Genomic DNA, 57,671 nt, shown 5'->3' on the forward strand with positions numbered 1-57,671 from the left:
GGACGTTACTGGCCAAACGGCCAACTGGAGTTTCTTGGCCGCCTCGACCACCAGGTCAAAGTACGAGGGCACCGTATTGAGCTAGGCGAAATTGAAACCGCGCTGCTCAACCAGCCAGCTATCAGCCGGGCCGCTGTCGCCACCTTGCGCAGTGATGATCAGCCTGCAACACTGGCTGCCGCTGTGGTCGCTGAGCCCGGACATCGCATTGACACTAAAGTGATCACCACTGGCCTGCAGCAATTAGTACCCGATTACATGGTGCCAACCTTATTGATTGAGGTTGAAACCATTCCGCTAAGCCACAACGGGAAAATCGATCGTAAACAGATCATTGCTCTGCTTTCCGGGCACCTGAATAACCAGAGTGCAACCTTGACACCCCTACAGACAGCGAATGAGATCGCAGTTGCCAAAGTGTGGCAGCGGCTGTTATCTGCAGAGCAACTAGGCCGTGAAAGCAACTTCTTTACCCTAGGCGGTGACAGCCTGCTGGCAACCCAGGTCATTTCAGCGTTGCGCTTACAGGGATTTGATGCCGAGCATCCTCTGCGCCAATTGTTCGCCAATCCTGTACTGGCAGAGTTTGCTGCCATTTTGCACGAAGGCGAAACCATTGAGCCAACGCCATATATTCAACCTGATCTGGCCAACCGCCATCAGCCCTTCCCGTTCACGGAAGTACAGCAAGCTTATTGGATGGGGCAATCCCCAGGGTTGCCGCTTAACTGCGGTACTCATTATCTGGTCGAACTGGACGGAGAGAATGTGGATCTCGACCGGCTGGCCCAAGCTTGGCACGCTCTGGTTGAACGTCATGAAATGTTGCGGGCCATTGTCACCTCTAATGGCATGCAGCAGATCCTGCCAACTGTCGCACCACAGCCAATCAAACAGTCCCGCATTGATGCCAGCCAACATACTGATGGCCTGACTGCCGCCCGCCAGCAACTCAAGCAATACTGGCAGGTCCTGTCTGAAAACCACCAAAATCAGGCTGCCGGTATCACTACGGATACAGGTCCGGCTCATCGTCTCTTTGCCGTTCACTATCACGATCCCCAAGGCAAGCCACGCCAGAGGATTGGGATTATCTTTGATTACCTGACGCTGGATGGCTTCAGCATCAAGCTGCTGCTTGAACAACTGGCCACAGCCTACAGCACGCCGAATCAGCTTCCGCCAGCTCCTGGCCTCTCGTTCCGCGATTACGTCAACCAAATCGTACCGGACAGTAACGAGCTTGCCCGGGCTGAAAAATACTGGACAGAAAAATTACAAAGTCTGCCAATGGCAGCCTCGCTACCACTGGCACACGAACCTGATACACTGAACGATATGACGGTCAGGCGCCGCCATGCCCGCTTGAGCAGCAGCAAGTGGCAATTGCTCAAAGACAAGGCTCGCAGTCACCAGATCACCCCTTCCGTACTGCTGCTGGTTGCCTACAGCCAGATCATCCGAGCCTGGAACAGTGGCCGTGACCACACCCTCAACCTGACTTTGTTCGATCGCAAAGACGTCCATCCGGATATCAACCAAGTACTGGGTGACTTCACCTCATTGGCTCCGATAGGTTTCTATCAGGAACGAGGTCACAGCCTGCTGGAACAAGCGCGGGCAACCCAGCAAGAAATCGCTCAGGCTCTGGAACACAAAGTCATTTCATCGATCTGGATCCAGCGCGAAAGGGCGCGTGAAATGAGCATGACTGCCGCATCTCTCCCCATCGTATTTACCAGCACTTTAGGGTTGGGCAACGGTCTGTTCGAGCAAGCACCCGCCGGCTTCCCGGAATTTGCTGCCGGTGGACTATCCGAAACCCCTCAGGTCTGGCTTGACCATCAGTTGTATGAGTACAACGGTGAACTGACCTTGTCCTGGGACACGGTCGAAGGCCTGTTCCCGATGGGTATGATAGATGACATGTTCGATGCCTATCTGGACTTGCTCGATCAACTGATAACACAGGACTGGCAACAACCACTGATCTTGCCATTGCCACAGGCACAACTGGCTGTACGCCGTGATGCCAATCACACCCAACAGGCAATCCCCCCTCGCCTCTTGCATCAGCCAATGTTTGACATTGCCCGGGCAACACCAGAGCGTATTGCACTGATTGCCGGTGAGCAGACGATTAGTTACGGCAAACTAGCCACCCAGGCTCTGCAAATTGCCACGCTCCTGCAACAACATGGTTTGAAAGCCAGTGAGCCGGTAGCTATTACCCTGCCTAAAGGCCCGGCGCAAATTGCCGCAGTCTTCGGAGTCCTTGCTGCCGGTGGTTGTTACGTTCCCATCGGTATCCATCAACCAGAAGCCCGCCAGTCACGCATTCATCGTACTGCCGGGATCCGCATGGTATTGAGCGATCACAGCCATCATTCATGCGTTGCTGCTGAGGGCATCACCTGCCTGGATATCCACCATTCCAACAATCTGGCTCCCCTATCCGAACCGGTTGCAGTCTCACCGGAGCAAAGCGCTTATATCATCTTCACCTCAGGCTCAACCGGTGAACCCAAAGGCGTGGAAATGACTCACCAGGCTACCGCCAATACCATTGATGATATTAATACCCGCTACGGCGTTCATGCCGACAGCCGCGGTCTGGCTGTTTCAGCCCTTGATTTTGATCTGTCAGTCTATGACATATTCGGGCTGCTCAGTTGTGGCGGCGCCATAGTACTAATAGACGAGCACCAACGCCGTGATGCCGAAATATGGCTAACACTGATCCAACGCCATCAGGTAACGGTATGGAACACCGTCCCTGTACTGCTCGATATGCTGCTGGTCGAGTCCCAGAGCAAAGCCAGCGAGGATCACACGCAAAAGCTTCCTTTTGAGCAGGTATTGTTATCCGGTGACTGGATCGGGCTGGACATCCCGGGCCGCTTATTTGCCCTCAATGCGCCAGACGTCAAGCTGGCCGCTATGGGCGGGGCCACGGAGGCTGCGATCTGGTCCAATACTTTTGACCAGTTCTCGCCAGAACATGGTTTGCCAACTCACTGGAGCTCGATCCCTTACGGTAAACCGCTGGCAAATCAGTGCTACCGAGTTGTCGACAGCCAAGGGCAAGACTGCCCTGACTGGGTACCGGGTGAACTATGGATCGGCGGAACCGGGCTGGCAGAAGGCTACCGGGGAGATCCAGTGTTATCAGCCCAACGCTTTGTCCTGGCAGACAGCAATACCCAACCGGGAATAACAGGTGAGCAACGCTGGTACCGCACCGGTGATCTGGGGCGTTACTGGCCAGATGGTAATCTGGAGTTCCTCGGCCGTCTGGACCACCAGGTAAAAGTCCGTGGTCACCGGATTGAATTGGGCGAGGTGGAAACTGCCCTGCTCAGCCAGCCTGCCGTAAGCCGTGCCGTGGCTATCACCTTACGCCCGGCCGGACAGCCTGCCGCCCTGGCCGCTGCCGTCGTCGCCAAGCAGAATTTATGCCTCGATGAGCAAGTTATAAAAACTGGTCTGCAGCAACTGGTACCCGATTACATGATCCCAACCTTGCTCATTGAGGTTGATGACATTCCATTAAGTCACAACGGCAAAGTCGACCGCAAACAGATCACGGCCGTGTTGACAGAACACCTGGCCGAACAAAGCACGGTACTGACTCCTGTACAAACAACAACAGAGCAAACTGTAGCAGCTATCTGGCAGCAGCTCCTCAAAACCGAGAACATCGGTCGTGAAAGCCACTTTTTCACTCTGGGGGGTGACAGCCTACTGGCCACGCAGGCTGTCGCCGCATTACGCCAGGCCGGGCTGGATGCCGAGCAACCACTACGTCTGTTGTTTGCCAAGCCGGTATTGGCCGAGTTTGCTGCCGAGCTAAGCCAGAGTGACATCAGCGAGGCCTTGCCAGCCTTAATCGCCGAACCTGATAACCGTTGTGAACCATTCCCGCTGACCGAGGTTCAGCAGGCCTACTGGATGGGACAGTCACCAGGCCTGCCGCTTAACTGCGGCACCCACTACCTGGTCGAACTTGATGGTGAAATGGTGGATGTTGCCCGCCTTGAACAGGCCTGGAACGGACTGGTTGAACGCCATGATATGCTGCGTGTGGTGGTCGATGAACATGGTCGGAGCCAAACTATCCAACCGCAGGTTACGCCGTACCGCATTGAGCTCGCCCCCCAGTGCTACGCCAGCCAGACAGAAGCCAAGGCACAAATTACTCAGTGGTGGCAAAGCGTAACCCAGGCAGCAGAACAGACCCTGTTTGCTATCCGTATTGTCCGCTATGGCAATCAGCGTAACCGCCTCGGTCTGATGTTTAATTACCAGACCCTTGATGGTTTCAGCATTAAGTTGCTACTCAAAGAGCTGGCAATCCGCTACCAAGACCCACAGGCCCTATTGCCTGAATTTGCCATTTCATTCCGCGATTACGTCAACCAAATCCAGCCTCAGCCAGCCGCGCTGGAAAGGGCTCAAGCCTACTGGCAGAACAAGCTTAGCACCTTACCGCTAGCCCCGGCATTACCGCTGGCCAAAGATCCGCGTACCTTGAACAAACCACAGTTCTGTCGGCGGGAAGCCAAGCTTAGTGCCCAGCAATGGCTGCAATTGCGCCAATCGGCCCAGCAACAAGGGATCACACCATCTGTGCTGATCCTGGCCGCCTATGCCGATGTACTCAGCCAATGGAGCGGCGGGGCTGCACTTACCGTCAATCTGACCCTGTTCGACCGCAAACCGGTTCATGCGGACATCAACAAGATTGTCGGGGACTTTACCTCACTGGCCCCGGTCGGCTACACACCTGACAGCTCGATGACCCAGCTCGATGTGGTGCGCCAACTCCAGCAGGAGGTTGCCGACGCCCTTGAACACCGTGAACTGTCATCTATCTGGGTCCAGCGCGAGCGGGCGAAGACCATGGATATGACCGCAGCGGCGCTACCGGTTGTCTTTACCAGCACTTTGGGGATCTCGGACGATCTGCTGGGCGACGACACCATGGTTCATTTCCCGCAACTGGCAGGTGGCGGTCTGTCTGAGACCCCGCAAGTATGGCTTGATCACCAGATGTATGAATCGCAAGGGGAGTTGCTGATCTCCTGGGACAGTGTCGATGAACTATTTCCGGCCGGAATGCTAGATGACATGTTCAGTCAGTTCATCAAGGTAGTCAGCCAGATGACTACCCAATGGCAGTCACCTTTTGCCCCACTGTTACCCGATACCCAGAAGCAAGTCCGGCAGCAGGTTAACGCCCCGAACCCCGAGGCGCTTTCTCCACGGTTGCTACACCATGGCATGTTTGACATTGCCCGCCGTCACCCTCAACGTATTGCACTGATTGAAAATGACAAGCAGCTGACCTATGGCGAACTGGCTAACCAAGCCTTGCGTATCGCCAGTGCGCTGAGACGCAATGGCCTGCAAGACGGTGAACCGGTAGGGATCACCTTGCCTAAAGGCGGCCACCAAATTTCTGCGGTGTTCGGTATTCTTGCCGCCGGTGGATGTTATGTCCCGATTGGAATCCACCAGCCAGCGGCACGCCAGGCAAAAATCCACCAACGAGCCGGGATACGAAGGGTACTGACCGATGCAGGGCACAGTCACCTAATCCCTACCGGTGAGATCTGCGCTATCTCGATTGACACCGCACTGCTGGCAGAGCCATTAGCGGAGCCGGTCGCGGTCTCCCCGGCACAAAGTGCCTACATCATCTTTACTTCAGGCTCCACCGGTGAGCCTAAAGGTGTCGAAATGGCCCACCAGGCAACAGCCAATACCATTGACGACATCAATACCCGTTACGGTGTCCATGCTGACAGCCGGGTACTGGCTGTCTCTGCCCTCGACTTCGACCTGTCTGTGTATGACATCTTCGGCCTACTTAGCACCGGCGGTGCCATGGTACTGATTAACGAAACACAACGCCGTGATGCTGCCGCCTGGCTGAAATTGGTTGAGCGTCACAACATCACAGTGTGGAATACCGTACCAGTGCTGCTCGATATGCTGATGGTAGTGGCTGAGCACCCTACCCGTAACAGCCAGCACCCTGCGTTACCGTTTGAACAAGTGATGCTCTCCGGTGACTGGATCGGGCTGGATCTGCCCGGCCGTCTGTTTGCCCTCAGTAGCCCTGAAATCAGGCTGGCCGCCATGGGCGGAGCAACAGAAGCAGCTATCTGGTCAAACACCTTCGATCAGTTCCAACCGGGCCACCTACTTCCTGCCGATTGGCATTCCGTACCTTACGGCTATCCACTGACCAATCAATGCTATCGGGTAGTTGATGCCCATGGCCGGGACTGCCCGGACTGGGTGGCCGGTGAACTGTGGATTGGGGGAGCCGGAGTCGCCCGAGGGTACTGCGGTGATCAAGCCCTGACCGAGGCGCGCTTTGTTATGGCAAGCACCGAGACATACGGTGACGGCACAACACCGCTGCGCTGGTACCGGACCGGGGATCTTGGTCGCTACTGGCCAGACGGCACCCTCGAATTCCTGGGCCGGTTAGATCACCAGGTTAAAGTCAGAGGCCATCGCATCGAACTCGGTGAGATAGAAACGGCCCTGATGACACTTCCTTCGGTCATTAAAGCTGTCGCTGTCGCCCTCCGCCCAGCCAATCAACCGGCTACTCTGACCGCTGCCATGGTCATGGCAGAGGGGGTGACGATAGACACAAACGCCATCCAGGCTGAACTGCATCAGCTCCTACCCGATTACATGGTACCGAGCAGCTTGGTGGCTGTAGCGGATATCCCATTAAGCAGCAACGGCAAGGTAGATCGCAAGCAGATAACACAAATGCTTGTCGAACACGTCCCGCAGGCTGGCTTTGAGCCACCCGCTGATGAGCTGGAGCAGAACATTGCCGCAATCTGGTGTGAGGTGCTTCGTCTTGAGCGCATTTCCCGCCACGATGATTTCTTTGCAATTGGCGGGGATAGCCTCAGCGCAACTCAGATTGTCCAGCAGCTTCAACAACAACGTGTCAGCCCGGACAGCATCTCGCTGGTTACCCTGTTCACGGCACCCAATATTGCCGAACTAGGCCAGCAAATCCGCGAGCAATGGTTGGCACTGTCATCCGAACACACACAGACATCAGAAAGTATTTTCGAGGAAGGCTCACTATGAGTTACATGACAATGAAAGTCGGCACGATGATTGCCGATCTTCAGGCAAAAGGAATTTACCTTTGGGTTGACGCGCAGCAGCTTCGTTTCAAGGCGCCGGTTGGCGCCCTGACCGACGACATGCGCCAGGCCATCGGGGCCAGAAAGCAGGCCTTTATCGACCACCTGTCAGCCTCCAAGGACCAAGCGCGCATCCCGGCAGATCCGGAAAACCGCCATGAGCCATTCCCGTTAACCGATCTTCAGGTCGCCTATATCGTCGGCCGTCGCAGTAATTATGAGCTGGGTGGCGTTGGCTGCCACAGCTATATCGAGCTGGAACTGCCACGACTGGATCATGCCCGGCTGGAAGCTGCCTGGCACAAACTGATCCGTCGCCATGACATGCTGCGTGCAGTCATCGGTACCGATGGTCAACAACGGGTATTGAAAAATGTAACCCTACCGCCGGTAGCCATACAGGATCTGGCCGGACAAAGCAGGGAGAACTTCGAGCTGGCTGTCAGGCGCTCACGTGACGAAATGGCCTTTCGCTGTTACGACTCCGAATGCTGGCCGCTGTACGAGCTGCGCCTGACCCAGCATGATGACAAGGCAATATTGCACCACTCGACCGATCTGTTGATTGCCGACTTTGCCAGTATCCAAATCCTGCTGGCTGAGCTTGGGGACCTTTACGATCACCCGGACAAAGACTACCCGCCGCTGACGGTTACCTTCCGCGACATCCTCAAGGCCAAACTGCACCGAAAAGCCAACAAAAGCGGCGACGAACAAGCACGTTACCAGCAGCATAAAGACTACTGGATAAATCGCATTACCACGATGCCGGGGGCCCCGGAGCTTCCGGTCAGAGCAGCATTGCCTTCCTCACCGCCCGCCTCGCCGGATGAGCCGACTTTCCAGCGCCTGAGCTTGTCGCTGGACACATCGCAATGGAGCCATTTCTGCCAGCTGGCAACCGAGCATAAAATCACCCCGTCCAGCGTAGTGCTCAACGCCTTTGCCGAGGTGCTGCGCCGCTGGTCACGCAATGCCGATTTTTGTATCAATCTGACCTTGCTCAACCGACCCAGCGATCATCCGGACATTCCGCGTGTAGTCGGCGACTTCATTGCTGTAAATGTACTGGAAGTGAATGATGATCGAGGTGAACGATTTATCGAACGCGCTCAGGCCTTGCAACAACAACTTTGGCAAGATATGGCGCACAGTGATTTCACCGGCATTGAAGTATTGCGTGAAATGACCCGCCAGCAACAGGGCAACGTACTTATCCCGGTTGTCTTTACCAGTACCGTCGGGGTTACCGGAAATACGCTGCCGGAAAATGCCTTCATGCACCATGCCAAGCTCAATTACGGTATTACCCAGACACCGCAGGTCTGGCTGGATTGCCAGGCTACCGAGCGCAACGGGGAGCTGCATATTGACTGGGATATCCGCCTGGGTGTTTTCATGCCGCAGGTAATCGAACAGGCTTTTGCCTCCTTCCGCCAGTTACTAGAAAACCTGGCCAGCCAACCGGAACACTGGCAACAAGCAGGTGTGGTCACCCTGCCTGCGCAAACCCTGATCCAGCGCGATAACCTCAACAATGCGAAAAAGGCCCCTCTACCACAAGGCTACCTTCATCAGGAGTTTTGCCAGCAAGTTCTGTCAGCCCCGACGCAAACAGCACTGCTCTATGGCAACCAGTCATGGAGTTACCGGGAGCTGGCCCGATGGGCGCTGGCTATCGCCGGTAAACTTCATGCTGCTGGCTGCCAGCCGGGCGAACCGGTAGCACTGTTCCTGGACAAAAGTCCGTTGCAAATTGCCGCGGTAATGGGCGTCCTGCTTGCCGAGGGTGCCTATGTACCGATCGATATCACCCAGCCGGCCCAACGCTGCCGCTCGATTCTTGAGGATTCCGGTGCAAAATGGGTGATCTGTTCAACCAGTCAGCACCAGCACCCGTGGCCCCAAGGGGTCGAAGCCCTGGCCATTGATCCCGAGCCGACCGGGGCAACCCCGCTACCCGATGATCAGCAGGTAAACACGGCCATGCATGAAATGATTATCAAGGGGCAGGCAGCCGACACTGCCAGTCAGCTGGCATACATACTGTACACCTCCGGCACCACAGGCAAACCCAAGGGGGTCATGCTGAGTCATCAAGGGGTGGCCAACACCATTGCCGGTTTCAACGACCAATTTGCCTTCAGCAAAGAGGATCGTACCCTGGCTCTGGTCAATTACAGCTTTGACTTATCGGTACTGGATATCTTCTGTACCTTTACTGCCGGGGCGACCCTGGTACTGCCGGATAGCCACTGGCGCACCGATCCGGGAAGCTGGGCAACCGCAATCGAGCAGCATAACGTAACGGTATGGAATTCGGTTCCGGCCCATATGCAGATGCTGATGGCCTGGCACGAAAACCATACCGAATGCGACTTGACCAGCCTGCGTATTGCCTTTATCTCCGGCGACTGGATCCCGGTAACGTTACCGCCGGTAATCCACCAGCGCCTGCCGGATCTATCACTCAACAGCCTGGGCGGGCCAACCGAAATCTCCGTGACTTGTATCTATAATCCAATCAAGGAGGTGCCCCTCCATGCCACCAGCATTCCTTACGGCACGCCGCTGCGCAATCACAAGCTATATATCCAAAATAGCCGTTTCGAGGATTGTCCGGACTGGACACCAGGCGAAATGCTCGTTGGCGGACCGGGTGTAGCTTTAGGCTTTGCCAATGACCCCGCCCGTACAGCGCAACGCTTTATCACCCACCCCCACACAGGTGAACGCCTGTACCGTACCGGGGATATCTGCCGTTACCGTCCGGACGGGGTGATAGAGATCCTTGGCCGCGAAGATAATCAGGTAAAAATCCGCGGCCACCGTATTGAGCTGGGTGAAGTTGAAGCAGCACTTAATGAGTTGCCATATATCAAGCAAGCGGTCGCGCTGACCCGGACCAACCCGGTCGAACTGGTGACCGCCCTGGTGCCGGCTGATAACAGTGCCTCTGCGGATAGCACCGTAGCGCAGGCAGGATCCGATAGCGCGCTGACCCATATCATCCAGTCGGATTTGCAACAGGCGCTACCGGGTTACATGATCCCCTCCGCCTGCAAAGTGATGGAGGCCATTCCGCTCACCGCCAACAACAAAGTTGATCGCAAGGCCCTCAGGGAAGTATTTGCCAGTCAAATTAGCGATAATACAGCTTTTGAGCCGCCTAAAGACAACTGGATAGAGCAGAAACTGGCCGAAATCTGGTGCGAACTGACCGACATTGAAAGACTATCGCGAAATGATGACTTCTTCATGATTGGAGGTTCCAGCCTGACTGCGGTAAGCCTGCTTAACCGCCTGACGGAAGAACGCTTTGCGGTCAATATCGATCTCATCTTTAACAACCCGGTGTTTAAAGATATGGTGGGGGCCCTGCAAAAGTGCGAAGATGAAGAAGAGCGCTTCAGGCAATCTATCGACATTGATGCGCTGTTTAACCAAGTTACCAGACACCGCGATCACGCCGCCCCTTACCTGTCACAACACGCCGACAGCGGTCCAACCAAGGTCTTTATGACCGGTGCTACCGGGTATCTGGGCATCTATATCCTCAAGTCTGTTCTTGAGCAGACCAATGACACCCTATACTGCCTAATCCGCTGCCGCGATGAAGAAAATGGCTACTTCCGCCTTCAGCAACTGGCCGATGAAAAAGGCTTGGCACTCGAGCTTGATCGCGAGCGGATCAAGGTTATTCCCGGCGACCTGACTGCTGACCAGTTCGGTATCGCGCCAGACAGCTACCAATGGCTGACACAGAATATTGATAAGGTGCTGCATATCGCGGCCCTGATCAGCCTGATTGCACCCTTGTCTTCGCTATACCCAATCAACGTCAAGGGTTCGGCTAATGTGATCGAGCTGGCCTCGACCCACAGGGTCAAGCCTATTCATTACATGTCGACAATTGGGGTGCATTACCGCCTACCGTACCACAAAGATGAGCCACCGGTACCGGAAGACACCAACTCGTTTGAGCCTTGGCACAAACCTGAGCTGACCTACGAGCACACCAAATATATGGCCGAGCAGCTGTTCTACATGGCTCGCCAACGCCAGATCCCGGTCAACATCTTCCGCTCTGGAGCCATTACCTGGGACAACACCCAGGCAGCGCCATTTATCAATGACGATGCCTTTGTGAAGTTCTTCCGGACCTGTCTGAGCATCAATGCCTATCCGGACTCGCAAATCCTGATCAGCACTACACCGGTAAATGTGGTTGCACGCTATATTGCACTGCTGAGCCAGCCGGAGATTACCAGCGAAGGCAAGAACTACCATGTGGTCTCACGCCACAGCCATACCGGCGATCAGATCTATCAGTGGCTAAATAGCCTTGGTGGCCAATTCGAAAAATTAGGGTTTGAACAATGGAACCAGAAACTGGCCGACAGCTTTGGCCGGGGCTTTATCAACCGTTATTTCAAGCACGGCATGGATCAGGGAGGCCACCACCAATACCGTATCGACAATCTGGAAGCCGCCCTGGCCGCTATCGGAGAAGTCCCGTTTGAAGTCACTCCAGACTACTTCACTCCCATCGTCGACCACTTTGACAAGGCCATTCGTCAGGCAGCTCGACAGTCAACAGCAACCACGGAGACCGAGGCATAATCATGTTACATTCAATGCAAATGCAAGCGGGAACCCCGGTTGATGCCCTGCATACCAAATGGTTCAAGGTTCTCAAAACCGGCCTGAAGGTTCGTCAGAGAATTTTCTGCATGCCCCACGCTGGCGGGGCAGCCAGCCAATTTCGCAAGTGGGCCGAAGCCATACCGGCAGATACAGAACTGATCGCCATTCAATATCCGGGACGGGAAGAACGGGTTAACGAGCCATGCCTGCAAGACATGCCGTCCCTGATAGATGCCCTCAGCAACAGCCTGTGTGCCCAGCCACACCTGCTGCAAATGCCCTACATCCTGTTCGGCCACAGCATGGGAGCAGCAGTAGCCTACGAACTATGTGCCAGATTACAGAGCAATAACCAGCGCCTGCCCTGCCACCTTGTTCTGTCTGCCAGCGAAGGGCCGGGACACATCAATGTTACTTCGCTACACCGTGCCTCTGATCATGCTTTGCTAGAGGAAATTGTTCGTCTGAATGCCGATTTGGCCTACCTTACACAAATGCCCGAGTTGACCGAGCTCATCATGCCAAGCCTGAGAGGAGACTACCGGCTAATCGAAACCTATGGCGCCATGTCACCAGAAATACACCGTATCCAGCCTCCTGTGACTATAATGGTTGGCGAACAAGATCATGAGCTAAGCGAAAACGATGCCCGGGCATGGTCTCAGATCACTGATCGGCATATGGGCTTTATGCGCTACCCAGGTGATCATTTCTATCTCAACCAACAATACCCGGCGATGATTACGGTAATGCTCGGCTACCTCAAGCAGCATCAGCAACCAGTCTGGCCATCAGTGCCTTAATCGTCATCCTGCCTACCGCCCCGATGGGAATACTTCTCAATAACCACCTCGGGGCTTTTTCGCCCGATGCGGGTAGTGCCGTTTGTTCGCAGCTTAGATAATTGCTGAAATTTTATCTTGAACAGGCACAGGGCGAGCCTTAGCTGCCTGTCAGAAAACCTTAATATTCCGTCAGCGAAGACATGGCCAACAGCGGTTCTGCCAAGCCCCATTTAGGCGCACTTCTGATTAAGCACCTTTATCGAACTTATTCTTGGTAATTATGTGGAGTAAATATGAATCAACAATCTCGCCTAACGGCTAAAGATCTTATCAATGTCGGAATCTACTCGGTTCTTTATTTTTTCATCATGCTCATCATTGGTTTCTTAGGCTTTATACCCGTTTTTATCCCTTTGCTTGCTGTCATTCCCGCTTTATTAGGTGGCATTCCGTTTATGCTGTTCCTAACGCGGGTAGATAAATTCGGAATGGTGACGTTATTAGGTTCCATCAACGGGATATTAATGTTTATCGCAGGTATGGGTTATTGGACTTGCCTCACCGGCTTATTGTTTGGCTTAATCGCTGACCTCATTCTTGCACGTGGCCAATACAAAAGCCCCAAATTGAGCTTATGTGGATACACCTTGTTTAGCGGTTGGGTAATTGGAACCTTTATCCCCTTCTTTGTTGGTCGCGAAGAATACTTTGCCATGTTGAAACAAGGTTATAGTGATTCTTACGCACAACAGTTAGAAGCCTTATTACCAATGTGGTCACTGCCGTTTTTATTTGTAGCGTGCATTTTGTGTGGTGCAATTGGCAGCATGATCGGTAAACGAGTTTGCGCCATTCAGTTCAAGCGCGCAGGTATTATTTAATGCGATTGAACAGCCACTCTTTGCAACGACGATTCACTCTCGATCCACGAACCAAGCTATTATTGTTGCTCAGCATCAGCGTATTTGTGGTCAGCGGCGTCGCTGGCAGCCATGCCTGGGTTCGCTCATCGGCCTATCTGTTGGCAGTCCTCCCATTGCTGCTGTTAGGGCTAGAAGGACGTATCTATTTAGCCGGGTGTTATGGAGCAATATACAGCATCTGTCTTTATGTCGCCTATGTGCTGGTGCCCATCACAGAGGGTTTAACCAACTCCATGCTGCTGGTATTAGTCGGAGTGTTTACACGAATTCTGCCCGCGATTTTTTCGGGTATATACCTCGTCTCTACAACGACAGTGAGCGAATTCTTGGCAGCTTGCCGCAAGCTTGGCCTGCCGCAACAAATGACGATTCCACTCGCTGTTGTATTTCGTTTCTTTCCGACTTTTTTCTCCGAAGCCATTGCCATTGAAAAAAGCTTGGCAATGCGCGGCTTGCGTTTCAAGCATATTATCCGGTTAAGGCTATTGCCGCTTCTGATCAACACCACTCGCATCGGTGAAGAATTATCAGCAGCCGCGTTAAGCCGCGGGTTATCTGCCTCAGTAAAGCGCAGCGAACGTCAATCACTAACATTTTCTTGGTACGACTACCTTGTGCTGACGATCGTAATCTTGCCTCTTTGTTTGTTGTTCATCTCTTTGTTGTTCGGGTAGGTTTATGAATTCAGTTACTTCAAATACCGAGTTGCTAAATTTGCGCAATGTCAGCGTACGCTACGAACATCATGATACTTCGTGCTGGAGTCTTAAAAACATTAACTTGCAGGTAGCCAAAGGTGAAGTCGTTCTGTTTTGCGGAGCATCGGGTTGTGGCAAAAGTACGTTACTGCGTCTAGCAAATGGCTTAATTCCGCACTACTTTGATGCCAATGTAGAAGGAAGCGTTCAAGTTCAGGGGAAAGCACTCGAACACTTTAATTTGGCATTAATGGCAAGGCAGGTTGGTAGCGTTTTTCAAAATCCATCAAGCCAGTTCTTCGCCACGACAGTGGAGGACGAGCTGGCCTTTGCTCTCGAAAATCAAGGCTATCCAGTTATATCAATCAACCAGCGCCTTGCAGAGGTCGCCGAGCAGTTTTCATTACAAGATCAATTACCCCAATCTATCTTTGAGCTCTCTAGTGGCCAGCAACAGAAGCTGGCATGTGCATCGGCCAGCATGCTGAACCCCGATATTTATGTTCTTGATGAACCTTCTGCCAATTTAGATGCCGAGGGCATCGCCATGTTACGCGCGACGATTCAGCGGTGGAGTACGCAAGGTAAGACGGTTCTTATCGCCGAGCATCGCTTATATTACCTGAATGGCTTGGTTGATCGCGTGGTTCATATGGCCGAAGGTCAAATCCAGGACACGATGACCGGGGAGCAATTCTTTTCTCGCTCGAGCCACTCCTTAGAACAACAGGGGTTACGACCCGCGCACTTTACCGATCTTTGCTGCTCGACCTCAGCGACAAGCAGGTTTGCCGATAGTTATCAGTTATCGCCCATTCAATTAGGCAGAAATGGACAAATGTGGCTTGATATATCGTCACTCTCTTTCCCTAAGGGGCAGGTGACGACAATTATCGGTGCAAACGGCGCAGGTAAATCCAGTTTAATGAAGGTGCTTGCAGGACAGCATCGTGACAAAGTGGTGCTTAGCAACAATCAAACACAATGGCGCTGGCGAGCACGTCAGCGGCACAGTTTTTTTGTATCCCAACACGTTCATCAGCAATTGATAGCCGATTCCGTGTTAGAAGAAATCCAGCTAAGTATGCCGGAACCTTCCGAGCAGGGAGCGCTAGAGTGGTTACATCAGGTAGGGTTAGAAGCATTAGCCGATAAACACCCATTAGCAATGTCTCGAGGCCAACAACAGCGTTTAGCACTGTTAACAGCCTTAGCCAGTGAGCGCGAATTGCTGCTGTTAGATGAGCCTACCAGCGGGTTGGATTGGGGAAATATGGCTGCACTTACCGAACTTATCCAGAAAGCCTGCAACGGCAACCGAACCGTTGTAGTAATTAGTCATGACCCTGAATTTATCACCCGGGTAAGCCAACAAGTATTGGTACTTGAATCTGGCTATTTGAAGTCACAGTTTGATGTTAGTGCAGATCAAGGTCAGCAATTGCTAGCTGAGCTTCAGTCATTTCAAAAGGTCAGTGCACTCGATGCCTAAATCAAAATCGCTATTGATTCCCTTTTCCTAATAACCGCCACCTTTCGGTGGCGTTTCTTTTTGGTAACAAATCTATCCGTTTCGGGTTTGAAATATCTCTTTCGGGTAGCAGCAGATCCTCTCAACCAAGACAATTGCGCGAATGATTATCAATACCAACATATTGCTATTTCAAGGAGTACGAGAGGTATGCAAGCCGCACCATCACCGGTTCAGGGTCTATCAGTCTTAAATAAGCCAACCCACACACACAACATCAATAAACTCGCGCTACTAGTGAAAACAGGGCTTCTCTGCACAGCTATCAGCACAACACCCAATGTACTGGCCAACACCAACGAAAAGACGCAAAGTCAATCTACAGAGCTGGAAGTGATCACGGTCACTGCTGAAAAACGTAATGCCGACATCATGGATGTTAGCTCCAGTGTTTCCGCAATTACCGACTCGGATTTGAAAGATGCCGAGATCAGCTCCATTACAGAACTCAGCCAGCACGTACCTAATCTACACATTTTTACCTGGGGCGGTTCACGAGAAAACAACATCTTTATTCGGGGTATCGGTCCGGGCTTATTCACCGATCCAACCGTAGGTTTTTATGTCGATGGGGTTAACTATACCAACAACGGTATGTTCGATCTGGATCTCACTGATGTCGAGCGTATCGAAGTACTGCGTGGCCCTCAGGGAACCCTATACGGCGGTAACTCCCTGGCCGGTATCATCAACGTGATCACCAAAAAGCCAGACAATTTCACTGACGCCCGCGTATCCGTCACCGCCGATACCCTTGAGCGCCGTAAGATCAGTGTCGGCGTGAATACTCCTCTGATCGAAGATGAATTATACGGTGGACTGAGCCTCGCTCTTACCGATAACAATGGCCATCTGACCAACATCCATAACGGTAAAGACTACGGAGCCAGAGAGGATCTTGTTGCTCGGGCAAAGCTACGTTGGGAACCGACCTATACCTTTGAGTCTGACCTTATCCTCGACTTCCAGCGATTACGTGGCGATTCTTATGCCCTGGGGAGTGCAGCCTTTATCAAAAACAACCCCGACAAAGTCGACCACAACTATGACGGCGAAGATAATCGCGATGCCTACGGTATTACACTCGTGATGAAAAACGAGTTCAGCCGTTTTGATTTCACCTCCATTACCGGATGGCGTGATTGGGACAGCTACAACTCTGCCGACCAGGATGCCAGCAGCCAGACGGACTATATCTACCACAACATTGCCGAAGAAGAACAGAAGCAATTCTCGCAAGAATTTCGCTGGGCCTCAAACACCACGAGCGATTTGCAATGGCTGACAGGCCTTTACGGCTACTATGCCGAGTACAAAACCAAGGGCACCAACATGCTTGATTACACAGCCATTGGCTGGGGAGGCCCTTACACCGACTATACCAATGTGGATAAGGAAAACTCAGGTTACGCTGTCTTCGGTCAGGTCGACTACAGTTTGACTGAGCGTTTGACCTTAACAGCAGGTCTGCGGGTTGATATGGAAAAACGCAAAGCCGATATCCAGGCCAACAACCAGAGTAGCCCGAGCGTCAACATCAAGGGTGACAAAGACTTTAACGAATGGCTGCCAAAAGTAGGCGTTTCTTACACTCCTGACAACAGATCCTTGATTTACGGCACGGTCAGCCAAGGCTACCGTGCCGGTGGTTTTGACCACCTGTATCCGAACCAGGACGATCCAACATACGATTCTGAAACCAGCACCAACTACGAGCTGGGCTACAAGGCATCATTCCTCGACAACTCGCTTGAACTCAGTACGGCCCTATTCTATATCGACATCAAAGATCAGCAGGTCCAGCAACTGGTTCAGAGCACCAATACCATCATGACAGATAACGCCGGCCGTGGCCGCAGTCAGGGTATTGAATTTGAAACCCGCTACACCCCGGCTCTTGGCTGGATGATGGAACTTGGCGGTAGCTATACCAATGCTGAATACAAAGACTACGAGAATTGCGCTATGACCAGCCTGCAAAGCTGCAGTGGCAATAAGATGGTAAACACCCCTGAGCTAACAGCCAACGTCGCCCTGCAGAACACCCGTCCGCTGACGGAGAGGCTGTCGCTGTTCAGCCGACTGGATGTCATTCATGTCGGTGAGTACTACTTCAACAGTCTGAACACCCTCAAACAAGATCCATACCAACTGGTCAATGTTAAGCTGGGGGTTGAAAGCCAGGACTGGGATGTCTACCTGTGGGCGAAGAATGCGCTCGATGAATACTACTCCACCGTAGAGTTCGACTTTGGCTCCGGCCATACCGTCGAAGCCGGCGACCCACAAAGCTTTGGCCTGACGTTCAACGCTTACTACTAAGCAACCAGAATAAGGGCCTGTCAGACGCAGGTCCTTTCTATTGGCACTGAATTGGTTTGAACATACCCGGCCAATTTGTTAACCGATTAAAATGGACGACAATGAGCACAAACATACCTAACCCTAAAATTTTAATACTGGGCGGATTTGGCCACGTTGGTATGGCAACAGCACAATACCTGCTTTCACTCACCGACGTGACACTTACCCTGGCCTCACGCCATCCCGAACGACTACCGATCCCGTTGACTCCCTCAGCCTCTGTTACCTCCCTCAAGCTGGATATCAAGAATACGGAAGCCTTACAGACGGCATGTCGACAACATGATCTGGTCATTTCCTGTGTCGGTCCGTCAGGTCTTATAGGCAACACTGTTGCCCAAACCTGCAAAGAGGTCGAAACCCCGCTGATTGACGCCGGTGGTTACGATCCGCTTTTAAGTCGCCTTGAAGCCGATGAAACATCCCAACCAACCCAAGTACCGCTGATCATCAATGTCGGTTTATTGCCTGGCCTGTCAGGTATCTACCCCCAGCATCTGATCAAATCATTACCCGGCGACCATACCGTCACCGGGATCGATATTCATTATGTCGGCCGTGATACCTGGTCGTACAATTCAGCCTGGGACATCATCAGCAGTCTGGGTGATTTTGGCAAAGATCATGGATTTTGCTACCTGGAAAATAATCAGCTCAAGCGCCAGTCCTTTTTCAAAGCCAGCAAAAAAGTCAGTTTCCCTGCGCCTATCGGCACAGCCTCAACAATGCTGATTTACTCTGAAGAGATCATGCGCCTTGCCCGTCAGAACAATATCGACAATGTCAACGTCTATGGCGCCAACATTGGTCCGCGCGCTGCAATGATCTGCGCCATCGCCAAGGTATTTGGCTTATACCGAACCGAAAAAGGGATTGCCCGCGGCGCACGCTGGCTGGTCAAAGCCTCACAAAAAGACATGCAAAAACTCCAGCCAGCCTACGGTATAAGAGTTGATTTGCATGAACAGAACGGCCATACCTCATCCGGCGAGCTTCTGCTTTCTGATACTTACCAGGCAACAGGCACCGTGATTGGTATCACAGCCAAAGCCGTCATCAGCGGTCGTCACAGTGGTCCAGGAGTATTTATGCTGCACGAAGCCATCAACCAGTCTGACTTTATGGCCGAGCTAGCACAGTCAGGCGTAATCGCATATCCAGCCACGACCGACCATCAGTCAAGCACTCAGAGGGCTTCAGCATAATGACCGACCATACCAAGAAAGTTATCGTCCTGGGCGGGACTGGAGAAACCGGACGCCGGATTATTTTACATCTTTGCACCACCCATCCTAAATTGGAAATCGCCAGTGCCTCACGCGCACCTAGTCAGGATACAGAGTATCCATCATTGCAAGTCACGCCGATCCGGCTTGATATCTACAACAAACAAGACACCATTGAGACACTCGCACACTTTGATCTGGCGATCATCGCCCTCGGCCCGATGGATAAAGTCGGTGCACTTGCGCACCAGTGCTGTCTCGAAGCGGGTATTGACTGCATCGATATTAATGACAGCCTGTCTGCAGCCGATGAAATCTACAAGCTTCACGACCTAGCACGCCAACAGCAGAACACGATTCTGACCGGCATGGGATTCACCCCCGGCCTGTCCGGCCTGATGCTGGCCAAACTTGCCGAAAATAATGCATCCTCCAGCGGACGCTATGCTATCCGGGCGTATATGGGGGCAGCCTACGGTGGCGGCGAAACCAGCCCCTATGCCATGCTGTCAGGTTTCAAAAACACCGTAACCCAGATCCTCGGTGGTCAGCGCATCGAGATCCCGACACCTTGGAAAGACGATAATGCCCATTTCCAATTTCCCGAACACCCCAAGCCTCAAGCACTGATCCCCTATTCAGCGGTCGAGTGTGCCGGATTGTCACACCCTAACCACCCGCTCAAAAAAAATGTCCAGTACTTAGATACCCGTTACCATATACAGTATTTGGGTCAAGGGTTTGCCCGTCTAATGACCGCCATATCGCTGGGACAAAAGGGCCAACAGTTTATGGCCCGGAAGTTCTACCAAAGCGGCCAGAATATCAAGGCTAAAGGCAAAGCCGATCCCGATACAATCTTATGGGTTTACCCGGACAACTCACCAGAACAAGGCTTACTGATCCACGGGGTGATTTCATCATACGATCTAACCGCTCTTATGGCCTGTGCCGCAACCGATGTCTGGCTTACCGGACAATTTAATGCCCTCCATGGAGTCTTTGCCACTGACCAACTTGATGGTGATATACGAAAATGGCTAGAAAATACTCTTGCCAGCCGTGGAGTTACATACCGCCCAGCCGATCTCGCCGCCCTCCATCGGGATGGAATTCATTTTGGCTGGGTAGAGCCTGTGTGCGGACAAGTTCATCGTCTGAGTAACTATGGTGCCAACTGGTACACCAGGGAAAAGCAGCACCCGAGAATGATCCCGCTACAAAAACAGTTCCTGCTTGAGTCAGGCATTTGGAAAGCATTGCGAACACAACAAAGCCCGCTGGCATTTGCCCGATTTGTCATTCGGACCCTGATGCGCTGGCGACGACACAACAAACAATTCGCTACCTACCAGAACCGACATTCTGCATCGCTACGTCAGATCTGGAAACAGGTTACCCAAGATATCAGTATGTTTACATCCGGTTATTCCTGCGCAAGAGATGTGCTAGGCCAGGATGCTGCAGCCCCTCTTTACCGACAAATGTTCCTGGAAACCGGTAAGATGGAAATGCGCAATTTATGGCCGGAACCACAACTGTTTAGCGCATTTGCCGATCCCAACCAAGCGGCATTGGACTACTGGCTGACATTTATGCGCCACTATGCCGCACTTGAAGTCATGCACTTTAATGTTGACGACCAAAAACCTGGCCAGCTAACCTGCAGGATCACTGACTGCGCATATGCCAAAATGTTTGTCGAACAAGGCTGCCCGGAACTGGCTAACCTTGTCCGAGAGATGGAACATGAAGCATTAATGCATCTGTTCAGCCACACTCAGCTCAACGTTGACTGGCAATCAGGTGATAATGGTACGGCCATCATAGTTATAACATCGGCAACCCAAACTAATACCAAGGAAGAAAGAAACATCGAAGCTATAGGCAATAAACCAGAACACGAAACAATCTGCTCCTGCTAACAACACGCCCTAACTTATTTCGCTTCTTCACTCTCACTATGGGCTGATTAAATTCAGCCCATTTGTCCCCCTATTCACTCATATTTTCTATTGTCTCTACAGACTTCACATTTATTACTGCAAATGATAACAAATATCATTTACACGTCATTGTTATTTTTGATAGTATCAGAATTGTTATGTTGTAACGCTCTTTTATAGATGGGAAAGTTATAAACTAAGGATAGCGTTTAGTTATGTGCTCTAATGATTTTACTGTATTACCTCTAGACCAAATGTCACAGCAATACCAAAGTGAAGAGAAAAACATCATTATCCAGCCTGGATTAGCTGTATCTATTTGTCATTCTAACTGTAATTGCCTTAATGCCTCATTTCCGAGTGATGATAAATATATACACCTAAATTATCTGCTGGAAGGCTGCTTCAAAGCCAGAATACGAGATACATTGATAGAGTTAAATGAAGGTGATGCGATTATGGGTTTTTCTTGTGGAGAGCCATTTCATTTAATGAACTCACCTTCATTTTGTAACCTTGATATTATGGTTACACCAGAACTACTTGCAACTCTGGCTGAAAACCACTTTCTTGACATTGATTTAAACGATGTGGATTTTTTTATAAAGCCCCCTTGTAACAATATAAAGCTGAAGTCCACAGCCAGCCATATTGCTTCGCTAGTTGAAAGACCAACCTGTAAACTGCTATTACACTCGGCAGTATTAGAGTTTATTCACTGGCAACTTGACGCTTTCAAAGCAAAACATAGTAGCCAGGGACTTTCTATCCGAGAAAAATATCAATTAGAGTCAGCCCGAAGTTATCTACTTAAAGATCTCAGCATCGCTCCCACTATTGCTGATATTGCAAATGTCGTAGGCTTAAACCAATGTAAACTTAAAAAAGGCTTTAAGCACCTGTACGGCAACAGTATTTATGCCCATTTTCAAAAAGAGCGAATGAAGAAAGCAATGCAATTGTTAAAAGATAATAACGTTACTGAAACAGCCATGATCTTAGGCTACAGCAATGTTAGTCATTTTAGCGCTGCCTTTAGTAAAGAATTCAATATCAAGCCCAAAGAGGCTAGAAAAGAAATTATTCCATCAAACAAACAATGCGCATGATAAAAGAGAAATACCTACAACAACTTCTACTATCCTCTAACCAAATAAAGAGGCAATAGAATGTATACCCAAGCTAAATAATATCAGTATCAACATTCAACCACGTGATGCCCGCAAAGAAGCCATTCCCTCTCTGTCCATCGGGCAATACTAGGTAGATCACCGCACCACAAAAACCGAGCAGGGTGCATGGCGCACCACTTTAGCGGCATTCGAGCCTAACAGGTAAGAACGTAACTTCGGCTTGGCCGAAGCCATCACAATCGCATCAACCTGGCTTTTCTTTGCCTGGGCAACCACCTCGTCAAACACAACGCCGCTGCGGATGATCCCGCTGCCGCGATGCTTTTCAGGCACCAGACGCTCCAGCATGGCCTGTACCGCAAAGCGGGTATTGGCATTTTTGCCCGAAAAGGTATCGCCCGATACTGTCGGAACCATGCTATGGTGCACCCGAACATCATCGACAAACAGCATGTCAATCACCCCATCGTCGGCGAGCAGTTTCAGTGCCATATCGACTTCTTTCTCGACCACATCGGGGAAAGCAAGGTCCACTGGCATCAGTACATGTTTGAGACTCATATTAATGTACTCCCATCAACTTGTTCGGTAACCACAGCACCACTTCCGGGAACAGCATGCAGAGGATCAAGACACACAGTTTGAGCAGGATAAACGGTGCAATCGAGCGGTAGATATCCATCATCGTCACCCCAGGCGGCGCAATGCCCTTGAGATAGAACAACGCAAAGCCGTACGGCGGGGTCTGTACCGCAATCTCGATATTGAGGATCATCAGAATACCGAACCAAATCGGATCGTAGCCCAGCGACACCGCTATCGGGGTAAACAGCGGGGCGCACATCAAGACAATAATCAGCTCGTCAATGATGAAACCCAACAGCAGCATGATCACCTGCAGCAAGATGATCACTCCCAGCGGCGGCAGTCCCAGATCCTGGGTGAACTGAGCCACCATATTCTGTACGCCGCTAAGCATATGGAAATTGCTGAAAATCGACGCGCCGAGAATGATCCACATCGATACACTTACCAGCATCGCGGTTTCAAACCCGGAGGATTTGAACATCTCGAAGCGGAACCGCTTGAACACGACCGCCAATAAAATAGCCCCGATAACCCCTATTGCTCCCGACTCTGTCGGCGTCGCAATACCTGTAATGATGCTGCCCAATACCGCTACGATCAGCAACAGCGAAAACAGACCGTCACGGGCGGTTCGCACCTTCTGCTTGCCGCTCATCCGGCTCTCCTCGCCGGTACCCAGCGGTGCCTTCGACGGCTTGAGCTTACAGCTGATGATCACATAGGCCACCAGCAGGGTAATCGAGATCAGAGCCGGGACAATCGCGGCGATAAACATCCGCCCGACCGAGTTCTGGGTCGTTGCCGAATACATAATCATCGGAATGCTGGGCGGGATCAGAATTCCCAGCCCGCCGCCGGCCATGATCACGCCAAGTGCCAGGCGCTTGTCGTAGCCGCGATCCAGCATCGGCTTTAAGGCAATACTGCCCGAGGTCATAATCCCTGCACCAATGATCCCGACCATGGCCCCGATCATCGAACACACCCCGATCACGCTGATCGCCAGCGATCCTCGCAATCGGCCGATCAGCATCTGGCTGGCATTAAACATCGCATCCCCGATCCCTGATCGGGTCAGCAGCTGGCCCATGTAGATATACAGAGGGATTGCCAACAGAATAAAACTGAAAAAGTTACTCTCAATGGTGGTCGGGATCAGGTTGAAAATCCCTTCCCCCCAGGTCAGGTAGCCCATGCCCATGGCGATACCACCAAGCGCCAGCCCTACCGGGGCCCCGAGGGCAAAGCTTGCCAAAATGCAGCCAATCAGCAGCAATGTCAGTACTTCAATACTCATACGTCCTCCATCCCTGCCGGCGTATAGTTCGATTCTGCCTGTTCACCACAGTGCTCTTCTTCCTGCCCCTGCAAATCCCGCTCGGTAAACAGAAAATAGAGATCCTGCAACAAATCACTGGTGTACTGCAGGATGAATGCGCCACATGCCACCATCATCATTACCCAGAAGTGAGCCATGGTCGGTGCCCACTCCGACTGTCGGCGATAGTTAAATTCGATGGCCTCTTCAAACTTGCCAAAGCTCATCATCAGTACCACGGCGAGGAAAAAGATCGCCAAAGCGTAGGAGAACAGATTGAAGAGAGATTTAAAGCGGGCCGAGACCGAGAGGTAAAACACATCCACATTGATATGCGCTTTTTTCTGCTGAGCCAGGGCACCGCCGAGCGCCGCGATATACCCAAACAGAAACAGGGAAACATCATAGGCCCAGATAGTCGGGCTACCCAGCACATACCGGGAGAACACCTCGAATCCCACCGCCAGTGCCAGCAACGGCATCAGCACCGAGGCCGAAAAACCAATCAGGTACACCAACCGATTGACCCCGAGGCAATACCCCTTCATTGCCATCTTAAACATACTTATCATCCTTGAAGCCGGAGGAAAGACAAAAGGGGCTCTCGCCCCTATATACCAACCGGAACCTCTAGAGATACTCGCTCCGGCCGGTATTCACCCCATTTACTGCTGAAGAATCTCAACCAGGCGGCTGCTGTATTTATCCGCCTTGGCGTACTCGCTCCACAGCGAGTTTGCTGCCGTATTCCATTTCTGGATATCTTCCTTGCTCGGCTGCGGACTCCACTTCATGCCCTTGGCTTCCATATCTGCCACCGCCTGAGACTCCCACAAACGCGACTTGGTCATCTGCTCACGGGCATGCTGGGCGCTGGCACCACGTACAATCGCCTGCAAATCGGCCGGTAGCTTGTTCCAAGCACGCTTGTTTACCACGATAGGCAGAGCCTGTGCGCCCGCTATCGGCAGACGGTACATATACTTGGCAACTTCAACATGGTTACCGTCACGATGATCAATCAGGTTACTACCGATAGAGCCATCAATGACCCCGGTTGCCAGGCTGGTATAGATTTCACTCCAGGACAGCGATGCCGGCGAAGCCCCCAATTTGCGCAGGAACTTACCGTAGGCACCCGGCGCACGAATTTTCATCCCTTTGAAATCATCAATAGAGTTGATCGGCGTTTTGGTCAGCACGTAGACAGGTAGCTGAATATAGGGTTCCAGCCACACCAGATTCTGTTTGTCGTACGCCTCTTCCAGTACTTCGCCCCAGCCTTTCTCATGGAACAAGGCACTAAGCTCACCGACATCATCGGTCATCCCAGGCAAGCCAACTTCGACAACACCCGGAGGAAACTCACCGGCATGCATTGGCTGGAAAGGAGCACCCATGGTCATCAGGCCGGATTTGACCGAGCCCAGTACGCCTGTCTGGCCAACACCTTCACCGGCATACATGACCTGTACGGCAATACGGCCGCCGGACATGGCTTCAATGTTCTCGGCAAAGCTCTTGTACACTTCACCATAGGCTGTACCCCTCGAATACAGGTTCACAAAACGCCAGTTATGCTCGGCAGAAAAGGCTTCGGGAACCATCGACAACGTGGCCGAAATGGCCAATGTGTAGCCAGCCAGTGTTTTCTTCAAACTTTTGTTTCGCAGCTTGTTCTTGCGCAGCTTTAGTAGGGTGTTGAACATGGGTTTTGCTCCTTGTTATTTTTATCCTTCACCTGCTCAAATCCATCGGTTCGAACAGAGACAAGTGCCATGACGTCTTTACTTCATCCGTTGCCATGTTGTTACCGATAATTACAACTTATTCACATTTATTAAATTCTTATGTATTCACGTAAAGTTTTAACGCCATCAAACCTTTGCCAAACCAATCACTTATGTCTTTAAAAACAGAAAGATAAATAATGATATCGCCCTAAATGACAGGCAAAAAAAAGGCAATACCGAAAGGTATTGCCAAAACGTCACCACTAGAACATACGTTCAATCAGGCACGACACAAACACAAGCTAAGGTTTATTTCAGGGTAGTTCGTTATAGCTCGGGACCACCCGAGCCGAAAAATACCGGTACCGGATCAGTATTGGGGGTTACTGATCGACACCGAGGCAGAGATACTTGATTTCCAGGTAGTCCTCAATACCGTACTTGGATCCCTCGCGGCCGCAGCCGGACTCTTTCACCCCACCAAACGGAGCCACTTCGGTTGAAATTATTCCTTCATTGATACCGATAATGCCGTACTCCAAGGCTTCACTGACCCGCCAGATCCGGCTGTTGTCGCGGGAGTAGAAATAGGCTGCGAGCCCATAAGGGGTGTCATTGGCTCGAAGGATCACATCCTCTTCGTCGTTGAAGCGAAACACCGTCGTTACCGGGCCGAACAATTCCTGGTGGGCGATATTCATTTGCTCGGTCACATCGCTCAGAATGGTCGGCTGGTAAAACTGCTCACCGACATCAGCGATCTGACCGCCCAATACCAGATTGGCGCCCTGGCTGATCGCCTCAGTCACCAGAGTATCGACCTTGGCAACCGCCCTGGCGTTAATCAACGGACCAATCTCCGTCCCGTCCGCCAGGCCGTCACCCAATTTGAGAGCTGCAACAGCCTCGATATAACGGGCCATAAACTGGTCGTACACCGCATCATGAATATACAAGCGATTGGTACACACACAGGTTTGTCCGGCGTTGCGATATTTGGAAACCAGCGCCCCCTGAACCGCTTTGTCCAGATCGGCATCCTCGAAAACGATAAACGGGGCATTGCCACCCAGCTCCATCGACACTTTTTTCACAGTATCGGCAGCCTGACGGAGAATATGCTTACCCACCGGGGTCGAGCCGGTAAACGAGACTTTTCTCACCAGCGGGTGGGTACATAACACTTCACCAACCTCGGCTGGCCGGGCTGTTGTGACCACATTAATGACCCCGGCGGGGATCCCTGCCTGCTCAGCCAGTTTCGCCATCGCCAGGGCACACAAAGGGGTATCCTCGCCCGGTTTAACCACCACGGTACAACCGGCGGCCAGCGCCGGGCCGACCTTGCGGGTGATCATCGCCACCGGAAAGTTCCAGGGGGTAATGGCAGTAACGACCCCGACTGGCTGCTTGATGGTAAGATAGCGGTTGCCCGGCATAGCAGCAGGAATATGGTCACCGTAAGTACGCTTCGCCTCTTCGGCAAACCATTCGATAAACGATGCGCCGTACATCACCTCGCCATAGGCTTCCTTGTAGGGTTTGCCCTGCTCTGTTGTTAGCAATTTGGCCAGCTCATCAGCGTGTTCCACAATCAGCCCGAACCAGGCCTTGAGCAAGTTTGCACGGTGTTTGGCCGTCGTTTTTCGCCAGCCCTGAAGTGCTTTATCTGCAGCGACCACAGCCGCTTGCGCCTCACTGGCGCCCATATCCGGCACTTCAGTAATTAATACACCGTTTGCCGGGTTAATCACCGGCAATGTGGCACCGTTGTCTGCTGCGACCCATTGCCCGTTTATATAGGCATGAGACAGAACCAAAGGTAAATCTTCCATAACTTAATCATCCGCTGCTGAGAACTATTACAGGGTTCAAAGAATGATGTTTCAAATCCATTCATAATGCGTAAACAGAATTTTAACAATAAAAAGCAGTGAATAAATTTTCACTGATAAACCTGAAGTTTTATGGGCATAAAACAATGACACGAGCCTCTATCCCGGTAGGACAGATCGGGGATTACGAAATAAAACAGCTGAAGATTTTCAAGACAGTTGCCGACTGCGGCGGATTTTCTGCCGCCGAAACAGAACTAAATATTAGCCGCTCGACCATCAGTATTCATATCTCTAACCTTGAGTCGCGCCTCAATCTTACCTTGTGTCGTCGTGGACGAGCTGGCTTCGCCCTTACCGAAGAAGGCTCGGTTGTCTATGACGCAACCATTAAGCTACTTGGCGAACTGGATGATTTCCGCAATACCATCAACTCTCTCGATACCCAGTTATCCGGTAGCCTGACCGTGCTGTTCAGCGATACTATCAGCCTCGACAACCGCGCCCGGATCCCGGACGTATTTTGTAAATTCTCTAAGCTGGCGCACGAGGTCTACCTGACTTCCGAAGTAGCCAGAATGACTGAAATTGAGCGAATGGTAATGAGTGAAGAAGCTGATATCGGCTTTATACCCTACCACCGCAGCCTCGACGGACTGGAGTACCAGCATATTTATTCCGATCACTGCTTCCTCTACTGCAGTCGGGACAACCCGCTGTATGATCTCCACGAGGACGAACTGAGCGACGAAATTATCGATGGTTTTCCGGTGGTATATGCTGGAATGAAGACCCAGGAGAATATTAACGGCCATCTGGCCAACATGAACCTCAAAGCCACCGCCTATAACTATGAATCGCGGCTGGCCTTGCTGTTATCATCGAAGTTTATCGGCTTTTTGCCAGAGAACTATGCCCAGCCCTATGTCGAAAGCGGCGAGCTTAAAGCTATCGCCCCGGACCGGCGCTTCTATACGCTGGAGATTATGGCGATCACAAAAAAAACCAGCACGGTAAATAAAGTACGTTCACTGTTTATCAAAACGCTGCTTGATTTCTATCACGAACACTAATTAGCCTCACGTACTTCGCCCGTCTCCTGATCCCAGGGACGGGCAAAGTACGCTTTATTGCATTATCATCACAACAGCTCACTATCCGTCGAGTGAAACAGATAATCAGGCAGAAGCTTGGACAGGCTCTTCCGCCAAGTCGTCTTGCTGCTTGTCGGCGACCTTATTACAGATGTAGTTTCCGATCGGAATAGCAGAGGTTGCCGCGGGAGAGGGGGCATTACATACATGCAGGCTTCGATGACTCTCGGCAAAGAGAAAGTCATGCACTAAAGTGCCATCTTTCAGCACTGCCTGGGCACGGATACCCGCCGGATACGGCTGCAAATCATCGACTTCAATTTTCGGGCAGTATTTATTCACCAATTTGAGATACCCCGGTTTCCACCATGAATTTTTGGTCTCTATCAAACCTATTTTAAGGTGCTTTCCGGTCGCCTTCCAGAAACCGCTAAAGCCGAGCATATCACCAATATCTTTCAGGCTAATGTTTATCCTGCCGTAACCTTCTCGCTTCCAACCCTGCACCGCATTAGGACCGACCGTCACCGAACCGTCAATCATCCGGGTCAGGTGAACACCCAGAAACGGCAAATCCGGATCAGGGATCGGATAAATCAGGTGATTCACTATCTGGTTATATTTCTCCGGCAGTCGATAGTATTCGCCCCGATAGGGAATAATCTGAAAATCAGTCTTTATACCTAGCATCCTAGTAACCCGATCCGCCATCAAGCCTGAGCACGAGATCAGAAACCGACAGACAAAGGCAACACTGTCGCCCTCTTGCCGACAGCGAACACTGATCTCATCTTCGCCCTCGCTCAAATCTTCCACTACCGTTCCCAGCGCAACTTCGCCGCCTAACATGCGAAACTCATCCGCCATTTTTTCGGTCACCAGACGGTAGTTCACTATGCTGGTCGCCTCGACCAAGATAGCCCCCAAGCCTTCTATATTGGGCTCTTTGCGCTTTAACTCATCCTGATCAAGCAGCACAACCTCAAGTCCGTTATCCCGGCAGCGTTGATATAGCGCCTGCATCCGCTCCATTTCAAGCTCGCTGGTCGCAACCAGCAGCTTGCCGCAGTTCTCGACCGGAATGTCATGCCTAGCACAAAAGCGGGTTGTCGCCTCCACTCCGGCTTTGCAAAACTCGGCCTTCAGGCTGCCCGGCGGATAATACACACCGGCATGGATCACGCCGCTGTTATGCCCCGTCTGGTGGCGGGACAGGCCAGATTCCTTTTCTATCAGCAAAATAGACTTGTCCGGATGGCGCTGCTGCAATTGCCAGGCTGTCGAGACCCCGACAATCCCCCCACCGATAATGATGTAATCGTAGACCTTACTCACTCGTTACCACTCCATTGATACCAGCTCGCCGCAGTATCTGCGGCGAGCGTATTTCCTTTGTTGTTATGCCATTGCGGGTATTCCGGCTATCGACTTTGACTTAAACCGATTGCAACTTAACCCTATGATGACTTAAATAAATAGCGGCTTAGCGAGTAAAGTGACCACGCTGGCGCAACAGCTCACGCTTAAGGCCGGCATGGGCAACAAACTTATCACGACCATGCAACCAGCAGTGATTCTGAACCACCAGCATAGCGCCGACTTTTACCCTGACATTGAAACAGTTGGTGTCGGTTTCCAGCGACTCACTCATCTGATGCAGATAGAGCCCCTGCTGCATGTTCTGAGGCTGGGCAAACTGGTCGATAAACAGCATATGCGGCTTGCCGTTACTGTCTTCTTCGAAGAAAACCGGGTGCTCGATGGTGTAACCGACATTCTTGCTCGGCGGCGCACCCCAGACGATATTCTGCTTGGCCATCGGGTGATGGTAAAAACGCTCCAGATCCTGCCACTCGTCCACATGGAGCAACAAGGAATCCCCCATCTCCATGTTTTTCTCATCCATCTTCATCATCAGGACGAAATCAGTTCGCTCATTGACGTAGGTGCCGTCATTGTGAAGCTCCATCCGGCGATGGGCCTGGCGCAGGTAGCTGTCACTGCTGTCTTCGTTCTTTACCGTGAAGCGGGCATAGTACTTGCCGTACATCGCATCAAAATTCGGAATACCGATCAGATGGGAAACAGCCGTCGAGAGCTTGACGAAAAAGTCTCGCTGCTCATCGGTATCTTCATAGGCCGCCTGGGCCAACTCGTCAGCCTGGAGCAGGAAAGCACCGGTTTCACGGTTTGCCATCGTCGCAACCAGGAACTTACCCAGTTGATAGTCACACGCTTTGTCCAGCGCATCAGCCACGGCATAGCGCAAGAACGGCTTGTATTCCAGCGCCTGCAACTCCCAGTTGGCGCTCAAATCAATAAAGCGATCCAGGGTATTTTTCTCCAAGGTAACCACTTGCAAGCGCGGGTTGGCAGGATAGGGACTGACCGTAAAACCATGGTACTGGCTGATGCTCTCGTTCAATGCAGGTGCAATTTTCATGGATAGCTTCCTTTTTGCTTCTAAACAGGCTCTCCGGCCCGGTGAAGTTGACTGACGTTATTGGATAGCCGACCAATTTCCCTGACCGGCTGTTTTAACAAAACTATAACGAGAACGGGATGATATTAACAATATATGGAAAATATAGTTCCCATATATAAAATAGATTAGTGATGACACATGCCTAGGCGACTGGCTAGGCGGATACCTAACGGACAAGGCAGCCAAGGAGCGTATATGGATATCAAGCGACTGCACTATTTCACCGTTCTGGCGCAAACAGGCAACTTTACCAAGGCAGCCGATCAACTGGGTATCGCCCAGTCGGCGCTGAGTATCAGTATCCAGAAGCTGGAACAGCAACTAGAGTTGAAGTTAATCAATCGCACCGAGCGACAAATGAGCCTGACGGCCGACGGACAGGTGCTCCTGCGTCATGCCAGAAAGATCCTCGAGGATGTCGATCAGGCCAAAAAGGAGCTGCAGGAATTAAAAGGGCTCGACAGCGGAGTGATTAATTTCGGTGTATCCGCCATGCTCGGCTCGTACTATCTACCCGATACACTGGCACTGTTCAAGCAGACCTACCCGGGCATTCAAATCAACATTCAGGAAGCCGGCACCGCAACGCTGGAAAAGATGCTGCTTGACGGCCAGCTCGATCTGGCGCTTATTCGCTCCGATCGCAGTCATGATCAGATCCGTCATATCACACTGGCCGAGGAGCAAATCGTCGCCTGCGTTCCCAGTACCCACCCTTTCGCCGAAGAAGGTAGCATCACTCTCGAACAGTTCTGCCAGCAACCTTTGGTCCTCTTTCGCGACGGTTATTTCCTGCGCGAAGCTGTCAGCCGTTATTGCCTACAACAAAAAATCACGCCCGATGTCCGCTTCGAGACCAATCTGATTGAGCTGCTCAAATCACTGGTCCGCAAGGAAATCGGTATCTGCACCTGCCTGCCGATCATCCTTGGCGACGAAACCGATTTGGTGACAGTACCTTTCGAGCCACCGATCCCTTTGCATCTCGGCATCGGCTGGAAATCAAGCCACTACCTATCGAGCGCGGCGCGGGCTTTTGTCAGTTTCCTGCAAACCGAACTCAATGCCCCGGCAGGAAATGTTTGATAGCGGTAAACCTTTATTTTAATTCGTGATGATTTTCCAGTTTGCAACATATCGATAACCTCAGCTCAACACCAATAACAACAGAGCCAGCATATGGAAAAGAAAGTCAGCTACGATGCATTCTGGATGCCGTTCACGGCAAACCGCAATTTCAAAGCCGATCCAAGGATCATCAACCGTGCCGAGGGCATGTATTGTTACTCCGATAACGGAACCCAACTGCTTGATGCCACCGCAGGGCTATGGTGTGTCAACGCGGGGCACGGTCGCAAAGAAATCGGCGAGGCGATGGCCAAGCAAGTGGCCGAGCTGGACTACAGCTCACCGTTTAACTTCGGCCACGATATCGGCTTTGAGTTTGCTGAGCGCCTGGTCTCCTTCACCCCGCCGGGTCTAAATAAGGTCTTTTTCACCAACTCCGGCTCTGAGGCCGTTGAAAGTGCACTGAAAATTGCCCTCGCCTACCAACAGGCCAAAGGCAATACCGGCAAGTTCAAGCTGATCGGTCGCGAGCTGGGCTACCACGGCGTCAACTTTGGCGGGATCTCCGTCGGTGGCCTGACCCCCAACCGCAAGGGTTTCGGCCCTCTGCTACCGACCGATCACCTGTCCCATACCTTGGATATCGCTAACAATGCCTTTAGTCAGGGGTTACCCGAGCACGGGGCAGACAAAGCCGAGCAGTTGGAGCAACTAATTCAGTTCCACGGTGCCGACAGCGTGGCAGCCGTTATTGTCGAGCCAATTGCCGGTGCCGGCGGTGTGATCCTGCCGCCAAAAGGCTACCTGCGCCGCCTGCGCGAGATCTGCAGCAAACATGATGTGGTGCTGATCTTTGACGAAGTTATCACTGGCTGGGGACGTCTGGGGGCATCATTTGCCTCGGAGGCCTTCGATGTGGTGCCGGATCTCATTACCTCGGCCAAGGGGATCACCAGTGGTGTCGTGCCACTCGGGGCAGTATTCGCCAAAGACGAGATCTACCAGACCGTCGTCAACAGCGCACCGGAAGGGGCGGTAGAGTTTTTCCATGGCTATACCTACTCCGGGCACCCGGTTGCCTGTGCCGCAGGTTTGGCAACCCTCGACATCTACCAGCGCGAAGGACTGTTAGAGCGCGCCAGCGGAGAAATCGGCCAATATTTCCAACAGGGTCTGCACTCACTAAAAGGCATACCGTCTATTGTCGATATCCGTAACTACGGCCTCATCGGTGCCGTCCAGTTTGCCGAACCACAAGACGGCAAGCCGATTGGCTTTGATATTCTCAAGCGCTGTTACGACAAGGGCGTGATGGTGCGCAGCATGGGCAATACCATCGCCCTGTCACCACCGCTGATCATCGAAAAACAGCACATTGACGTGATAGTCGATACCCTGTCCAGCATCGCCAAGGACATTCCGGCCTAATACGCTCGGGCTGGCCGATAACAGTCTGACAATTATCCTCCGGCTAACAAAAAAGCCTGATAACCATGTAATGGAGTATCAGGCTTTATTAAATATGCAGGCAGTGTGTCTTTATGCCTTACAATACACTCTCGCATCTCGAGGTGTATAAATACCAAATGTAACCGTCCTCAAGACACCATTCAGGAACGTTTCCTGAACCTCGACTCTTGATACATTTTCAATACCGCCACAAACTTCAGCGGCATTGATTTCCTTCTCCTGAGCCAGTCCATTGATAAAGAAGTGCTGAGAATTTTCTTCTTTGATCTCGCTGTTGCTGTCAGACATCACAAATGACTGTTGGGCACATCCACTCATAAACAAAGCCAGACATGCAGCAATAATTACTTTTTTCATATTTACCAAACTGATTTAAATAGCAAAAAAGATATTAGAGCATATGAAAAACGTGAAAACGATATTGCCACCCTGCCGATACCAGCCACACAACAACAAAATGAGTAAAGCCTCCATCAAAAATGATGATTTTTATCATTAATATCAATGAGTAATTGTTTCTTTGCCTCGTTTGTATCCGTCTGTATGACATTGTATCTATGCGGCTGAAAAGTCGAAGATAATGTGACAGATAGCCAATACATTCATGAAACTTATCTTTATATGATAAATAACTGTGATTCCTGCTGGATTTTAACGGCTGATTAACCATTATCCTTTATTGACTTTTACGTCAATAAACAGAAGGTTATATGATAAATAGAATAATTACCCTAAGTGCAGTGGCCCTGCTTTCGTCACACAGTGCACTGGCTCAAGTTGAAAATGGCGACTTCGAAAAATGGAACGGTAATACGCCTGATAATTGGAGTGTGATAGACTCCGGAATCGCTGTTTCCCCCTCTTCGACGCAGGTTAAAACCGGCGGGCTTGCCGCTGAAATAACCGTTAATACTGGCTCGCAAAGCAATACGGATTTTTTGCAGACCGTCAGTGTCGAGCAAGGCAAAAGCTATGATTTTGCTGTATCGCTTTATCACACAGAAGGAAAAGTAAAAGCGCGCCTGTATGTAGATGGCTATCAGAATTACTCAGATAACCTGCAAACCAATCAGTGGCAAGAGATCCGTTATTCTTACACCGCCACCGCCAGCAAAGACATTCAGGTAGGCTTGCGTTTTTATGATGTGTCCGGTTTTGACGGCTCTGAAGTGGTCTATGTCGACAACTTCCAGCCTACCGACACAGGATCGACACCACCCACGGGCAGTTGCACCGATACCACAACCACGCTAACTCTGGTCACGGACCAGTACGCCTCTGAAACAAGCTGGGTGCTGAACAATAGCAGTGGAAGTGCCCTGTATTCAGGCTCGGGTTATGACAACTCGACCACCAATACCAAGGACATGTGCCTGACTGACGGGGATTACACCTTTATCATCAGCGACTCATACGGTGACGGCATCTGCTGCAATGTCGGCAATGGCTCATTTACCCTTGAAGCGGATGGCAAAGTCTTAGCTTCCGGCGGTGAGTTTCAGTCAAGCCAGTCGTTCAACTTCACTATCGGCGATTCCGGCACTACACCGCCAACTGAGCCACCAGTAGTTGGTGACTACTACAAATCAGCGGAAGGTAAATCTGGCTTCGCTCTCAAAACCGCTCTTTACAACATCATTACCAACCACAACAGCCAGGGATACAGCGCTATCTGGGATCTGGCAAAGGTTGCCGATCTGGACAACTACTACGAAAAAGATGGCTCTATCCTGGATATGTATTCTGAAAAGCCATCGTCGGGCGATAGCACAAGCTTTACTAAAGTAACCAACCAGTGTGGCCAGTACAGCAAAGAAGGCGATTGCTATAACCGAGAGCACTCTTTCCCGAAAAGCTGGTTTGGCGGAAAAATCGAACCGATGAACTCTGACGGCCATCATATCTTTGCCACCGATGGCTACGTTAACGCCAAACGCAGCAATTGGCCATTTGGTGAAGTGGGTACAGCTTCGTATACCTCTAGCAACGGATCCAAACTGGGCTCTGCCGCATCCGGTCTCGGCTACTCAGGCACCGTTTTTGAGCCCTTAGATGAGTTCAAAGGGGATTTTGCCCGCGCTTACTTCTACATGGCAACACGTTATGAAAACGCGGTAGCTGCTTGGGAAGGCAACTCAACCAGTTCTGATGCAGTACTTAATGGCACAAACACCACTGTGTTTGAACCATGGATGCTCAACATGCTGAAACGTTGGCACAGCAATGATCCGGTAAGCCAAAAAGAAATCGACCGTAACCAGGCTGTATTCGATTTCCAGGGCAACAGAAACCCGTTTGTTGACCACCCGGAATTTGTTAGCGCTATCTGGGGCAACTAATCCTAATTCCCCCAAGGCCATTGCCTTGGGGGGAACTTCAGCCTTGAAAAGGCTGTAGTCACTCCTTGAACTAGCGGCTATCTTGATTTCTGGCGGATTATCTCAATCTCCTCACTGCCGATATTAAGAGTTTGCACAATGGCCCCAGGATACCGCCATGAGGGCATAACAACGTGTTGAGTTATAAGCAAAACGGCACTTCTGTTTTGGTAAAGCCACCTTCACCGTCAATTGATAACGCATATAGTCGCTGAACAGCGCCAGCATTTAGAGCGCCGTATAAATGAGGGTATACATCCCCGTCATCCTCTATACCCGCGGGGGCTTCATCCACTACCTCGGCATTCAATAACACGGCATCTATTTCCAGTAAATAGATCCCTGATGCGCCTTTAAAAAAGTGATTAATAATGAAGGGTAACTGATGATCATAAGCAAGATGTACAAAGCCTTCTTGCTGGAGGGATTCTGGTTCATAAGATGGGTTGCTTCTCAATTGATTCAAGCTGTTACAATCAATCAAATGGTAGAGATTTTTCACAAATACTCGTCTTTTGTTCTTAAAACATTCAAACCATCTTACTTATCTTCTTCGATTGATCCAACTTAGGTCATCTTCAGTTTAAGCGCATAAATGCCCAACCTCTGATCTTTATTCGGTATATCCATGGTGTTATCAACGTACCTGACCAACTTGGCTCCGGTGCGCTCAACGACCCTGATACTTGCCTCATTACTTTCAAGGCAGTGAAACTCGACAGTATGCACCGTTGTGGAGGATGACAAATACGGCAGAATCACGTTAAGAACCTGGTTAATAATGCGGTGGCCGCGTACTGCCGTAGAAAGCCAGTACCCTAACTCTGAGACCTTGGTGACAGGATCAATATACTTAATCCCGAACACGCCGCTAAATGCACCGTTATAATAAATCGCAAACCACTGTGAGCCGTATAACTGGCCATTTTTACGCGCATTAATGTAGCCCCGGGCTCCGGCCATATCGGTCAGTGTATCGGTCCAGGGCATATAGACAGCAAGATCGGCCCGGCTGGTATCCACCGCTCCCAGTAACTCTTTAGCATGGGACAATGCCAGAGCCTGAAGCGTTATTGACTCTGATATTTCCAGTACCTTGAGAAGCTTTGATTTATCCATAACAGTTAGGCCGTTCCGAGGGCAAAAGCCGTCGGGTACGACGGCGAGTCTGCACTTTAATCATTCATGCATTGTAATAGGCTGACACCAATATATGCAACCAAGCACAACCCACCCAAATACAAGCAAAAAGAGAGTGGCTGCAAATAGGCACCCTCTCCCCTAAACGGCCGCCGGCCTTCATCCTTTCTTTTTGGGCTCTATGAATTTTGCTGACGCCCTTGCCAATACTTGCTGCCCTTGGGTAATTTTCGCCTCCAGTTGGTAAATGCCTCTTCTAGACCCGACAAGATCAGCCGTTACCCTAATTTGTTGTCCGGTGCAGACCGGGGAAATAAACCGGACCGTCAGCTCGGCAGTCAGCGCCTGAATACCATGCACAAATAAGCAGTGTGTCATCGCCGCATCCAGCAAGGTGCTGGTCATTCCTCCGTGTAACAGCCCGTCATAACCCTGATGACGAGCTGTTACCTGAAACGGAGCCGTTACTTTTCCTTCGCTATCTTGGCTGAACACCAGTTGCAATGTATCAGGGTTATTTTCAACGGATCCGCAAACCATACAGTGATTATGAGCTTGCTTCGTAAGCTGGTATGAAGTCATAGGAACGCCACTATCGTCTATTAACAGCTATGGTTGTGACAACAGTGATGGCTTTTGGGTCCGCCATGATCACCTCGCCCCTGTCCACCACGCCCTTGCTTAGCTAGTCCTTGCTGGCCTTGTCCATGCCTTTTGCCACAGCCTTTACCGTGGCCACGCCCTTGTCCAAGGTTATGATCTTGGCTGTAGCTGTGACCTTGGCTGTGGCACCGACGTTCCGCATGACGGCAACCATTGTGATTAGGGGAAGGGCGCCCCTGATCAGCTTCAGTCAGAGAAAATAGCCCCGCCGTTTCTGAGCTGACAAGCTCTTGTGCACTTCGGCGACCGGAATCGGTTTGAACGACCGACAGTCGGTGTGAAAGCAGCTTACCAAGCATTTTTTGACCAATATTACGCACTACGACGCGCTCAGCATGATGCTGGAGCAACAGCTTCAACAGCGCTTTTTTACCTGCACAATGGGCTGTTAGAACTGGGTTTGCCTGTCGGCTGACTTCTACTCCTTGATCATTAATAAACAAAAAATGCTCAGCCTTAGAAAAGTGGCTGGCGATATGATCATCATTCATCGGAATTGCCGTGATCATAATTTATGACTCCTTTTTTAATGTCACTTTGCTTTGTGAAATCCTTGCCATCTAAACGGTTGTTATTGGCATATGCCATTTATACGCTTAGTTATTGGCATATGCCAGAAACTTTTGTGTGACAATTGAGGCAAATCAATTATTGAATGATCTTTGTTGTAGCAGGAGGGTATAGCTGACACCGAAAAGGTAATGCCAGCCAATACACCGATTGACTGGACTTCATATGAAATGCATTTGGCCAGAAAGCTAGGACATCAGTAAACGAGTGACATCACCAAGGCTGTCCAGCACCGCATGGGCTCTCTCTGCGACATCGTCGCTGGGCTGCAGCAAATCCGGGATCATCACGGCCTTGCAACCGGCATCCAACCCGGCACACATACCATTATTGGAGTCTTCCAGTACCAGACAGGCTGCAGGCGCTATGTCCAGTTGCTCTGATGCCATTCGGTAGCAATCAGGATGGGGCTTGCCATTGACGACATCTTCCGAGGTGATCACCGCATCAAACTGCGCCAGATAGTCGGAGCCATTAAAATGGTGTTTCACCTCTGCCAATGCCGATGACGTTACCAGCGCACATTTGAGCCCTTTCTTTTTCAGCTCCCCGAACAACAAGTCAAAACCGGGCTTATAGGCAACGCCTTGTGCTCTCCGGGCATGAAAATCACGGTTGCGAACACGCTTGAAGCGTTCAATATCAAGCTTGTCACCAAACTTGGCAACTACACGGCGCTCACACTCGGCATCTTGGACACCAATAAAAGTTCGGTAGAAGTCGTCGGCTAGCACCAGCCCCTGCTCACTGGCAGCAAGTTGCCAGCTCGCTTTATACAGCCCCTCGGTGTCAAAGATCAGCCCATCCATATCGAACAGTACAGCTTGTATTTCCATGTTCACTCCATGCATTATCCACTGAAGACCATGTCGCCCCCTTCAAGGGCACGACACAGGCTACCGATTTATTGATATTGGGCGGCGGTAATAAACTGACCAAACGTCTCGCACCATACTATCACTGTCGTATACTGGGCAGGATCAATCGCGGAGTCCAAAGGCACCATAAAGCTCGAAAAGGTTTTCACCTCACCCACCTTGACCATACTGGATTTCAACCGGTTGAAATCGGCTTCCGTTTCAACAAACTGCGGCGACAAATACAGCTTATAATCCGGACCCGGTGCCAATTCACCCTGAAACGAAATCACATCCGAGCCAATAGAAACTCGGCCTTCACCCCAGTGTAAGAAGTCACTGTCAGCTAAATCACGGCGGAACTCGCCGCTAAACCGGGCACTTTGCACAACTTGCTGTACCTCACCCGAAGAAGGACTATCGGGGGCTATCAGAATGGGTAAGGCGTAAATCCCGGCTGCAAAGCCGACCGCCAGCATAGCCAAATGGCTTAGCAATAACCCTATTGCTTTCATCATAATATTCGCTTTCCCTGCATCGTAACTGTCTAATGACTATAGCAAATCACAGCTATTAACCAATAATTGCTAACGTCTGGATCAGTGGCCGAATGCAGCGCGCAATACCTCAATAATCGCTTCGCGGACCGGCCCGCTCTGCTGACGACGGGTCGTCACCAAATCAATAGTATTCATCCAGCCATTGGGCTCGTACTCGATGTTCAGTGCTTTCAATGTTCCCGCTTCAATCGAAGTGGCAGCCAACTGCTCCGGCACAATCGTCCAGCCAACGCTCTGCTCAGCCAGCACTAGTAACATCTGATGAGAACTGGCATACCAAACCTGGGTACTGATGGCATAGCTAAACCACGGCTCCTTACCGCTTGCCGAACGCTGCACCAACTGTCGATAATTGCGCAGATCAGTATCTTTGACACTCGGCAGCTCGGCCAAGGGGTGGCAAGGCGACGAAACGGTGATGAAGTGGTTATACCCAAGCGTGACAAAGTCGATATCGTCTAGCATGCTGCCGTCGGCATAGACCACACCAATATGGGTCTTACCCTCGCTGACCATTTGCTTGATATCACATGTCGAGGCCGCCATGATATCGATATTGGTCATAGGGAAACGCTCTGCCAGTTCACCCAATTTGCCAAGCAGGTCGGGGCCGATCAAACTCTCCTCGACAGCCAGTACCACTTCATGCTCATAGCGTGCCTCAAGCGCGGCCACCTTCTGATCAAAATGCAGCTGCTGCAGAAGAATCGACCTGGCGATAGGCAACAATGCCTTTCCCTCGGGAGTCAGCACCGGCGTATTTCCGCTTCGGTCAAACAGTTGCTGGTTGAGGGCGATTTCCAGATTCGACACCGATTGGCTCACACCTGATTGCGCACGTTTCAGCTTGCGGGCGGCAGCAGAAAAAGAGCCATACTCACAGACCGATACAAAAATCTTCAGCTGTTCAAAGCTATACATCACAGATTAACTCGTTGTCATTACCGTCAAGTAAGACTATCACATTTCGTGATAGCTGCTAACTTTTCGCATTGTCCATCGTCAGTATGATGATCACTAACAAACACCCTCGATAATCATCAAAGAGCCGTTAAATCAAACTCAGAAATGAAATAAATCCTGTCACATAGAGTGATAACAGCCGTAAGAGATAGCGAGATTAATATCAGAGACTGCGATAGCACGACTGATTCTGTGCGCCATGAAATTCGTCATACCAGCCTCCCATACTCAGCCCATAAGGAACATTCATGCCTTCACTGCAACAAGCACTCGACATTGTCAAACGCGGTACCAATGCTATCATTCCCAAAGAAGAACTGGCCAATAAGCTTGGCGAAAACCGTTCATTGCGCGTTAAATTAGGCGCCGATCCGACCGCGCCGGATATCCACCTAGGCCATACGGTGATCCTCAACAAGCTGCGCCAGTTTCAAGATCTCGGCCATCATATTACCTTCCTGATCGGCGACTTTACCGGCCGTATCGGTGATCCTTCCGGTAAAAACACCACCCGCCCGTCACTGACGACCGAGCAGGTGCTGGCCAATGCCGAGACCTACCAGCAGCAGGTATTTAAAATCCTCGACCCCGACAAAACGACCATAGAATTCAACTCACGCTGGCTATCCCAGCTCGGTGCCGAAGGTATGTTAAAGCTATCCGCCTGCCAGACAGTGGCTAGAATGCTCGAGCGGGAAGACTTCAAACAACGCTTCGCTGCGCATCAGACTATCGGGATCCACGAGTTCATCTATCCGCTGCTACAAGCCTACGACTCGGTCGAACTACAAGCAGACATCGAACTGGGCGGCACCGACCAGACTTTTAACCTGCTGATGGGACGCGAGCTGCAAAAGCATCACGGGATGTCGCCTCAAGTAGTAATATTGATGCCGCTGTTGATTGGTCTAGATGGGGTCAAAAAGATGTCGAAATCGGCCAACAACTATATAGGTGTCAACGAGTCGCCCGACAGCATGTACGGCAAACTGATGTCGATTTCCGACACCCTGATGTGGAACTACTTTGAGCTGTTGTCTTTCAAATCAATCGAAGAGATCAACCAGCTAAAAGTCGATATTCAGGCGGGCAGGAACCCGAAGGAGATTAAGGTACTTTTGGCCAAAGAGATTGTGGCCCGCTTTCACACAGAGCAAGACGCCGATATCGCCGAACAGGTCTTCGAGCAACGATTTAAACACAATGTCATGCCCGATGATCTGGCAACTATCGAATTACAGCACGGACTGGCAATTCCCAATGTGCTCAAAGAGGCGGGGCTGGTAGCTTCAACATCCGAGGCAATACGGTTGATCCGCCAGGGGGCTGTTAAGATTGAAGGCCAGAAAATGACGGATACTCAGCTTATTCCCAAAGAGGGCACCGAGATGTATCAGGTAGGGAAGCGACGTTTTGCCCGGATTTGTCTAGCGAGACAATAAAAAGGATAAGCAACAAGGCCGCAGAGTCATTTCCGCGGCCATAACCAGATGACAAGATAGTCAGATGGCAAGTACAGTTACTTCCTACCTTCAATCGCGCCCTGTATCGCAGGACCAATCTGGCGTTTACGAGATGTCACTCCATCTAGTACCAGCCAGCCTTGCTTTGGTTGGCCCGTAAAGGCTTTGGCCGCGATAGCCGCATCGATATCATCAATCCACAACAGATTGGCGCGCTTGTTCTTGGTATCTATGACGGCAAAGAACAGGTGATCCAGCTTCTGAGTTTCTTTATAGGAAATCATGGCAGCGACAAACTCATTACGACGGTCAAGCAGCTGCTGGGCAGTTAAGGTTTCCGCCACTCCGATACCGACCTTCTTGCCCCCATAGGAGAAGTTTTTGTAGTCCATGGTCAGGATTTCAGCCGCACTGATATGGCTTAGATCCGACTTTGCCTCCAGCATTTTCTGGCCGAACGCGTTCAGATCGGCAATACCGGCTTCCTTCGCCAACTCTTTGGCATAATGGCGATCATACTCAGTGGTCGTCGAAGACTGGAACACAACCGTATCGGACAAAATCCCGGCCAGTGTTGTACAGGCCAAATGGGCGGGTAAATCAATATCCAGGCTCTCGGCACGATCAGCCAGGATAGTCGCGGCAGATCCCCAGGCCCGGATATCAATCGGGGCTACCTGCGACATATTGACCGGAGCTCCGCCAATCGCATGATGATCAACGATTGCCACGATGCTGCTTTCGTCAATGGTCGGATGCAACTGTGTTTTTTGGTTGAAATCAACCAGCCCGACCGCCTTCTGACCAAAATCACTCAATTGCTTAGGCGCAGCCACCTGGCAGTAATCCAGTACAAACTGACTCTCCGGGTTGATGCCTTCCGGAACCACAGCGGTACCGCCGTATATATGAGCGGCAATCAAAGCCGATGTGACAGAGTCGGTATCCGGGCTAAGGTGCCCGGTCCACACCAGATTATCGGTGTTATTGTGTTTCGGTGCCCCGAGTTCAAAGGCAGCCGCTCCTGTGCTAGCCAACGACAGCAGAAGTAGAATATGACTCGATTTCATGGTTTTACCTTTTATTATCAGATAATTAAGATCGAGAAAAGTATTCTACCTTGGTGACAGAGCAGTGATAGCCATTTGAACTTATCCAACTGATTTTATTGCAAAAATTTTAAAAGCCTCGCAAAAACCAATGACGAATGACCGGTGTTGCACGATTAAACAGCCATTACAAAGCGTTTCTCCGTTTCCCGGCCCTATTCACACTTTCCTTTCACTTAACACGGTATATTCTTTAAAAAACAATGGAGTACTCTCATGAGCCGCCCAATTATCCTTGACTGCGATCCCGGTCACGATGATGCTATCGCCCTGATCCTCGCCTGTGCCTCCCCCTCCCTGGATATCAGGGCTGTTACCACCAGTGCGGGCAACCAGACTCCGGACAAAACCCTCAACAACGCCCTGCGGATTCTGACCTTGCTAGGACGCAGCGATATACCTGTTGCCGGCGGTGCGTTAAAACCACTGGCCCGAGAGCTCATTATTGCCGATAACGTTCACGGAGAAAGCGGCCTTGACGGTCCGACGCTGCCTGAACCGGGTTTTGAGCCGCAAACAGAGCATGCCGTCGAGCTGATGGCGCGCGTCATTGAAGAAAGTGACAAGCCAGTGACACTGGTACCGACAGGACCGCTCACCAATATAGCCCTGCTTTTGGCAACCCATCGCGAACTGACAGACAAGATAGAGCGCATTGTCCTGATGGGCGGCGGCGCAGAAACTGGCAACTGGACACCGGCGGCCGAGTTTAATATCTATGTCGATCCACAGGCCGCCGATATGGTGTTCAGTTCCGGCATCCCAATCACGATGTGCGGATTAGATGTCACCCACAGAGCCCAAATCATGGATGACGATATCGAACGCATCCGCGCCATCGATAATCCGGTCTCCGATGTGGTTGCCGATTTACTCGACTTCTTTATGATCTATCACCGCGATCCGAAATGGGGGCTGGAAGGCGCACCGCTCCATGATCCGTGTACCATTGCCTGGTTGCTTGCACCGGAGCTATTCACCGCACAGGAATGCTGGGTAGGGATTGAAACCAAAGGTGAATATACCCAAGGGATGACTGTCGTCGACCGCTATCAACTCTCCGGCAAGCCGGCCAATGCTACCGTACTGTTTGATGTCTACCGCCAGGGTTTTGTCGACTTGCTGGCGAAAAGCCTACGCTACTTCAGTTAACACTACGCCACTGGTTTTCAGTGGATAAGGGGAGATCATCGATCCCCCTAACCTTTGGGCCGTGCCATTAAGTCTCGCCATTGGATCTTGGTTGTCTTTGGACTTACACTACAGACACTCTAATCAAGCTAAGCATGGCAATAATAAAGACATGAAACTCGTTCGCTGACGATTTTAATCATTACCTCACTAACTCCATCACTCTATCCCGATAAGGATGGAGGGATTTTCTGTAATGATTAACTATGAATGAGTATTATGAATTCCACCTTATTTTCACCGACACTTACCGTCGATCGTGAAGGCTACCAACTACAGGTGCTCTGTCACAGCGGGCACACACCGCCATTGGAGGAGCCGGAACGCTTTACCCAGATACTAAAAGCCTGGGCATAAATAAGCACTAAATGGGTGTTGGAGCACAACTGATATCGTTCATCACGATGTAAAAAGTATGCTCCTCACCCTTATATTGTCACATTAACAGGCCTTGTGGAGGCACCCGGCCAGTGTCTTAAGGGCTGCCTGGGTTTGTTCAGACCAGGGATAGGAGCAATTGATACGCATACAATGCTTGTATCTGTCATCGCTCGCAAACAAGGTATCCGGGGGCAATGCTACTATCGCGACCTTGTTTGATAAGGCAGCAACAGCTACAAACTCGTGATTAACGAATCAGTGCAGGCATTGGAACACAATTAGAGAAAACCGGTGTAGAACAGTAGGGCTAAAACAGGAGGTAGCGATGAACCTGGTTTATCAATACTCCAAATCTCATTGAGATATGACATATAAAGTTTGATATTATCTCCTCGGCAAATAAGTGAATTACGATATACAACTGTATTGCTATTCGCTTATAGGGAATATTTGCTGTTGGGAATACTAGAATGTTAAAAATAATGCTTGTTGAAGACCAGACAATGTTACTCGGCACTATGGCAACATTGCTGGATATGTATGATGATTTCTCCGTCGTAAAAAAGGCAAAGGATGGCCACGAAGCCACTGACTACCTAGCTAACAACCCTGTCGATATTATAATTACCGACTTAGAAATGCCTAACAAAACCGGACTTGAACTAGCCGAAGATGTAAAGCAGCATTATCCGGGCATTAAAGTTATTGTAGTAACGACATTCTCCCGCAGTGGTTATTTGAAAAGGGCACTGGATTGTGGGGTAAAAGGATATTTATTAAAAGATTCTCCTTTTGAAGAGTTAGTGGATGCAATTCGACGGGTTCACCAAGGTGAAACAGTGGTTGAATCAAACCTTGCTATTGCAGCGCTGACCGATAAGGATCCTCTTACAGACAAGGAAAGAAAAATATTAAGGCTGGTAGGAAGTAATTTCTCCAATAAAGAGATTGCCGGAAAACTGTTTCTAGGCGAAGGGACGGTCAGAAACTATATTTCCATCTCGATAAGCAAGCTGAATGCATCCAACCGTGTAGATGCCTACAGAATAGCGAAAGAAAACGGATGGTTATAAGCTATGCTTGCTTCACTTGATTTTCGCAAGAAAATGTTGCTGATATATATAGGTGAAATGGTAATATTACTGTTTCTTTTCCTGTTGCTATCATTATATTTCCCACCGAATAAAGATGACCTTGGTATCTTTATTTTCTGTACTATTGCTATCACCTACTTCTCGGCAAAAATAATACAGTCAAAGGACACCGGAATAGCCATATACTGCATTTGCATACTCTGCCTTGCATCAACACTTTTCCAGCTAAGCATTTATGCCTTTCCGCTTTTCTTCTTTGCTGTTCTTCCTCTAACGAGAATATATAACAAACACTTACGCTTTATCATGTGCTCTATCATTATTTTGCTCACGGTATCGCAAGCGATCATTCTAGGCATATTCAGCGGCTATATTGCTGTTTTTGTCTTGGGTATAATAACAACATTGCTGGTCGAAACCACTTACGTTCATCAGCTTAAGCAAAAGCATGATCTGATTTTAGGTGCGGAAAAAATTAATTTATTAGCAAAAAATGCCGAGAGAGAGCGCGTAGCAGAAGATCTAAGCAAAGAGTTACTTGATGTTTTTGATACGATCGAAGAGTTGGGAAATGATGCAATTAGTAATATCGAAAAGAAAAATAACGAAACCGAAGAGAGCATCAAGAATATACAGCGACTAACGAGAGAAACCTTATCCAAGGTAAGACGAATTGTTGTTAATTATCGGCTCGGCACCATTCAACGTGTACTCCAAGATGGCCATAGCCAACTCACCAACAACGGCATCTCTTTGGAAATCACTCAGCATATTCACGCCATCAAGCCCGAAATAGAAAGTCATCTGGCAGAAATCATTACTGCACTATTCAATATCATTGCCTCTCTCCCGGGCTGTCGCACTTGCCAGTTTGATATCCGCATCTTAAACAGCAACATAGTTTGCACCCTTAATACCGATGGCGCGTCAGGAATAAAAAAGCAAGACTGCGAACTGACAAGCTTACTAAAACAAAGCATTCAAAACGGCAGTATTGATTTTCGAGAAAACAGCACATTCAGCGTGGTTGTAACACTGCCGCTGAATAACGTCGATAAAGGGATCACAAGGTGAGTGTATTAAGACCAATGAGCTGTAATGAGTAACAACGATGAAGACATTGAAACTTTTCCCGACTAAGGCGATGTTCAATCAATACAAGTTAATGTATTTAACTTCATGCTACCTGTCATTTTATGTGGCGTATTGTATATTTTGGCCTCTCTCGATCACAGAGCAGTACTTTGCCTGGGTTGCTATCACCATATTTTTGTTCTGTTTTCTTCGTATTTTCCATGCAAAAGCATCCCATCGCTGGGGGTACGTCATACCTGTTTTCATTATCGGTCTTATCGGCGCATCCTATAACTTTTGGGGCGGAATCTTCCTTCTTTACTCCGCAATAATGCTTGGTTTGGTCGCTCAGCAACGGCTGCTTATCGCCATGTATCTGCTTTCAATGGTGATTGTCACTATTGAATTATATCTGCTGGATTACCACTGGGTTGCGACGGTGTTGATTTTAGTCGAAATCACCCTTTTTACCGTCGTGAGCAAATACAGGGCCAGTGCCAATATGGACTATTTCAAACTTCAACAGCAACAGAAAAACATCGAATACTTATCGACACTGGTTGAGCGGGAAAGAATATCCCGTGATCTGCACGATCTTATTGGTCACTCACTATCAATGATCGTCATGAAATCTGAACTGGCCATCCGTCTCTCTCCTTCCGCTCCTGAACAGTGCAAAGCAGAGATAGAGGATATCTGTGGCATTGCCAAAGCAGCCAGCTCTGACGTCAACAGTGCTATTTCAGGGTATCGCTCAACAGGGCTCCAGCATGAAATAGCCAATGGCGAGGAAATGTTAACCAGCGCGGGAATTTCAACACTTATCCATGTCAAGAATACCCCGATGAGCTCCCGGCTAGAAGCATCACTCTCTTTAATCTTCAGAGAGATAATCACCAACATTATTCGTCACTCGAAAGCCAGTGATACCCGAATCTTCATGTTCAGCAACGGCAGAGACATCGTACTAAGAGTTGAAGACAATGGAATTGGCATAGCAAACAACCTAGGATCAGGTATCGCTGGAATTAAGCACAGAGTCAACGAATGTAACGGCAAGCTATCCATCAATGGCGAAGTTGGGACCCTCATTGAAATAAAGCTTCCCTATTAATGAATGATACCCCAGGTTATTAACCAGGCTACCAGCTATAACCCAAGGTAAGCCCGAAATGTGTTCCTCCTAAATCAACTTCCATACCGGAAAAGTCGGCCTCTGCTCTCGAATATCGCGCGTCAATTCCGATATCAAAGTGCCGGGTGAATGACCAGTAGACACCAGTCCCTAGCCAGTACCCTAGCTTTGAATCTTTTTGCTTATTGCCAAACTCAACCCTCTCACCAGAAATATAGGCTAACCCCGCGACATAATATGGGCGCAAACTTGTCCCATAAAAGGTCCAGGATCGCTTAAGACCAAGCAGCATTTCAGTCGTGGTGCCGTTATTCTCTTCATAACTCAGATCCGAATCTTGTTCATCTCGGGCGTCAGCAGACCAATACACACCTGTGGCAATACTGACAGGCCAGTTATCTGGTTGAAAGTCCACTGTAGCCCCGAGCTCTAGCTGTTCTTCAAATGGTTTCCACACCGAGTCATCTTCCATGTTTTTCACCCCGACAAAACCACCGACTCTTGTCGTAACCGCCTGGGCATTAAAACTAGATGCAACAAGAAGGGTAGCAAGAAGTGCAATATTTCTACTCATTGTAATTTCCATCATCTTCCAACTGTATTGTTGTTACTTTGCCAGTAACGTAAATGAATGACAGTGATGGTAATTCTCCTCGGAACCCATGCCTATTGCTGTATGTATCTATTGCTTGATGACATTTGTCACATTTAGCTAATTACGCATCTCACTTACCCATACCAATACAAAAATGTAACATTGCGTTATATATCAGCAACACAATTAGAATTATTTAATCTTGAGAAAAACCACTCAAATTCAGATATTTTTAAGCATTCAAAAGACAGGTAAAAATGATGAAGGGTAAAAGTTTTGTACTTGGCGGTACTTTATTATCTATGACATTATCAGCATGTTATTCGACAGGTACAAACCGCATTACGAATAACTTGGTTGGAATATGGGAGTCAAACACTTACGGATTATTCCTGGAGATAAGCGAACACAATCATAAGTTTTACCGAAGCACCGGCAATATTTGTCTGGCTGTTCCCCTCAATGAAATGATTGGGTTTAACCATGAAGAACTATTAAACAATATCATATTGAGTGATGACCGAGAGACAATAATTACAACATTAGGCAACAGGAAGACTCAGGGAATTGAAATGGTTAATATTAGTGATTTACCTAATACCTGTCGCAAACTTATATAACTAAATATCGTCCCCGTTAAATAAAATTGAATATAGGACTTAATTATGTTTTGTAAGCACTCGACCGTATTTAGAGTAAAGCGCAACTTCTGGCAGCGTATTTTCTATAAAAGCATCTATCAATGCTCGACCTGCAAGCAAACCATCAAGCTGTAATCAGCCAGCAGATCGAAAGACCATCACCAACATTAAGCTTGGCACACCAGCAATATGTTTACATCGAACTAACTGGCTGAAAATGCAAGGACGCGATTTTCGTACTGCTCTCCACCTAGCTGGAAAAACACCTCGCCAATGTCTCTAAATCCTTGCTTTTTATAAAACCCAATTGCGGGATCATTGTGTACCCAGGTCGAAAGCCAGTAGCTACCGCCAAACTGAGACCGGATCTCGGCAAGCAGTTTTTTTCCAATCCCTTTTCCATGAAAGTGCTCCTGAACATACAAGGTCTCCACCTCATAACCATTAGACTCATCTCGATAGTGGGATGTTAAGTTGACGGCAATGTAGCCGAGCAGGTGCTCACCGTCGGTATACACTAAAATGCGGTAGTCTGGATTGTGCAATAATGCTTCAAAATGACTTTCTGTGAACGTAGACAAGACATATTGTGCGATGTCAGCCCGGATCCCGTCCCTGGCATAGGTGTGTAACCATACTTGTATAGAGAGCGCGGCTAAGTTCCGGCAATCTCCTTCCCTGGCATGTCTGATCATAGTTTATATCAAGGTCATCATGACCTGCCCCGATTACTTAACTTGCTGGTATTGTTACATATTAACCAGAAGGTTTCTCAATCATTCCGGATCTATCCTGCGCTTATAAACAAAGTCACCTTGCTTAATCTCAAGCAGAACTGCACTTTTGGTCGGATCGCCGGATCCCTTGTACTCAATTCGACCGGTAACCCCCTCGTAGCCCCCGAGGCTATTCAATGCGTCACGAATGCCTTTCGGATCGGTACCACCATAGCGCCTTGCCGCTTCAAAGAGCATCCCGAAAGCATCGTAAGTTAACGCAACGACATCACTCGGCTCTTTGCTATAAACTTCTCTAAAACGCGCCCTGAAATGCACCGCTTCACCATCGGCTTTATTGACGGCGTAATGCGTACTGAAATAAGCACCTTCAAGCGCATCACGATCCGACTCAGGAATTTGCGTCCAGGTATCACTGCCTAGCAACATGGCATCAAGGCCTAGTTTTCTGGCCAAACGGGCCTGCTCAGGTACCTCGTTATAATAATTAGGCAAGAACAATACCCCTGGATCCGCGGCCTGAATACGACGCAACTGCTCAGTCACATCCGGTGCGTCGCGGGTATAGAGCTCATAGGCAACAACCCTGCCCCCCTGCGCCCTGAAGGCAGCTCGGAATACCTCAGCCAAATTGCGGTTATACTCGCTAGAGACATCGTATAGCACAGCCGCTTTCCGATAGCCCAAATCCTGATAGGCAAACCTTGCCATCAGCTGTCCCTGAAAGGTGTCGTTAAAGGCAATCCGGTATACCCATTTCTTGTTGCGTGTGGTTTCCGGGTTGGTCGACCAGGGGCTAAGCATCGGGATTTGGGCATATTCGGCATACCGTGCGGCAGGAATGGCATTTCGGCTTGCCTGCGGGCCAATGATGGCACTGACATTTTGCTGGTTGATGAGCCGCAACGCCGCACTGATGGTTTGCTCGGCATTATCCTGGTTATCCTCAATCAACAGCGTCACGAGATAGCGTTCATCATCAATAATCAAGCCGCCCCGATTATTGACTTCCTGTACTGCCAGCTTAGCCGCTTCTACCGTTGCCAAGCCGACTTCCGGGATCTGGCCACTGATCGGCGCAATCAATCCGATACGCAATTCTTTTTCCTGTAACGGCTGGCTATCGCAACCCACTAAAACAAGCACAAAAACCATCAGCATGCCTGAAAATAACTTCATACACTTATCCTTATTCGTTAACCGCTTCTTCCTTACGCCCTTTAAGCATATAAGTGTGCATTTCTCCTTTTCCCTTGATCACGACCATTCCGCGATCGTCAAACTCGTAATCATCCTTCAAATGCTTATAGGTTGCCTCGGTGATCTGAATGCCGCCCTTCAACCCTTGCGACTCCATCCGCGAAGCGGTGTTGACCGCATCACCCCAAATATCATAGATAAACTTTTTGGTGCCAATCACCCCGGCAACAACAGGACCGCTGTTGATCCCGATGCGAATGCTGAGTGTCTTGCCATGGCGCTGGTTAAAACATGTAATGACATCGAGCATATCCAGCGCCGTCTCGGCAACTACTTCGGCGTGATCGTCTCGCGGGATAGGGATCCCCGCCCCAACCATGTAGGCATCGCCAATGGTCTTTATTTTTTCCAACCCCCTACGCTCGCTTAAGCTGTCAAACTCACAGAATATTTCGTTCAACAAGCCCACCACTTCTGCTGCAGGCAACCCGGCAGACATCGGCGTGAAGTTGACAATATCGGCAAACAAGATTGTGACCTCGGAAAAGCTATCGGCAATTGTGTCTTCACCATGCTTCAGGCGCTCAGCGATGGGAGCCGGCAAGATGTTGAGCAGCAAATGTTCAGATCTCTCGCGCTCTTCGGCCAGGTCGTCGAGCGTTTTCTTCAGCCTGGCAATCATCTGGTTGAAATTCTGCGCCAGCAGCCCGGTCTCGTCCTGGGTCAGCACCGGGGCGGTCTGAGTCAGATCGCCGCCACTGATTTTCAGTGTCGTCTCAGTAACCGCCGAGATCGGCCGGGTGATCCTAACGGCAATCAGGTAGATGCCGATGCTCAACAAACCGACAGCCAGCAAACCAACGGCCAGTACCATGACGCCAAACCGGTTGGCAGGTGCCAGTGCCGCTGAAGCCCTGACTTCTGATATCAGGGCCAGCCCCAGTTCGGGCAGCCACCGATAGCTGCCGATCACCGGTTCGCCGGCATAATTATCATACAGTCCGGCACCACTTTGCCCCTGTAGCGCCGTTTCAATACCCTGGCTATGAACTCCGCGCGGATAGGAGGCGTGGCCGAACCGCTCGGGAGAGATGAAACGATTATGGGCATCGACAAGGTATGCCTCGCCACTTTCCCCCAGCCCTGTTTGCCGGCTGACAATCTCGACCAATACTGACAAGCGGACATGGGCGGCCAGCACGCCGAGCAACTCGCCAGTCGGGCTCAGCAGTGGGGTAGATACGGTTAAGGTCGGCGCGGCCGTATCCGGGGTGGGGTACACCTTCTGCAAGAACGTTTCCTTCTGTCCCTGAACAAAATATTGGTGGTTTAGCCGATAATCACCTTCATCATCGGGCTGAGTCGAGAAGAAGACCCGGCCACCGACTCTGGTCATCATAAACACCTCTGTCAGATCAGAGGCCGTTGCCGAGCCGTAATCAAGAAAGGTAGAAAGAAACAACACCTCTGCCAGTTGAAAATGGGCTGTCTTGTATGCCGCCGTCCCTGTTTCTTTGGCCAGCAGAGCATCGGCCGCCGCCCGAAGCTCATCAAGTTCTGCAATGTTCCTTACAACAGTTATCTGCTCGGCAATATAGCGGTTAATTTCGAATTCTTTGTGATCAGCCGTCAAATCAAACTGATCAATCGCCATCTCTTTTTGAGTTTCGGCCGCAAGGAAATAGGTCACCGATGCCAGCGCCACCACGACCAACACGGATACCAACAAAAAATAGGCAGTCATTCGGGCCTTAAGGCTCTGTTGCAAAAGCCCCATTCAATTCCTCCCGCACCCGTTAGCAAAAAATAAGCAAAAAAAGTACCAGTCAAAATGAGTATAGACGCCCAGACAACCTCGCTTTACTTATTGCACGCACCTTCTTCCCCGGCAACCACCAGCACTTAGGCTAACCTGAATAGATAGGCATCAGCGCACGCCATGCCGCGCCTCCGCGAATAAGAAAGCAAAGGCCAGACCTTGAAGAACTTAAAACAAAGCAATACCCAAGCGCGCTTTACTCCGTTAAGCAGGCGACAGATTATCCACACTGCCAGTGTGCTTGGCGCGGCTGGCACTCTTTCCATGTACGCGCCAGGTGTCCTTGGTGCCCGGGATGCTGCCGATACTCCCCAAGACTCCAACCTGCCCTTGAAACTCGGCGTTTGCGGACCGTTCAGCGGTCCGGCCAAACAAACCGGTGATGCCATCAGACAAGGAGTATTGATGGCACTTGAAGATGCCGGGGCTGCCGGTGAAGCCCCGGTGACCATCAATGGCGTTCGGCATGATGTTGAGGTTATATGGGTAGACAGCCAGTCAAACCCGGAAATCGCCGCAAAAGCCACAACCGAGGCTATCCAGCAACAAGGGGTCAAACTGATGGTTGGCGGCTGGCATTCATCTGTCGCCTTGGCACTGATGGATATAACAGCCGATCTCAATACGATTCATCTTGGCCATCTGGGAGCATCACAGTATATCGCCGCCAAAATAAACGATGATCCCCAGCGTTACCGGGGCTGGTTCAAAGGATGGCCCTCACCGCCGAAACTCGCAGGTCTTTATGGTGCACCTCTCAAATATCTGTTGGAGCATGAGCTGTGGCTGCCGGCCAACAGACGTGCGGCAATCTTGGTCGAGGATAGTGCTTTCGGGCGAGGCTGGGGCGAGGCACTGATGCGCAGCCTCAAAGAAGCAGGCTTTGACCCTTTACCTTTCGATACCGCGGCACTGGACGAAACCGAATTCCGTCAGCTGCTCAACAAATACAAATCCGAGCAGGTCTCGCTGGTCGCCATGACATCAACCGGTGACGTAGCCGCCAGCAGCTTCGTCAAACAGTTCAAAGAACTCGGCGTGAAAGCCTTGTTACTCGGCCATGGCCTGCGCTGGTTGGGTAACTGGTATGAGATGACGGGCGATGCCGCAAACTTTGTGGTCTCAATGGACTCGGCCATGCCTATCGCGCTGTGGCAGCGATGGTGGGTCAGGCGGTTTAAGACTAAATACGGCAAGGAGCCCACGATTCCGGCTGCGGGTTTTCACTATGACTATACCCGAATGGCAATCAAAGCCCTCAATACCGCCAATTCATTGGACTTCGATACGCTAACAGCCATTATCCGCCAGATCCCGTATAAAGGGGTCTGGAATTACTACCAGTTCTCGTCCGCCCCGGGGCCGAACGCCCTGTCTGCCAACGAGGTCATGACCGGTCCGTTTATGAAAGGCTTCTACCTGCCAATGGTCCAGCTATTCGACGGGCAGGCAAAAATTATCTGGCCGATAAAATATGCCGAGCAGCGTTTCCGGCAACCGCCCTGGATCTAGGCCTAACGCGCAATAGGAGGCGATGGCATGCATGAGACATTTCTTCTGGTGCTGGGACTGGTCGGCCTGCTGACGATTGCCAGCCTGCTGCTGCCGCTTGCCAACCGGATTAACTTCCCCTACACCGTATTGCTCGCCGTTGCAGGCTCCCTGCTGGGCGGGATCGTACTGGCTACCAGCAACCTTGACCCGCCGGGGATCCTGGGGGACTTCCTCACCTCGCTAGAGGCCTTGGATATCACCTCGGAAGTGGTTTTTTTCGTCTTTCTGCCCGCACTTATCTTCGAGTCCGCCCTGAATATCAATGCCCGTCACCTGATGACAGATATCGGGCCTATTTTATTACTGGCCATTCTCGGCCTGCTTATTTCAACCATGCTGGTCGGGATCTTTGTCTGGAGCGTGTCCGAAGTCAGCCTGGTTGCCTGCCTGCTGCTCGGGGCTATTGTCTCTGCCACCGATCCCGTTGCCATTGTTGCCATTTTCAAAAATCTGGGTGCCCCCAAACGACTAACGATACTGGTTGAAGGCGAGAGCCTGTTTAATGATGCGACGGCCATCGTCCTGTTTACGATTCTGGTCACCATACTGCTCGGCAACTCCGATGCGGGCGTCATCTCTGCGGCTGGCAAGTTTCTCGAGGTGTTTTTCGGCGGCATTCTGGTCGGCCTGCTCGCCTCCTGGGCAGTTGCCTCTCTGATCGGCAGACTGCGCAATATGCCACTGGTCGAAATCACGCTCACTATTTGCCTCGCCTACCTGAGCTTTCTGCTCGCCGAGCACTATCTGCATGTCTCGGGGGTGATGGCCGTCGTCACTGCGGGCCTGGTTATCAACTCATTCGGCCGTACCCAGATCTCCCCGCATACCTGGCATACACTGACCGAGACATGGGAAGAGCTGGTCTTCTGGGCCAATTCTCTGATCTTCTTTCTGGTGGGCCTGATAGTCCCCAAGGTACTGGTGGACTTTACCACCGCGCATTTTATCTCGTTGATCGCCCTGACTGTCGCCGCCTTTACAGCCCGCACCGCCGTGCTATATTTGGTGCTGCCATTTCTCAATAAAATCGGCCTGGGGCAACAAATCAGCCTGGCCTTTCGTACTGTCATGCTATGGGGCGGACTACGTGGCGCCGTCTCGCTGGCCCTGGCGCTGGTGATCCTCGAAACACCGGGCATCTCAGATGACATCAAGACCTTTGTTGCCTCTCTCGTCACCGGCTTTGTGCTGTTCACTCTGTTTGTCAATGCCCCGACCATGGGGGCGATGATGCACTTTTTCGGGCTCGACAGCCTTCCTCCGACAGAGCGGATGATCCGCAACCGCGTAATGGCACTATCGATTAGGCGGATCCGCGAAGGGCTTGAACACGCCGCCCACACCGACAACATCAAACCCACCATCGCCACCGGTGTCGCAGACATCTACGAGCAACGCCTGAACAGGGTTGAACACTCAATGTCAAAAGGCGAGCAATCCGATACGGTAACCCTAGGTGTCGGATTAAGCACCCTGACCAACCATGAGCGCCACCTTTATCTGAAACGCTTCTCGGACGGATTGGACTCGGCCAAAATTACCCGTTCGTTGCTGTTCCATGCCGATGATTTGCAAGACGGCATAAAAATCGGCAACGTCCGGGGCTATCAGGAAGCTTATACAGATACACTGAGATTTGGTGTGATGTGTCGCTCAGCCCTGTGGCTTCAGCGGTCCATGGGATTTTCCCGTCCTTTGGCAATCCAGCTCGCCAATCGTTTTGAAATCCTGAGCGTTCACGAAACAGCGGTCATTGCACTGATAGAATACTGCCATGACAAAATCCCGCCCTTGTTTGGCGAAAACCTGGCCTTAGAGCTTGAACCACTGCTTATCGAGCGCCTGCAGGCAATCCAGCAGACCCTGGATGCGCTGCGACTACAATATCCAGAGTACGCAGAAACCTTACAAAAACGTCACTTGGTCCGTGTTGCCCTGCGCCTTGAGGAAGCCAGCTACCACCAAATGCTCGACGAAAATATTATCAGCCAGGAAGTGTTTAATGATCTGGTTCGCGAACTGGACAAACGTAACCGTATCATGGACCGTCAACCCAAATTGGATCTCGGCCTCGAACCGGACAAACTCGTCGCCAAGGTACCGTTCTTCGCCAAGACAGGCGCAGACAGGATCAGTGAAATTGCCGATATGCTAACCCCCCGGCTCGTGGTTCCGGGCGAGTGTATTATCACCCGGGGAGAGCCGGGCACCGCCATGTATTTTATCTCCAGCGGGGCTGTCGAGGCCGCAACCAAACCCCAGCCGGTCCGCCTGGGCAGCGGTGATTTCTTCGGCGAACTGGCACTGCTGACCCAGGAGCCTCGCAGTGCGACCATTACGGCAATAAGCTATTGCCAGCTACTGGTTCTGCAGCTGGACGACTTCAACCGCATAATCGCGGCCCACCCTGATCTTCAGGCACAAATCACCGAAGTGGCCAGTGAGCGATTAGATAAAAATGCTCTCATCACCAAGGTGCCTTTGTTCGCCTCGCTAGATAACAACGCCACCAAGGC

General features: G+C 50.6%; 42 protein-coding genes and 3 pseudogenes (2 of these 45 cut by a window edge). 25 read left to right on the forward strand and 20 right to left on the reverse strand.

Going from position 1 to position 57,671, the window contains the following annotated elements; all coding sequences use genetic code 11:
* The 12 genes and pseudogenes from EIZ48_RS07690 to EIZ48_RS07735 form a co-directional block, all read left to right on the forward strand.
* Nucleotides 1–7,128: the 3' portion of a non-ribosomal peptide synthetase gene (locus EIZ48_RS07690; protein ID WP_160649825.1), read on the forward strand. The gene continues 2,916 nt to the left of window position 1, outside the view; the window shows 7,128 of its 10,044 coding nt (coding positions 2,917–10,044); its start codon lies beyond the left edge, outside the window; its stop codon occupies nucleotides 7,126–7,128.
* Nucleotides 7,129–7,154: 26 nt separating this feature from the next.
* Nucleotides 7,155–8,654, forward strand: a pseudogene (locus EIZ48_RS30655) (condensation domain-containing protein); the annotation flags it as partial.
* Nucleotides 8,655–8,789: 135 nt separating this feature from the next.
* A pseudogene (locus EIZ48_RS30665) lies at nucleotides 8,790–10,070 on the forward strand (amino acid adenylation domain-containing protein); the annotation flags it as partial.
* A 318-nt stretch (nucleotides 10,071–10,388) separates the two neighbouring features.
* Nucleotides 10,389–11,810, forward strand: a pseudogene (locus tag EIZ48_RS30670) (thioester reductase domain-containing protein); the annotation flags it as partial.
* A gap of 2 nt (nucleotides 11,811–11,812) precedes the next feature.
* Entirely contained in the window at nucleotides 11,813–12,637 is an 825-nt protein-coding gene (locus EIZ48_RS07700) for a thioesterase II family protein (protein ID WP_160649829.1), read from the forward strand.
* A 275-nt stretch (nucleotides 12,638–12,912) separates the two neighbouring features.
* The gene (locus EIZ48_RS07705) at nucleotides 12,913–13,500 is read left to right on the forward strand and encodes an MptD family putative ECF transporter S component (protein WP_160649831.1); all 588 of its coding nucleotides are present in this window, start codon (nucleotides 12,913–12,915) and stop codon (nucleotides 13,498–13,500) included.
* Nucleotides 13,500–14,216, forward strand: coding sequence for an energy-coupling factor transporter transmembrane component T (locus EIZ48_RS07710; protein ID WP_160649833.1), 717 nt, complete (start codon nucleotides 13,500–13,502; stop codon nucleotides 14,214–14,216). Before EIZ48_RS07705 ends, EIZ48_RS07710 begins: the two co-directional genes overlap by 1 nt.
* Before the next feature lie 4 nt (nucleotides 14,217–14,220).
* Nucleotides 14,221–15,732 carry an ABC transporter ATP-binding protein gene (locus tag EIZ48_RS07715; protein ID WP_160649835.1) on the forward strand — a complete coding sequence of 504 codons (1,512 nt, stop codon included), beginning with the start codon at nucleotides 14,221–14,223 and terminating at the stop codon, nucleotides 15,730–15,732.
* A 189-nt stretch (nucleotides 15,733–15,921) separates the two neighbouring features.
* Nucleotides 15,922–18,093, forward strand: coding sequence for a TonB-dependent receptor (locus tag EIZ48_RS07720; protein WP_160649837.1), 2,172 nt, complete (start codon nucleotides 15,922–15,924; stop codon nucleotides 18,091–18,093).
* A gap of 101 nt (nucleotides 18,094–18,194) precedes the next feature.
* A complete protein-coding gene (locus EIZ48_RS07725) occupies nucleotides 18,195–19,340 on the forward strand; it encodes a saccharopine dehydrogenase family protein (protein WP_160649839.1) in 1,146 nt (381 codons plus the stop codon).
* Nucleotides 19,340–21,286 carry a saccharopine dehydrogenase NADP-binding domain-containing protein gene (locus tag EIZ48_RS07730; protein WP_160649841.1) on the forward strand — a complete coding sequence of 649 codons (1,947 nt, stop codon included), beginning with the start codon at nucleotides 19,340–19,342 and terminating at the stop codon, nucleotides 21,284–21,286. The genes EIZ48_RS07725 and EIZ48_RS07730 overlap by 1 nt, the downstream gene beginning before the upstream one ends.
* Nucleotides 21,287–21,522: 236 nt before the next feature.
* Nucleotides 21,523–22,416: a helix-turn-helix domain-containing protein gene (locus EIZ48_RS07735; protein ID WP_160649842.1), complete on the forward strand. Its 894-nt coding sequence runs from the start codon at nucleotides 21,523–21,525 to the stop codon at nucleotides 22,414–22,416.
* A 159-nt stretch (nucleotides 22,417–22,575) separates the two neighbouring features.
* Here the strand turns inward: EIZ48_RS07735 and EIZ48_RS07740 are convergent, their stop codons facing one another.
* From EIZ48_RS07740 to EIZ48_RS07760, 5 genes are all read right to left on the reverse strand, one after another.
* Nucleotides 22,576–23,001, reverse strand: coding sequence for a universal stress protein (locus tag EIZ48_RS07740; protein ID WP_160649844.1), 426 nt, complete (start codon nucleotides 22,999–23,001; stop codon nucleotides 22,576–22,578).
* A gap of 1 nt (nucleotide 23,002) precedes the next feature.
* Nucleotides 23,003–24,325, reverse strand: a complete 1,323-nt coding sequence (locus EIZ48_RS07745; RefSeq protein ID WP_160649846.1) for a TRAP transporter large permease — start codon at nucleotides 24,323–24,325, stop codon at nucleotides 23,003–23,005.
* On the reverse strand, nucleotides 24,322–24,909 hold the full coding sequence (locus EIZ48_RS07750; RefSeq protein WP_160649848.1) for a TRAP transporter small permease subunit: 588 nt from the start codon (nucleotides 24,907–24,909) through the stop codon (nucleotides 24,322–24,324). The genes EIZ48_RS07745 and EIZ48_RS07750 overlap by 4 nt, the downstream gene beginning before the upstream one ends.
* Before the next feature lie 102 nt (nucleotides 24,910–25,011).
* Nucleotides 25,012–26,055 (reverse strand): TRAP transporter substrate-binding protein, encoded by a 1,044-nt coding sequence (locus EIZ48_RS07755; protein WP_160649850.1) that lies wholly within the window; start codon nucleotides 26,053–26,055, stop codon nucleotides 25,012–25,014.
* Nucleotides 26,056–26,462: 407 nt separating this feature from the next.
* Complete coding sequence (locus tag EIZ48_RS07760; RefSeq protein WP_160649852.1) at nucleotides 26,463–27,914, reverse strand: NAD-dependent succinate-semialdehyde dehydrogenase; 1,452 nt, start codon at nucleotides 27,912–27,914, stop codon at nucleotides 26,463–26,465.
* A 146-nt stretch (nucleotides 27,915–28,060) separates the two neighbouring features.
* Between EIZ48_RS07760 and EIZ48_RS07765 the strand changes: the two genes are divergently transcribed.
* On the forward strand, nucleotides 28,061–28,987 hold the full coding sequence (locus EIZ48_RS07765; RefSeq protein ID WP_160649854.1) for a LysR family transcriptional regulator: 927 nt from the start codon (nucleotides 28,061–28,063) through the stop codon (nucleotides 28,985–28,987).
* 105 nt (nucleotides 28,988–29,092) lie between these two features.
* Here EIZ48_RS07765 and lhgD read toward each other — a convergent pair whose 3' ends face one another.
* Nucleotides 29,093–30,343 carry an L-2-hydroxyglutarate dehydrogenase gene (gene lhgD, locus EIZ48_RS07770; RefSeq protein WP_160649856.1) on the reverse strand — a complete coding sequence of 417 codons (1,251 nt, stop codon included), beginning with the start codon at nucleotides 30,341–30,343 and terminating at the stop codon, nucleotides 29,093–29,095.
* A gap of 148 nt (nucleotides 30,344–30,491) precedes the next feature.
* Entirely contained in the window at nucleotides 30,492–31,451 is a 960-nt protein-coding gene (gene glaH, locus EIZ48_RS07775; RefSeq protein WP_160649858.1) for a glutarate dioxygenase GlaH, read from the reverse strand.
* 237 nt (nucleotides 31,452–31,688) lie between these two features.
* Between glaH and EIZ48_RS07780 the strand changes: the two genes are divergently transcribed.
* Together EIZ48_RS07780 and aptA are read left to right on the forward strand one after the other, a co-directional pair.
* Nucleotides 31,689–32,579: a LysR family transcriptional regulator gene (locus EIZ48_RS07780; RefSeq protein ID WP_160650022.1), complete on the forward strand. Its 891-nt coding sequence runs from the start codon at nucleotides 31,689–31,691 to the stop codon at nucleotides 32,577–32,579.
* 93 nt (nucleotides 32,580–32,672) lie between these two features.
* A complete protein-coding gene (aptA, locus tag EIZ48_RS07785; protein ID WP_160649860.1) occupies nucleotides 32,673–33,989 on the forward strand; it encodes an omega-aminotransferase AptA in 1,317 nt (438 codons plus the stop codon).
* A 111-nt stretch (nucleotides 33,990–34,100) separates the two neighbouring features.
* Here aptA and EIZ48_RS07790 read toward each other — a convergent pair whose 3' ends face one another.
* Nucleotides 34,101–34,388 carry a Bor family protein gene (locus EIZ48_RS07790; RefSeq protein ID WP_160649862.1) on the reverse strand — a complete coding sequence of 96 codons (288 nt, stop codon included), beginning with the start codon at nucleotides 34,386–34,388 and terminating at the stop codon, nucleotides 34,101–34,103.
* 353 nt (nucleotides 34,389–34,741) lie between these two features.
* On the opposite strand from EIZ48_RS07790, the gene EIZ48_RS07795 reads away from it, so the two are divergent.
* Nucleotides 34,742–36,370: an endonuclease gene (locus tag EIZ48_RS07795; RefSeq protein ID WP_160649864.1), complete on the forward strand. Its 1,629-nt coding sequence runs from the start codon at nucleotides 34,742–34,744 to the stop codon at nucleotides 36,368–36,370.
* A 181-nt stretch (nucleotides 36,371–36,551) separates the two neighbouring features.
* Here EIZ48_RS07795 and EIZ48_RS07800 read toward each other — a convergent pair whose 3' ends face one another.
* The 7 genes from EIZ48_RS07800 to EIZ48_RS07830 form a co-directional block, all read right to left on the reverse strand.
* Nucleotides 36,552–36,911: a DUF952 domain-containing protein gene (locus EIZ48_RS07800; protein ID WP_160649866.1), complete on the reverse strand. Its 360-nt coding sequence runs from the start codon at nucleotides 36,909–36,911 to the stop codon at nucleotides 36,552–36,554.
* A 65-nt stretch (nucleotides 36,912–36,976) separates the two neighbouring features.
* The gene (locus tag EIZ48_RS07805; RefSeq protein WP_240152902.1) at nucleotides 36,977–37,528 is read right to left on the reverse strand and encodes a GNAT family N-acetyltransferase; all 552 of its coding nucleotides are present in this window, start codon (nucleotides 37,526–37,528) and stop codon (nucleotides 36,977–36,979) included.
* A gap of 180 nt (nucleotides 37,529–37,708) precedes the next feature.
* Entirely contained in the window at nucleotides 37,709–38,131 is a 423-nt protein-coding gene (locus tag EIZ48_RS07810; protein WP_160649868.1) for a PaaI family thioesterase, read from the reverse strand.
* A gap of 20 nt (nucleotides 38,132–38,151) precedes the next feature.
* Nucleotides 38,152–38,721 carry a NifB/NifX family molybdenum-iron cluster-binding protein gene (locus EIZ48_RS07815; RefSeq protein WP_160649870.1) on the reverse strand — a complete coding sequence of 190 codons (570 nt, stop codon included), beginning with the start codon at nucleotides 38,719–38,721 and terminating at the stop codon, nucleotides 38,152–38,154.
* A 249-nt stretch (nucleotides 38,722–38,970) separates the two neighbouring features.
* Nucleotides 38,971–39,618, reverse strand: coding sequence for an HAD family hydrolase (locus EIZ48_RS07820; RefSeq protein WP_160649872.1), 648 nt, complete (start codon nucleotides 39,616–39,618; stop codon nucleotides 38,971–38,973).
* Nucleotides 39,619–39,686: 68 nt separating this feature from the next.
* Complete coding sequence (locus tag EIZ48_RS07825) at nucleotides 39,687–40,154, reverse strand: DM13 domain-containing protein (protein WP_205298579.1); 468 nt, start codon at nucleotides 40,152–40,154, stop codon at nucleotides 39,687–39,689.
* A gap of 84 nt (nucleotides 40,155–40,238) precedes the next feature.
* A complete protein-coding gene (locus EIZ48_RS07830) occupies nucleotides 40,239–41,120 on the reverse strand; it encodes a LysR family transcriptional regulator (RefSeq protein ID WP_160650026.1) in 882 nt (293 codons plus the stop codon).
* A 290-nt stretch (nucleotides 41,121–41,410) separates the two neighbouring features.
* Here EIZ48_RS07830 and tyrS point away from each other — a divergent pair, with 290 nt between their 5' ends.
* On the forward strand, nucleotides 41,411–42,604 hold the full coding sequence (gene tyrS / locus EIZ48_RS07835; protein ID WP_160649876.1) for a tyrosine--tRNA ligase: 1,194 nt from the start codon (nucleotides 41,411–41,413) through the stop codon (nucleotides 42,602–42,604).
* Nucleotides 42,605–42,681: 77 nt separating this feature from the next.
* Here the strand turns inward: tyrS and EIZ48_RS07840 are convergent, their stop codons facing one another.
* Nucleotides 42,682–43,695 carry a manganese-dependent inorganic pyrophosphatase gene (locus tag EIZ48_RS07840; protein ID WP_160649878.1) on the reverse strand — a complete coding sequence of 338 codons (1,014 nt, stop codon included), beginning with the start codon at nucleotides 43,693–43,695 and terminating at the stop codon, nucleotides 42,682–42,684.
* A 255-nt stretch (nucleotides 43,696–43,950) separates the two neighbouring features.
* Here EIZ48_RS07840 and rihA point away from each other — a divergent pair, with 255 nt between their 5' ends.
* The 5 genes from rihA to EIZ48_RS07865 all read left to right on the forward strand — a co-directional run bounded on the left by rihA (nucleotide 43,951) and on the right by EIZ48_RS07865 (nucleotide 48,588).
* Entirely contained in the window at nucleotides 43,951–44,886 is a 936-nt protein-coding gene (rihA, locus tag EIZ48_RS07845) for a pyrimidine-specific ribonucleoside hydrolase RihA (protein WP_160649880.1), read from the forward strand.
* Between the two features lie 258 nt (nucleotides 44,887–45,144).
* The gene (locus EIZ48_RS07850; RefSeq protein ID WP_160649882.1) at nucleotides 45,145–45,282 is read left to right on the forward strand and encodes an alpha/beta fold hydrolase; all 138 of its coding nucleotides are present in this window, start codon (nucleotides 45,145–45,147) and stop codon (nucleotides 45,280–45,282) included.
* Nucleotides 45,283–45,776: 494 nt separating this feature from the next.
* Nucleotides 45,777–46,379, forward strand: a complete 603-nt coding sequence (locus EIZ48_RS07855; protein ID WP_160649884.1) for a response regulator transcription factor — start codon at nucleotides 45,777–45,779, stop codon at nucleotides 46,377–46,379.
* A 3-nt stretch (nucleotides 46,380–46,382) separates the two neighbouring features.
* Nucleotides 46,383–47,474: a sensor histidine kinase gene (locus tag EIZ48_RS07860; protein WP_160649886.1), complete on the forward strand. Its 1,092-nt coding sequence runs from the start codon at nucleotides 46,383–46,385 to the stop codon at nucleotides 47,472–47,474.
* 37 nt (nucleotides 47,475–47,511) lie between these two features.
* Complete coding sequence (locus EIZ48_RS07865) at nucleotides 47,512–48,588, forward strand: sensor histidine kinase (protein WP_160649887.1); 1,077 nt, start codon at nucleotides 47,512–47,514, stop codon at nucleotides 48,586–48,588.
* Nucleotides 48,589–48,616: 28 nt separating this feature from the next.
* Here the strand turns inward: EIZ48_RS07865 and EIZ48_RS07870 are convergent, their stop codons facing one another.
* Complete coding sequence (locus EIZ48_RS07870; RefSeq protein ID WP_160649888.1) at nucleotides 48,617–49,183, reverse strand: outer membrane beta-barrel protein; 567 nt, start codon at nucleotides 49,181–49,183, stop codon at nucleotides 48,617–48,619.
* A gap of 278 nt (nucleotides 49,184–49,461) precedes the next feature.
* Between EIZ48_RS07870 and EIZ48_RS07875 the strand changes: the two genes are divergently transcribed.
* Nucleotides 49,462–49,824: a hypothetical protein gene (locus tag EIZ48_RS07875; protein ID WP_160649889.1), complete on the forward strand. Its 363-nt coding sequence runs from the start codon at nucleotides 49,462–49,464 to the stop codon at nucleotides 49,822–49,824.
* A 224-nt stretch (nucleotides 49,825–50,048) separates the two neighbouring features.
* Here EIZ48_RS07875 and EIZ48_RS07880 read toward each other — a convergent pair whose 3' ends face one another.
* From EIZ48_RS07880 to EIZ48_RS07890, 3 genes are all read right to left on the reverse strand, one after another.
* Complete coding sequence (locus EIZ48_RS07880) at nucleotides 50,049–50,540, reverse strand: GNAT family N-acetyltransferase (protein WP_160649891.1); 492 nt, start codon at nucleotides 50,538–50,540, stop codon at nucleotides 50,049–50,051.
* Between the two features lie 81 nt (nucleotides 50,541–50,621).
* Nucleotides 50,622–51,761 (reverse strand): ABC transporter substrate-binding protein, encoded by a 1,140-nt coding sequence (locus tag EIZ48_RS07885; protein WP_160649892.1) that lies wholly within the window; start codon nucleotides 51,759–51,761, stop codon nucleotides 50,622–50,624.
* 10 nt (nucleotides 51,762–51,771) lie between these two features.
* Nucleotides 51,772–53,559 (reverse strand): adenylate/guanylate cyclase domain-containing protein, encoded by a 1,788-nt coding sequence (locus EIZ48_RS07890; protein ID WP_160649893.1) that lies wholly within the window; start codon nucleotides 53,557–53,559, stop codon nucleotides 51,772–51,774.
* A 201-nt stretch (nucleotides 53,560–53,760) separates the two neighbouring features.
* On the opposite strand from EIZ48_RS07890, the gene EIZ48_RS07895 reads away from it, so the two are divergent.
* Complete coding sequence (locus EIZ48_RS07895) at nucleotides 53,761–55,113, forward strand: ABC transporter substrate-binding protein (protein WP_240152903.1); 1,353 nt, start codon at nucleotides 53,761–53,763, stop codon at nucleotides 55,111–55,113.
* Nucleotides 55,114–55,140: 27 nt separating this feature from the next.
* Nucleotides 55,141–57,671: the 5' portion of a cation:proton antiporter gene (locus EIZ48_RS07900; RefSeq protein ID WP_160649894.1), read on the forward strand. Its footprint extends 322 nt past the window's final position; only the first 2,531 of its 2,853 coding nucleotides appear in the window; it begins with the start codon at nucleotides 55,141–55,143; the stop codon falls past the right edge of the window.

The organism is Photobacterium alginatilyticum (genome assembly GCF_009910675.1).
Classification (GTDB): Bacteria; Pseudomonadota; Gammaproteobacteria; order Enterobacterales; family Vibrionaceae; genus Photobacterium; species Photobacterium alginatilyticum.

Bases quoted from the DNA above. Each gene is read 5' to 3' on its own strand.
- EIZ48_RS07740 (WP_160649844.1), bottom strand. From the start codon at position 23,001: ATGAGTCTCAAACATGTACTGATGCCAGTGGACCTTGCTTTCCCCGAT.
- EIZ48_RS07815 (WP_160649870.1), bottom strand. From the start codon at position 38,721: ATGATCACGGCAATTCCGATGAATGATGATCATATCGCCAGCCACTTT.
- EIZ48_RS07830 (WP_160650026.1), bottom strand. From the start codon at position 41,120: ATGTATAGCTTTGAACAGCTGAAGATTTTTGTATCGGTCTGTGAGTAT.
- EIZ48_RS07760 (WP_160649852.1), bottom strand. From the start codon at position 27,914: ATGGAAGATTTACCTTTGGTTCTGTCTCATGCCTATATAAACGGGCAA.
- EIZ48_RS07790 (WP_160649862.1), bottom strand. From the start codon at position 34,388: ATGAAAAAAGTAATTATTGCTGCATGTCTGGCTTTGTTTATGAGTGGA.
- glaH (WP_160649858.1), bottom strand. From the start codon at position 31,451: ATGAAAATTGCACCTGCATTGAACGAGAGCATCAGCCAGTACCATGGT.
- EIZ48_RS07750 (WP_160649848.1), bottom strand. From the start codon at position 24,909: ATGTTTAAGATGGCAATGAAGGGGTATTGCCTCGGGGTCAATCGGTTG.
- EIZ48_RS07820 (WP_160649872.1), bottom strand. From the start codon at position 39,618: ATGGAAATACAAGCTGTACTGTTCGATATGGATGGGCTGATCTTTGAC.
- EIZ48_RS07880 (WP_160649891.1), bottom strand. From the start codon at position 50,540: ATGATCAGACATGCCAGGGAAGGAGATTGCCGGAACTTAGCCGCGCTC.
- EIZ48_RS07875 (WP_160649889.1), top strand. From the start codon at position 49,462: ATGATGAAGGGTAAAAGTTTTGTACTTGGCGGTACTTTATTATCTATG.
- EIZ48_RS07805 (WP_240152902.1), bottom strand. From the start codon at position 37,528: ATGGATAAATCAAAGCTTCTCAAGGTACTGGAAATATCAGAGTCAATA.
- EIZ48_RS07765 (WP_160649854.1), top strand. From the start codon at position 28,061: ATGACACGAGCCTCTATCCCGGTAGGACAGATCGGGGATTACGAAATA.
- EIZ48_RS07745 (WP_160649846.1), bottom strand. From the start codon at position 24,325: ATGAGTATTGAAGTACTGACATTGCTGCTGATTGGCTGCATTTTGGCA.
- EIZ48_RS07860 (WP_160649886.1), top strand. From the start codon at position 46,383: ATGCTTGCTTCACTTGATTTTCGCAAGAAAATGTTGCTGATATATATA.
- aptA (WP_160649860.1), top strand. From the start codon at position 32,673: ATGGAAAAGAAAGTCAGCTACGATGCATTCTGGATGCCGTTCACGGCA.
- EIZ48_RS07840 (WP_160649878.1), bottom strand. From the start codon at position 43,695: ATGAAATCGAGTCATATTCTACTTCTGCTGTCGTTGGCTAGCACAGGA.
- EIZ48_RS07795 (WP_160649864.1), top strand. From the start codon at position 34,742: ATGATAAATAGAATAATTACCCTAAGTGCAGTGGCCCTGCTTTCGTCA.
- EIZ48_RS07715 (WP_160649835.1), top strand. From the start codon at position 14,221: ATGAATTCAGTTACTTCAAATACCGAGTTGCTAAATTTGCGCAATGTC.
- EIZ48_RS07890 (WP_160649893.1), bottom strand. From the start codon at position 53,559: ATGGGGCTTTTGCAACAGAGCCTTAAGGCCCGAATGACTGCCTATTTT.
- EIZ48_RS07885 (WP_160649892.1), bottom strand. From the start codon at position 51,761: ATGAAGTTATTTTCAGGCATGCTGATGGTTTTTGTGCTTGTTTTAGTG.
- EIZ48_RS07865 (WP_160649887.1), top strand. From the start codon at position 47,512: ATGAAGACATTGAAACTTTTCCCGACTAAGGCGATGTTCAATCAATAC.
- EIZ48_RS07730 (WP_160649841.1), top strand. From the start codon at position 19,340: ATGACCGACCATACCAAGAAAGTTATCGTCCTGGGCGGGACTGGAGAA.
- EIZ48_RS07825 (WP_205298579.1), bottom strand. From the start codon at position 40,154: ATGAAAGCAATAGGGTTATTGCTAAGCCATTTGGCTATGCTGGCGGTC.
- EIZ48_RS07720 (WP_160649837.1), top strand. From the start codon at position 15,922: ATGCAAGCCGCACCATCACCGGTTCAGGGTCTATCAGTCTTAAATAAG.
- EIZ48_RS07700 (WP_160649829.1), top strand. From the start codon at position 11,813: ATGTTACATTCAATGCAAATGCAAGCGGGAACCCCGGTTGATGCCCTG.
- EIZ48_RS07735 (WP_160649842.1), top strand. From the start codon at position 21,523: ATGTGCTCTAATGATTTTACTGTATTACCTCTAGACCAAATGTCACAG.
- EIZ48_RS07850 (WP_160649882.1), top strand. From the start codon at position 45,145: ATGAATTCCACCTTATTTTCACCGACACTTACCGTCGATCGTGAAGGC.
- EIZ48_RS07780 (WP_160650022.1), top strand. From the start codon at position 31,689: ATGGATATCAAGCGACTGCACTATTTCACCGTTCTGGCGCAAACAGGC.
- EIZ48_RS07705 (WP_160649831.1), top strand. From the start codon at position 12,913: ATGAATCAACAATCTCGCCTAACGGCTAAAGATCTTATCAATGTCGGA.
- EIZ48_RS07755 (WP_160649850.1), bottom strand. From the start codon at position 26,055: ATGTTCAACACCCTACTAAAGCTGCGCAAGAACAAGCTGCGAAACAAA.
- rihA (WP_160649880.1), top strand. From the start codon at position 43,951: ATGAGCCGCCCAATTATCCTTGACTGCGATCCCGGTCACGATGATGCT.
- EIZ48_RS07725 (WP_160649839.1), top strand. From the start codon at position 18,195: ATGAGCACAAACATACCTAACCCTAAAATTTTAATACTGGGCGGATTT.
- tyrS (WP_160649876.1), top strand. From the start codon at position 41,411: ATGCCTTCACTGCAACAAGCACTCGACATTGTCAAACGCGGTACCAAT.
- EIZ48_RS07710 (WP_160649833.1), top strand. From the start codon at position 13,500: ATGCGATTGAACAGCCACTCTTTGCAACGACGATTCACTCTCGATCCA.
- EIZ48_RS07870 (WP_160649888.1), bottom strand. From the start codon at position 49,183: ATGAGTAGAAATATTGCACTTCTTGCTACCCTTCTTGTTGCATCTAGT.
- EIZ48_RS07855 (WP_160649884.1), top strand. From the start codon at position 45,777: ATGTTAAAAATAATGCTTGTTGAAGACCAGACAATGTTACTCGGCACT.
- EIZ48_RS07810 (WP_160649868.1), bottom strand. From the start codon at position 38,131: ATGACTTCATACCAGCTTACGAAGCAAGCTCATAATCACTGTATGGTT.